Origin of the sequence: Rhodococcus sp. ACS1 (assembly GCF_002300155.1) — a bacterium.
Lineage (GTDB): Bacteria > Actinomycetota > Actinomycetes > Mycobacteriales > Mycobacteriaceae > Rhodococcus_F > Rhodococcus_F koreensis.
In genome coordinates this window covers 398,437-456,107 of the sequence record NZ_NSDZ01000002.1, presented here as the reverse complement: position 1 = coordinate 456,107, position 57,671 = coordinate 398,437, and the positions used below count along the sequence as shown (strand labels likewise).

General features: G+C 69.2%; 46 protein-coding genes (2 of these 46 only partly in view). 21 read left to right on the top strand and 25 right to left on the bottom strand.

Annotated elements, in window-relative coordinates; all coding sequences use genetic code 11:
- Positions 1–538: the start of a CaiB/BaiF CoA-transferase family protein gene (locus CJ179_RS09405; RefSeq protein ID WP_072937340.1), read on the bottom strand. Its footprint begins 560 nt before the window's first position; only the first 538 of its 1,098 coding nucleotides appear in the window; the start codon lies at positions 536–538; the stop codon falls past the left edge of the window.
- Positions 539–683: 145 nt separating this feature from the next.
- Here CJ179_RS09405 and CJ179_RS09400 point away from each other — a divergent pair, with 145 nt between their 5' ends.
- A complete protein-coding gene (locus tag CJ179_RS09400) occupies positions 684–1,061 on the top strand; it encodes a VOC family protein (protein WP_072937339.1) in 378 nt (125 codons plus the stop codon).
- A gap of 6 nt (positions 1,062–1,067) precedes the next feature.
- Here the strand turns inward: CJ179_RS09400 and CJ179_RS09395 are convergent, their stop codons facing one another.
- The 4 genes from CJ179_RS09395 to CJ179_RS09380 all read right to left on the bottom strand — a co-directional run bounded on the left by CJ179_RS09395 (position 1,068) and on the right by CJ179_RS09380 (position 6,526).
- Positions 1,068–1,961 carry an SDR family oxidoreductase gene (locus tag CJ179_RS09395; RefSeq protein ID WP_072937338.1) on the bottom strand — a complete coding sequence of 298 codons (894 nt, stop codon included), beginning with the start codon at positions 1,959–1,961 and terminating at the stop codon, positions 1,068–1,070.
- A gap of 78 nt (positions 1,962–2,039) precedes the next feature.
- On the bottom strand, positions 2,040–3,539 hold the full coding sequence (locus tag CJ179_RS09390; protein WP_241031517.1) for a carboxylesterase/lipase family protein: 1,500 nt from the start codon (positions 3,537–3,539) through the stop codon (positions 2,040–2,042).
- Positions 3,500–5,029, bottom strand: a complete 1,530-nt coding sequence (locus tag CJ179_RS09385) for a carboxylesterase/lipase family protein (RefSeq protein WP_095861258.1) — start codon at positions 5,027–5,029, stop codon at positions 3,500–3,502. Before CJ179_RS09385 ends, CJ179_RS09390 begins: the two co-directional genes overlap by 40 nt.
- A 63-nt stretch (positions 5,030–5,092) precedes the next feature.
- On the bottom strand, positions 5,093–6,526 hold the full coding sequence (locus tag CJ179_RS09380) for an NAD(P)/FAD-dependent oxidoreductase (protein WP_072937335.1): 1,434 nt from the start codon (positions 6,524–6,526) through the stop codon (positions 5,093–5,095).
- Between the two features lie 88 nt (positions 6,527–6,614).
- Here CJ179_RS09380 and CJ179_RS09375 point away from each other — a divergent pair, with 88 nt between their 5' ends.
- On the top strand, positions 6,615–7,367 hold the full coding sequence (locus CJ179_RS09375; RefSeq protein WP_072937334.1) for an SDR family oxidoreductase: 753 nt from the start codon (positions 6,615–6,617) through the stop codon (positions 7,365–7,367).
- 9 nt (positions 7,368–7,376) lie between these two features.
- The gene (locus tag CJ179_RS09370; protein WP_072937333.1) at positions 7,377–8,741 is read left to right on the top strand and encodes an NAD(P)/FAD-dependent oxidoreductase; all 1,365 of its coding nucleotides are present in this window, start codon (positions 7,377–7,379) and stop codon (positions 8,739–8,741) included.
- A gap of 3 nt (positions 8,742–8,744) precedes the next feature.
- Here the strand turns inward: CJ179_RS09370 and CJ179_RS09365 are convergent, their stop codons facing one another.
- Positions 8,745–10,004, bottom strand: coding sequence for a hypothetical protein (locus CJ179_RS09365; protein ID WP_095861257.1), 1,260 nt, complete (start codon positions 10,002–10,004; stop codon positions 8,745–8,747).
- Positions 10,005–10,108: 104 nt separating this feature from the next.
- Here CJ179_RS09365 and CJ179_RS09360 point away from each other — a divergent pair, with 104 nt between their 5' ends.
- Positions 10,109–10,888, top strand: a complete 780-nt coding sequence (locus CJ179_RS09360; RefSeq protein ID WP_072937332.1) for an FAD:protein FMN transferase — start codon at positions 10,109–10,111, stop codon at positions 10,886–10,888.
- A 1-nt stretch (position 10,889) separates the two neighbouring features.
- On the opposite strand, the gene pgi is transcribed toward CJ179_RS09360, so the two are convergent.
- Positions 10,890–12,542 carry a glucose-6-phosphate isomerase gene (gene pgi, locus CJ179_RS09355; protein WP_095861256.1) on the bottom strand — a complete coding sequence of 551 codons (1,653 nt, stop codon included), beginning with the start codon at positions 12,540–12,542 and terminating at the stop codon, positions 10,890–10,892.
- Between the two features lie 69 nt (positions 12,543–12,611).
- Between pgi and CJ179_RS09350 the strand changes: the two genes are divergently transcribed.
- Positions 12,612–14,066 (top strand): NAD-dependent succinate-semialdehyde dehydrogenase, encoded by a 1,455-nt coding sequence (locus CJ179_RS09350; protein ID WP_179377546.1) that lies wholly within the window; start codon positions 12,612–12,614, stop codon positions 14,064–14,066.
- 30 nt (positions 14,067–14,096) lie between these two features.
- On the opposite strand, the gene CJ179_RS09345 is transcribed toward CJ179_RS09350, so the two are convergent.
- Positions 14,097–14,393, bottom strand: coding sequence for a chorismate mutase (locus CJ179_RS09345; protein ID WP_005238528.1), 297 nt, complete (start codon positions 14,391–14,393; stop codon positions 14,097–14,099).
- A 273-nt stretch (positions 14,394–14,666) separates the two neighbouring features.
- On the opposite strand from CJ179_RS09345, the gene pcrA reads away from it, so the two are divergent.
- The gene (pcrA, locus tag CJ179_RS09340; RefSeq protein WP_095861254.1) at positions 14,667–17,150 is read left to right on the top strand and encodes a DNA helicase PcrA; all 2,484 of its coding nucleotides are present in this window, start codon (positions 14,667–14,669) and stop codon (positions 17,148–17,150) included.
- A gap of 75 nt (positions 17,151–17,225) precedes the next feature.
- Here the strand turns inward: pcrA and CJ179_RS09335 are convergent, their stop codons facing one another.
- Positions 17,226–18,287: a M23 family metallopeptidase gene (locus tag CJ179_RS09335; protein ID WP_072937328.1), complete on the bottom strand. Its 1,062-nt coding sequence runs from the start codon at positions 18,285–18,287 to the stop codon at positions 17,226–17,228.
- Positions 18,288–18,518: 231 nt separating this feature from the next.
- Between CJ179_RS09335 and CJ179_RS09330 the strand changes: the two genes are divergently transcribed.
- The 3 genes from CJ179_RS09330 to sucD all read left to right on the top strand — a co-directional run bounded on the left by CJ179_RS09330 (position 18,519) and on the right by sucD (position 22,725).
- Positions 18,519–20,468: a hypothetical protein gene (locus CJ179_RS09330; RefSeq protein ID WP_095861253.1), complete on the top strand. Its 1,950-nt coding sequence runs from the start codon at positions 18,519–18,521 to the stop codon at positions 20,466–20,468.
- Between the two features lie 169 nt (positions 20,469–20,637).
- Positions 20,638–21,807, top strand: coding sequence for an ADP-forming succinate--CoA ligase subunit beta (gene sucC, locus CJ179_RS09325; protein WP_072937326.1), 1,170 nt, complete (start codon positions 20,638–20,640; stop codon positions 21,805–21,807).
- 15 nt (positions 21,808–21,822) lie between these two features.
- On the top strand, positions 21,823–22,725 hold the full coding sequence (sucD, locus tag CJ179_RS09320) for a succinate--CoA ligase subunit alpha (RefSeq protein ID WP_005238543.1): 903 nt from the start codon (positions 21,823–21,825) through the stop codon (positions 22,723–22,725).
- A 60-nt stretch (positions 22,726–22,785) separates the two neighbouring features.
- Here the strand turns inward: sucD and CJ179_RS09315 are convergent, their stop codons facing one another.
- The gene (locus CJ179_RS09315) at positions 22,786–23,412 is read right to left on the bottom strand and encodes a YigZ family protein (RefSeq protein ID WP_072937325.1); all 627 of its coding nucleotides are present in this window, start codon (positions 23,410–23,412) and stop codon (positions 22,786–22,788) included.
- 636 nt (positions 23,413–24,048) lie between these two features.
- On the opposite strand from CJ179_RS09315, the gene CJ179_RS09310 reads away from it, so the two are divergent.
- From CJ179_RS09310 to purH, 5 genes are all read left to right on the top strand, one after another.
- Positions 24,049–25,854 (top strand): zinc ribbon domain-containing protein, encoded by a 1,806-nt coding sequence (locus CJ179_RS09310; RefSeq protein WP_095861252.1) that lies wholly within the window; start codon positions 24,049–24,051, stop codon positions 25,852–25,854.
- A gap of 51 nt (positions 25,855–25,905) precedes the next feature.
- Complete coding sequence (locus tag CJ179_RS09305; protein WP_072937323.1) at positions 25,906–26,967, top strand: DUF5336 domain-containing protein; 1,062 nt, start codon at positions 25,906–25,908, stop codon at positions 26,965–26,967.
- A gap of 111 nt (positions 26,968–27,078) precedes the next feature.
- Entirely contained in the window at positions 27,079–28,617 is a 1,539-nt protein-coding gene (locus CJ179_RS09300; protein ID WP_072937322.1) for a DUF6350 family protein, read from the top strand.
- Positions 28,618–28,672: 55 nt separating this feature from the next.
- Positions 28,673–29,353, top strand: a complete 681-nt coding sequence (gene purN / locus CJ179_RS09295) for a phosphoribosylglycinamide formyltransferase (RefSeq protein WP_083395586.1) — start codon at positions 28,673–28,675, stop codon at positions 29,351–29,353.
- On the top strand, positions 29,346–30,902 hold the full coding sequence (purH, locus tag CJ179_RS09290) for a bifunctional phosphoribosylaminoimidazolecarboxamide formyltransferase/IMP cyclohydrolase (RefSeq protein WP_072937321.1): 1,557 nt from the start codon (positions 29,346–29,348) through the stop codon (positions 30,900–30,902). The genes purN and purH overlap by 8 nt, the downstream gene beginning before the upstream one ends.
- A 55-nt stretch (positions 30,903–30,957) precedes the next feature.
- On the opposite strand, the gene CJ179_RS09285 is transcribed toward purH, so the two are convergent.
- Positions 30,958–31,191: a hypothetical protein gene (locus CJ179_RS09285; protein WP_072937320.1), complete on the bottom strand. Its 234-nt coding sequence runs from the start codon at positions 31,189–31,191 to the stop codon at positions 30,958–30,960.
- A gap of 546 nt (positions 31,192–31,737) precedes the next feature.
- Here CJ179_RS09285 and CJ179_RS09280 point away from each other — a divergent pair.
- Complete coding sequence (locus CJ179_RS09280) at positions 31,738–32,832, top strand: N-acetylmuramoyl-L-alanine amidase (RefSeq protein WP_095861251.1); 1,095 nt, start codon at positions 31,738–31,740, stop codon at positions 32,830–32,832.
- Here the strand turns inward: CJ179_RS09280 and CJ179_RS09275 are convergent, their stop codons facing one another.
- Together CJ179_RS09275 and CJ179_RS09270 are read right to left on the bottom strand one after the other, a co-directional pair.
- Positions 32,833–33,798: a serine aminopeptidase domain-containing protein gene (locus CJ179_RS09275; protein WP_072937318.1), complete on the bottom strand. Its 966-nt coding sequence runs from the start codon at positions 33,796–33,798 to the stop codon at positions 32,833–32,835.
- A gap of 17 nt (positions 33,799–33,815) precedes the next feature.
- On the bottom strand, positions 33,816–34,388 hold the full coding sequence (locus tag CJ179_RS09270) for a DUF4126 domain-containing protein (RefSeq protein WP_072937317.1): 573 nt from the start codon (positions 34,386–34,388) through the stop codon (positions 33,816–33,818).
- Between the two features lie 165 nt (positions 34,389–34,553).
- Between CJ179_RS09270 and CJ179_RS09265 the strand changes: the two genes are divergently transcribed.
- The 3 genes from CJ179_RS09265 (at position 34,554) to CJ179_RS09255 (ending at position 38,297) form a co-directional block, all read left to right on the top strand.
- Complete coding sequence (locus CJ179_RS09265) at positions 34,554–34,865, top strand: hypothetical protein (protein WP_095861250.1); 312 nt, start codon at positions 34,554–34,556, stop codon at positions 34,863–34,865.
- 73 nt (positions 34,866–34,938) lie between these two features.
- Positions 34,939–36,324 carry a sigma 54-interacting transcriptional regulator gene (locus CJ179_RS09260; protein ID WP_015889399.1) on the top strand — a complete coding sequence of 462 codons (1,386 nt, stop codon included), beginning with the start codon at positions 34,939–34,941 and terminating at the stop codon, positions 36,322–36,324.
- A complete protein-coding gene (locus tag CJ179_RS09255; RefSeq protein ID WP_095861249.1) occupies positions 36,324–38,297 on the top strand; it encodes a VWA domain-containing protein in 1,974 nt (657 codons plus the stop codon). The genes CJ179_RS09260 and CJ179_RS09255 overlap by 1 nt, the downstream gene beginning before the upstream one ends.
- A gap of 50 nt (positions 38,298–38,347) precedes the next feature.
- Here CJ179_RS09255 and CJ179_RS09250 read toward each other — a convergent pair whose 3' ends face one another.
- Both CJ179_RS09250 and CJ179_RS09245 read right to left on the bottom strand, forming a co-directional pair.
- Positions 38,348–39,370, bottom strand: a complete 1,023-nt coding sequence (locus CJ179_RS09250; protein WP_072937314.1) for an agmatine/peptidylarginine deiminase — start codon at positions 39,368–39,370, stop codon at positions 38,348–38,350.
- Complete coding sequence (locus tag CJ179_RS09245; protein WP_095861248.1) at positions 39,370–40,350, bottom strand: nitrilase-related carbon-nitrogen hydrolase; 981 nt, start codon at positions 40,348–40,350, stop codon at positions 39,370–39,372. The genes CJ179_RS09250 and CJ179_RS09245 overlap by 1 nt, the downstream gene beginning before the upstream one ends.
- Positions 40,351–40,512: 162 nt before the next feature.
- Here CJ179_RS09245 and CJ179_RS09240 point away from each other — a divergent pair, with 162 nt between their 5' ends.
- Positions 40,513–41,124, top strand: a complete 612-nt coding sequence (locus CJ179_RS09240) for a TetR/AcrR family transcriptional regulator (RefSeq protein WP_072937312.1) — start codon at positions 40,513–40,515, stop codon at positions 41,122–41,124.
- Here the strand turns inward: CJ179_RS09240 and CJ179_RS09235 are convergent.
- The 8 genes from CJ179_RS09235 to CJ179_RS09200 all read right to left on the bottom strand — a co-directional run bounded on the left by CJ179_RS09235 (position 41,084) and on the right by CJ179_RS09200 (position 53,244).
- Entirely contained in the window at positions 41,084–42,664 is a 1,581-nt protein-coding gene (locus CJ179_RS09235; RefSeq protein ID WP_072937311.1) for an APC family permease, read from the bottom strand. The two genes, CJ179_RS09240 and CJ179_RS09235, sit on opposite strands and share 41 nt — an antisense overlap.
- 55 nt (positions 42,665–42,719) lie before the next feature.
- Complete coding sequence (locus CJ179_RS09230; RefSeq protein ID WP_072937310.1) at positions 42,720–43,610, bottom strand: universal stress protein; 891 nt, start codon at positions 43,608–43,610, stop codon at positions 42,720–42,722.
- Between the two features lie 34 nt (positions 43,611–43,644).
- Positions 43,645–45,099 carry an NAD-dependent succinate-semialdehyde dehydrogenase gene (locus tag CJ179_RS09225; RefSeq protein ID WP_095861247.1) on the bottom strand — a complete coding sequence of 485 codons (1,455 nt, stop codon included), beginning with the start codon at positions 45,097–45,099 and terminating at the stop codon, positions 43,645–43,647.
- Positions 45,092–47,050 carry a primary-amine oxidase gene (locus tag CJ179_RS09220; RefSeq protein ID WP_095861246.1) on the bottom strand — a complete coding sequence of 653 codons (1,959 nt, stop codon included), beginning with the start codon at positions 47,048–47,050 and terminating at the stop codon, positions 45,092–45,094. Before CJ179_RS09220 ends, CJ179_RS09225 begins: the two co-directional genes overlap by 8 nt.
- An 81-nt stretch (positions 47,051–47,131) precedes the next feature.
- Positions 47,132–48,472 carry a 4-aminobutyrate--2-oxoglutarate transaminase gene (gene gabT, locus CJ179_RS09215; protein ID WP_095861245.1) on the bottom strand — a complete coding sequence of 447 codons (1,341 nt, stop codon included), beginning with the start codon at positions 48,470–48,472 and terminating at the stop codon, positions 47,132–47,134.
- A 51-nt stretch (positions 48,473–48,523) separates the two neighbouring features.
- Positions 48,524–49,954 carry a gamma-aminobutyraldehyde dehydrogenase gene (locus CJ179_RS09210; RefSeq protein ID WP_095861244.1) on the bottom strand — a complete coding sequence of 477 codons (1,431 nt, stop codon included), beginning with the start codon at positions 49,952–49,954 and terminating at the stop codon, positions 48,524–48,526.
- A 186-nt stretch (positions 49,955–50,140) separates the two neighbouring features.
- Positions 50,141–51,814 carry an amidohydrolase gene (locus CJ179_RS09205; protein ID WP_095861243.1) on the bottom strand — a complete coding sequence of 558 codons (1,674 nt, stop codon included), beginning with the start codon at positions 51,812–51,814 and terminating at the stop codon, positions 50,141–50,143.
- Entirely contained in the window at positions 51,814–53,244 is a 1,431-nt protein-coding gene (locus CJ179_RS09200; protein ID WP_072937305.1) for an APC family permease, read from the bottom strand. Before CJ179_RS09200 ends, CJ179_RS09205 begins: the two co-directional genes overlap by 1 nt.
- A gap of 103 nt (positions 53,245–53,347) precedes the next feature.
- Between CJ179_RS09200 and CJ179_RS09195 the strand changes: the two genes are divergently transcribed.
- Positions 53,348–53,971 carry a TetR/AcrR family transcriptional regulator gene (locus CJ179_RS09195; protein ID WP_174705441.1) on the top strand — a complete coding sequence of 208 codons (624 nt, stop codon included), beginning with the start codon at positions 53,348–53,350 and terminating at the stop codon, positions 53,969–53,971.
- A 9-nt stretch (positions 53,972–53,980) separates the two neighbouring features.
- Here CJ179_RS09195 and CJ179_RS09190 read toward each other — a convergent pair whose 3' ends face one another.
- Together CJ179_RS09190 and CJ179_RS09185 are read right to left on the bottom strand one after the other, a co-directional pair.
- On the bottom strand, positions 53,981–55,627 hold the full coding sequence (locus CJ179_RS09190; RefSeq protein ID WP_095861242.1) for an amidohydrolase: 1,647 nt from the start codon (positions 55,625–55,627) through the stop codon (positions 53,981–53,983).
- 17 nt (positions 55,628–55,644) lie between these two features.
- Positions 55,645–56,883, bottom strand: a complete 1,239-nt coding sequence (locus CJ179_RS09185) for an MFS transporter (protein WP_095861241.1) — start codon at positions 56,881–56,883, stop codon at positions 55,645–55,647.
- Between the two features lie 289 nt (positions 56,884–57,172).
- Between CJ179_RS09185 and CJ179_RS09180 the strand changes: the two genes are divergently transcribed.
- Positions 57,173–57,671, top strand: the beginning of a protein-coding gene (locus CJ179_RS09180) for a PucR family transcriptional regulator (protein WP_095861240.1). It continues 1,028 nt past the right edge of the window; the window shows 499 of its 1,527 coding nt (coding positions 1–499); its start codon is at positions 57,173–57,175; the stop codon falls past the right edge of the window.

The following is a 57,671-nucleotide window of genomic DNA, read 5'->3' as shown; positions in this document are numbered from 1 at the left end:
GCGCCGACAGGATCCCGAAGATCAGGAACATCGAACCGCCGCCGAAGTCGCCGACCATGTTCAGCGGCGGCACCGGACGCTCACCCTTGCGGCCGATGGCGTGCAGGACGCCGGTCAGCGAGATGTAGTTGATGTCGTGGCCCGCGTTGCTGGCGAGTGGGCCCTCCTGGCCCCAGCCGGTCATCCGTCCGTACACGAGTCGCTCGTTGCGCTCCAGGCAGACGTCCGGGCCCAGTCCCATGCGCTCGGTGACCCCGGGCCGGAAGCCTTCGATCACGACGTCGGCGCGCTCGATGAGCCCGAGCACCTTCTCGACCTGCGCGGGGTCCTTCAGGTTGGCCTCGACGACGCGGCGACCGCGCTGGATCTGGTCGTACGGACCGTCCGGCGGGATCACTCCGGGCCGCTGGACGCAGACCACGTCGGCGCCGAGATCGGCCAGGAGGGCGGCGGCGTGCGGGCCCGGTCCGAGGCCTGCGAATTCGACGACGCGAATGCCCGCGAGGGGGCCCTTCTTCTCTGAAACTGGAGCAGACACGCGAGTTCCTCATTCCGGTGCGAGACGACCTGTCGAATCGACGTTAACTTGCGGTCGCCGGGCCGTGTGCCCCGGGTCACGGGATGCCGCCGTGGGTGACCCCGCGCTCTTGCCTGCCCACGGGTGCGCGGGGCACAGTTGATTCATGAGTCTTCAGGGTGAGCTCGTGAGTTTCGTGGCCAGCACCGATCTGGACGTCTCGGAGATGTTCTACGTGGAGACCCTGGGGCTGACGCGCGTCTCACGGGACGAGTTCGCGTTGGCCCTCGACTGCAATGGGGCTCTGCTCCGGGTCACGCTGGTGCAGGCGAAGGCCGACACCGGGTACACGGTGCTGGGGTGGAAGGTCCCCGACCTGAACAAGGTCGTCGAATCACTGCGCAGCAAGGGCATCGATTTCACCGAGTACCCGGGGATGGATCAGGACGAGCACGCGGCGTGGCTCGCACCGGACGGCATCCGTGTCGCGTGGTTCCGGGATCCGCACGGCAATGTGCTGTCGCTCTTCGAGGATCCGAACTGACGAGCGTCAGCCGCGGCCGGCGAGCAGTGCCTCGGTAGCCGCCCACAGCCGCGCGGCGAGTCCGGCGTCCCGTGCGTCCTTGCCGGGCTGAACGACCTTGCAGCCCTTGACGTACTGGCCGGTGAACTTGCCGCTCTCCGTGGCGGTCGCGGTCCACACCGCGGTCTCCGCTGCCTTGGCGACCTCGGCCATGAACGGTGTCAGGAGTGTGCCGACCACCTGGTGGCCGAACGGCAGACCCCGGCCGAGGGCGGTACCGCGGACGAATCCGGGGTCGGCGCAATTGACGACCAGCCTCGCGGGGTCGGACCGGCGCGCCAACTCGCGGGTGAACAGGGTCAGGGCGAGTTTCGAGTTGTTGTACGCGCGCTGGCCGTGGAACGTGTCCTTCGCGCCATCGAGGTCGTCGAAGTCGACGCTGCCGCCGCGATGTCCCGACGAGCTGATGTCGACGATCCGCGACGGACGCCGGAACCCGGCGGCGTCGGCCGTCGACGCCCGCGCCATCGCCGGAGCCAGCGTCGTCGCCAGCACGAACGGCGCGAGGTAGTTCACGGCGAACGTCTCTTCGATGCCGTCGACCGTCAGCCGGCGCTGCCCCACGTCGACGCCCGCGTTGTTCACCAGCACGTCGATCCGCGGGAACCGATGCAGCAGTTCCCCGGACAGCGTGCGGACCCGGCCGAGCGAGGACAGATCGGCCAGCGCCGAGTGCAGTATGTCGCGGTCCGCGCTCTCGGACAGGTCGGCGATCGCCGCGTCGATCCTGTCCTGGTCCCGGCCGACCAGGACGACGGTGGCGCCGCGCTGCGCGAGTTGGCGGCAGGTCTCCAGGCCGAGGCCCGAGGTGGCGCCGGTGACCACCATGGTGCGGCCTGCGAGGTCGTTCGACTCGGTCATTCTCGCCTCCCGAATGCAGGTCTCTACGAGAGTAGGGCAACCGGCAGGGGCGCAACGGGGAACGAGCCGACGGTCCCGCTAGCGCCGGTGCTCGTACCCCAGCCAGGCCCGCCGGCGCTCACCGAGCGGATCGTTCTCCACCCTGCTCGTGTCGTCGATGACGAGCGTCTCCCGGCGCTCCGGCGAGTACCGCGGCCATCCCGGTGCGGGCGTCCCGTGCCGGGCGAAATGCAGCCAGTGCGACTGGACGGTATCGGTGACGGCCCGCAGCCCGCGGCGTCCCCCGAGCGCGGTGAGCAACCGCGCCCACGTCCCGGTCAGCCCGAACACCGCGTACAACTCCGTGGCGTGGGTGGCGCCCAACCCGAGGATGCGGAGCAACCGGGGTGCGAAGTCGTACCGGTAGCTGTAGGTCGGGGCGACGGTCGTGTGGCCCTGCGCGCACAGGACGGACGGTTCCCAGAACGTCACGTCGCCTCCGAGGTCCGCGGCCGCTCGCCGGCCGGGATAGCCGGGGTAGGCGGCGATCGCCCGCTCCTTCACCGCCACGTCGACGTGCGAGAACATCTTGTCGATCCGGGTGGGATCGGTGGGCAGGATGTTCAGGAACCGGGGAAAGACCCTGCCCTCGTGGCGGTTCGTGCCGATGATCAGCGGAACGGGATGCCCGGATCCGGACGCGAAACTGTCGAGCGGATGGGTGGGAAGGAAGAAGCCGTCGACGACGGGCGCGAACGCGCGGGTTCCGGGTTCCTCGTCGGCGCCCCGGTGCGCCAGCGTCGTCCCCGCCGCGACGAAGTCGGCCGGGTCGGCGGTCTCGAGCCACGTCGCGGCCTCGGACAGCGGCACCCCGGCGATCTCGAGGAATTCGCGCGACCACCGCGCCGCCCGGTCGGGGTGGTAGGCGGAGGCCACCGGTGGGCTCTCGGCGATGGCCCGCGCGAAGAGGCCTTTCGCGGCGGGTGTGGTCATCAGGGTGGTGACGGCGTTGGCGCCCGCGGATTCGCCGAAGACGGTGACGTTGTCGGGGTCGCCGCCGAATTCGGCGATGTTGCGCTGGACCCATTCGAGTGCGGCCACCTGGTCGCGGAGGCCGAGGTTGGAGTCGAAAGGTCTTTCGGGGGTGGAGAACTGGGTGAAGTCGAGGTATCCGAGCGATCCGAGGCGGTAGTTGATCGACACGTACACGATGTCGCCGCGGCGGACCAGCGACTGGCCGCCGTAGAGCGACGAGGACGAGGTTCCGCCGGAGTAGGCGCCGCCGTGGATGAACACCATCACCGGGCGCGCCCCGGACGTGCCGGGTGTGGCCAGCACGTTGAGGGTGAGACAGTCCTCGTCGGTCTCGCCGCGCTGCGGTGCGGGGGACCCGAAGTGGAACGCCCGCCGGACCCCCGACCACGGTTCGACCGGGTGCGGGGCCCGCAACCGCAGCGGCCCGACCGGGGGAGCGGCGTAGGGGATACCCCGCCACGCTGCCAGGTCGTCGATCCGGCGCCCTCCGACGGCGCCGGCATCGGTGTGTACTTCCAGAGCGCTCACAGGCCCTGCCCGTGGTAGCCCGAATACCCCTCCCATGCCAGCCTGCGCTCCCGGCGCGGGTCGTCCTGGACGGTGGTGACGGTGTCGAACACGAGTGTTGCCCTCCGGTTGGTGTCGTACTGCGGCCACGACACCAACGGTGTTCCCCGCGAAGCGAAGTGCAGCCAGTGTCGCTGCACATTATCCGTCACGTCCTTCAGGCCACGTCGTCCGCCCGGCAGGGTGAGGCCGCGGCCGATCAGAGTGTCGGCGATGTCGAACACGGCGAACAGCTCGAACCCGTGCGTGGCGTCCAGGCCGAGCCACTTCATCGCACGGGGCGCGAAATCGAAACGGTAGCTGAACGTGGGGGCGTACGCGGAGTGGGCCTCGGCCAGTTCGATCGACGGCCTCCAGAACGTCAGGTCGCCGCCCAGGTCGACGGCGGCGTCCGGCGCCGGGTAGCCCGGATACGCCGCGGTGACGCGCGCCTCGGCGGCGGGATCGGTGAGTGCGAACATCCGCCCGATCCGGTCGGGGTCCGTCGGCAGTGCGTCGAGGAATTTCGGGAACAGGGTGCCCTCGCGGGCATTGGTGCCGATGATCAGCGGAACCCGGTGCGCCGAACCGGCGGCGAACGCGTCGAGCGGCGGCTTCGGCAGGAAGTCGCCGTCGATCACGGGTCCGAACGGGTGCAGTCCCGGCGTCTCCGAGAGCACCTTCGCGCCGAGACGGTTCCCGGCACGGCCCAGCGCGCCGACGGGTGACGAGGCGAGCGCCTCTGCGGCAGTGCCGGGTTCGGCTCCGAGCAGCGTCACGTAGTCGGATGCCCACCGGGCGGCCCGGTCCGCCGTCGCGACGAGTCCGGGCGCGGAACTCTCCGAGATCGCCCGCGCAAAAAGGCCTTTCGCGGCGGGTGTGGTCATCAGGGTGGTGACGGCATTGGCGCCCGCGGATTCGCCGAAGACGGTGACGTTGTCGGGGTCGCCGCCGAATTCGGCGATGTTGCGCTGGACCCATTCGAGTGCGGCCACCTGGTCGCGGAGGCCGAGGTTGGAGTCGAAAGATCTTTCGGGGGTGGAGAACTGGGTGAAGTCGAGGTATCCGAGCGATCCGAGGCGGTAGTTGATCGACACGTACACGATGTCGCCGCGGCGGACCAGCGACTGGCCGCCGTAGAGCGCGGTGGCCGACATGCCCAGCGTGTACGCGCCGCCGTGGATGAACACCATCACCGGGCGCGCCCCGGACGTGCCGGGCGTGGCCAGCACGTTGAGCGTCAGGCAGTTCTCGCTGCTCGGCTGATACTTGCCCGGCCGCAGCGCGGTGAACTCCTTGTGCTGCACGGCGGCGTCGCCGAACTCGGTGGCGTCGAGCTCACCGGACCACGGCGTGACCGGCCGGGGTGCGCGCAACCGCAGCGGACCCACCGGGGGAGCGGCGTAGGGAATTCCGCGCCACGCGACCAGGTCGCCGACGCGCCGGCCACGGACCACCCCTGCGGTCGTCCTCACCAGTGTGTCGGTCGTGAGAGTGTCAGACGCCATGTCGGCGACTATACGGAGACCGCCTGGGGAGACTCTGTCAACGCCCGTGGTGCTCCGTTCGGGTCAGCGCCGAGCCTCCAGCAGCCGCAGCCACACCTCGCTGACGGTCGGGTACGACGGGACCGCGTGCCACAGCGTGTCGAGCGGCACCTTCCCGACCAGTGCGATGGTGGCGGCGTGGACGAGCTCGGCGACGTCGGTGCCCGCGAACGTCGCTCCGACCAGGGTGTCGGTGGCCCGATCGACCACGAGTTTCGCGTGACCGCTGAAATCGTCGCGGGACAGAGACGAGCCGGCGACGGCGATGTCGACCTCCACGGTCTCGACGTCCACGCCGGCGTCGCGTGCCTCCTGCGCGGTAATCCCGACGGCCGAGACCTCCGGATCGGCGAACACCACCTGGGGGATCTGCCCGTGGTCGGCGGTGGCCCGGAATCGGGACCCGTCCAGCGGCCTGCCCTCGGCGCGGGCGGCGATCACGTCTCCGCACACGCGGCCCTGGTACTTGCCCATGTGGGTGAGCAGCGCGCGGCCGTTGGCGTCGCCGACCGCGTACAACCACTCGTCGGCCGTCGTCAGATGGTCGTCGGTGGTGAGGTATCCGCGGGAGTTCAGCAGTCGCGCGTCGAGGCCGAGCGACGACGTTGCCGGTGTGCGCCCGGTCGCGACGACGATCTCGTCGACGACGAGCGGGTCCTGGCCCGCGACATCCAGGGTCACCGGGCCCCCGTGGATGCGGCCGATCCCGGTGTCCCGGGCGTCGGCCCGTTCGACGCCGCGAAGGTCCGCCCCGAACAGGATCCGCGCACCCTTCTTCTCGAGCGTGCGGGCCACCCGCTCACCGGCGAACGGTTCGTTCTTCGGGAGCAGCGCCCGGCCGCGGACCACCATCGTCAGTTCTTCGACACCCAGGTCCAGCAGCCACGTCGCGCTCTCACAGGCCACGACGCCGCCGCCGACCACGGCGACCCGGCGGGGAACCTCCCTCAGGTTGGTGGCGTCCCGCGAGATCCACGGCAACGCCGCCCGCAGGCCGGGGGTGTCCGGGACCGTGGCGGTCGTCCCGGTGGCGACCACGACGGCGTGCCGGGCGCGCAGCTCGCGGGAATCGCCGACCGTCACCGTGCGGTCCCCGGTGATGCGTGCCGATCCCCGGATGACGTCGATCCCTGCCGCGTCGGCCCACATCACCTGCGACGAGTCGTCGTGGTTGTTGGTGAACGAGTCGCGGCGCGCCAGCACGGCGTCCACGTCGAGCGGACCGGCGGACACCCCGGGCATGTTGCGGGCCGCGCCGAGGACCTCACCCGGGCGCAGCAGCGCCTTGCTGGGCATGCAGGCCCAGTAGGAGCATTCCCCGCCGACGAGTTCGTGCTCGATCAGCGCCGCGGTGCGGTCGCTGCCGGCGATGGCGTAACTCGCCGCGTTCTCACCGGCGGGACCGCCGCCGATCACGATGACATCGAACTCTTCCGCGCCGCTACCGGAGTCAGTCATACCTGTAACCGTAAGCCGGTCGGTGCGCGATGTCAGACGTTCCGGCGGGCCTCCCGCGTTGTTACCGTCGAGTAGATACTGTGTCGGGATGACACGGCAGAAGATTCTGATCACGGGGGCGAGCTCCGGGCTCGGCGAGGAGATGGCCCGCCGGTTCGCGGCCCAGGGACGAGACCTCGCGCTGTGCGCACGACGCGTCGAACGACTCGAGGCCGTCCGGGACGAATTGCGGGCATCGCATCCCGGGATCGCCGTCGCCGTCCGCGCACTCGACGTCACCGACCACGACGCCGTGATCCGGGTGTTCGGCGAACTGCGCGACGAACTCGGCGGACTCGACCGCGTCGTCGTCAACGCCGGTCTCGGCAAGGGAGCCAGGATCGGAACGGGCCGGGCCGACGCCAATCTCGCCACCGCCCGCACCAACTTCGTCGGCGCCCTGTCGCAGTGCGAGGCGGCGCTCGGCATCTTCCGCAAGCAGAACTCCGGACATCTGGTGCTCGTGTCCTCGATCAGCGCCGACCGGGGCCTGCCCGGCCCGAAGGCGGCGTACTCGGCGAGCAAGGCGGGGGTCTCGGCACTCGGCGAGGCGCTGACCGCGGAACTGGCGAAGAGCCCGATCGTGGTGACCACCCTGCTCCCCGGATACATCGCCACCGACATGTCGAGCAAGGCCGGCGACAGTTCCGCGCTGACGGCAACCCTCGACGACGGCGTCGACGCGATGGTGTCGGCCATCGAGAAGGAAACGAACCGCGCTGCGCTGCCGGGCATCAAGTGGCGGGGAATCGACGTCGCGTTGCGGTTCCTTCCTCATGCGTGGACATCCCGGTTCGTGTAGGACTGACCTATGACGACCGCCCAGGAATCCTCGTCCCTCGGCTTGCAGCGTTCGCGACCGCGGGTCGTCATCATCGGGGGAGGGTTCGGCGGCATCTACGCGGCCCGCCGGCTGCGCGACGTCGACGTGGACGTCACCCTGCTCGACCGCGGAACCAGCCACGTCTTCCAGCCGCTGCTGTACCAGTGCGCGACGGGCCTGCTGTCCGAGGGGGAGATCAGCAGCCCGCTGCGCCACCTGCTGCGCGGGGTCCGCAACGTGCACGTCGCCCTCGGCGAGGCGCAGGGAATCGACGCGGTCCGCCGGGTCCTGACCGCCAGCCGCTTCGACGGCTCCACGTTCGAACTTCCCTACGACTACCTGATCGTCGCGGCCGGCATGCGCCAGGCGTACCACGGGCACGACGAGTACATCCAGTGGGCGCCGGGGATGAAGACCCTCGACGACGCCCTCGCCATTCGCCGAAAACTGATCTGCGCCTTCGAGATGGCCGAATCGCTGCCCACCGCGGAGGAGCGCAGGCCGTGGCTGACGTTCGCCGTCGCGGGCGGTGGACCCACCGGAGTCGAACTCGCGGGCCAGATCCGGGAACTCGCCGTGCACGCCCTGGCCAACGAATTCCAGTCCATCGACCCCTGCGAGGCCCGGGTGCTGCTGTTCCACGGCGGCGACCGCGTTCTCCCGTCGTTCAACCGCAAACTGTCCGCGGCGGCGCAGCGGACGCTCGACAAGGTCGGCGTCGAAACGCACCTCGGTGTGCACGTCACCGACGTCTGCGAGACCAGCATCGAGACCACGGCCAAGAACGCCGCCCGCACCAAGAAGCGCTACGGAGCCCGCACCGTCCTGTGGACCGCGGGCGTCGAGGCCGTGCCGTTCGCCGCCGCTCTCGCGAATGCGCTCGGCGTGAAGCAGATTCAGGGCGGGCGCATCGCCGTCGAACCCGACCTCACGGTGCCCCGGCATCCGAACGTCTGGGTGATCGGCGACCTGATGTCGCTGAACGACCTCCCCGGGGTGGCCGAGGTGGCGATGCAGGGCGGCAGGCACGTCGGAGGGTGCATCGCCCGCACGATCGAAGGCGGAACACAAGACCGCAAACCCTTCAAATACCGCGACCTCGGCAGCGCCGCCTACATCGCCCGCAGGCATGCACTGCTCCAGGCAGGCCCGATCCGGATGTCCGGGTTCCTGGGCTGGGTGTCCTGGGGTGCCATCCACATCGCGTTCCTCGCCGGGTACCGCAACCGGTTCGGCACCCTGCTCAACTGGGCCGTCACGCTGGCGTCGCGGACGCGACGGGAGCGGGCGATCACGTACGGCGATCCGGAGTCGGCGCGGCAGCCGTACACCGATCTCAGGACCGAGTCGTAGCCTTCACCAGGCCCGCGCGGTGAGTTCGTGCCGAGCCAGGACCTCGCCCGCCCGCTGGCGGAGCGCTGTGCGGTCCGGGCTGTCCAGCGACTCGAGCGCGAGGCTGTAGCTGCCGCCGAAGCGGCTGAGGTAGGCGGACAGCCGGGTGCGGCTGGTCACGACACCCGGATGCACGGCGCGGGTGGCGATGCCGGTGGCCCGGTGGCCGTCGATCGTGGCGAGCGCGTCGGGCAGCGGTCCGATGTTGGAACACAGCACGTCCCGCTCGCCGGGATTGCCGGTCAGGGCGTGCGCCACGCGGTCGGGCACCAGTTGCAGCATCTCCTCCGGGAAACCGGCCGGGCTGGTCATCGCGGGCGCAGCGAACGCGGCGCGGCTCGCCGCACGCACGTCCGCGACGGTGTCCTGCGGGGTCACGTCCACCTCGACCACGGCGACGGAGTTCGCGGTCCCCATCGGGTCGCCCTGGCCGCGCAAATCCATCGGCACACTGATCGTCAGCGGCCGGGTCTCGCCGTCCCGCCGCGCCAACTCGGCCACCACGGTCAGGAACAGGCTGTTCGGGGTGCCGCCCGCCTGCTCCGCGACGGCGTCCCACCGCTCGGCGTCCACGTCCAGCACCGCCCCCACAGGTGAGTGGCAAAGTGTGCCGGGCGACGCTTTGCCACTCACGTGCAGGAAACGGCGCAGTTCCGCGCGACGGGACCCGCTCACCACCAGACCGGCGACTGCGCGGGCCGTCCCCTCGGTCACCCGGCGGGCGAGCCGGGTGGCGTCCCACATGTCCGCGACAGCGCCTCCCGCACCAACCGCGTCCGACGGCGGCGCGCCCTGCAGGGCGCGCGCGATGGCGGCCGCCAGTCCGCGCGCGTCCGCGATCACGTGGGAACACACCAGTGACAGCACCGTTCCCCCGCCGGCCGGTCGCGCGCAGGCCAGCCGCCAGCCGGGACCACGTTCGGGGTCCACCGGCAACGAGGCCTGCTCGTCCGCCCACGCCAACACCGCCCCTGCGTCGATCTCCGCGTATTCGACGGGAAAGGCGTCCGCGCTCGGCTCGAACCGGGGCCGCGCGCCGGGGACCCGCGGGCGCACCACCCGCCTGCCCAGCGGTCCCCGCGCGAGGTCGGCGATCAGGGAATCGAGCGTCGCGGTGTCCACCCGGCCGTCGGTGCGCCACAGTCCCTGCATCACGATCGGCGTTCCCCACCCCCGATGGGTGCGCAGGAACATCTCGTCGACGACGCTCAATCGGGCGCTCACCAGCGAAGTGTACGACCGGTCGCGTCGGTCGCCGGAGGTCGGCCTCTGGACAACCGGCGCATACTGGAAGTGCAGCGCTGTACGGACCGCACACGGAGAACACCATGGTTAGCGTCGAGAAATGGAAGGTGTGGGGTTCCGTCGTGGAGGTCGACGTCACCGAAGGCGCCGCCCTTCCCGAGGCCGCAGCGCTGATCGCGGCCGTCATCGACGAGGCCGAATCGGTCTGCGACATCCACCGCGGCGACGCCGAGATCCACGCCGTCAACCTGTCCCAGGGTGCGCCGGTCAAGGTCAGCAGGCGGATGTCCGCACTGCTGCGTTCGGCGCTGTGGGCTGCCCGGATGACCGACGGGGTGGTGAACCCGCTCGCCACCGAATCCCCCGACGAGGACCTGATCCCCACCGTGCATCCGGAACCCAGTTTCCTCGACGTCCAGATCGACGACGATGTCGTGTTCGCGCCGTGGGGCGCCTCGTTCGACATCACCGACACCGCCAAGGCCGACACGGTGGATCGGGCGGCGGAACTGGTCGCCCGCCAGCTCGAGTGCGGGGCCGCCGTCCGCATCGGCGACGTCATCGCGACGGCCGGGCACTGTCCCGCCGGCGGTTGGCAGATCCCGGTGCCCGGCGACGGCGAGGTCGAACTGGTGAACGGGACGGCGATGGCGACGGCGGTCGCGCCGCCGGTCACCGAACCACCCACCACCACCGAATGGGAGACGGTGACGGTGATCGCCGACGACGCACTCTGGGCGTACGCGGCCAGCGTCGCCGCCCTTGCCCGCGGCATCGGCGCGATCCGGTGGATCGAACAGCATGAGCTGCGTGCCCGGCTGGTGGACCGCTCCGGCCGGGTCTACACCACCGAGAGCTGGTGAATCAGGCCCGTCCGCGCTGACGGCGGTACCAGCGCACCAGGCTGTCCGTCGACGAATCACTTTGCGCGGCCGGTTCTTCCGCGGCGGTGAGCACCGGCTGCAGCTCGACGGCCTGGGTCTTGCCGAGTTCGACACCCCACTGGTCGAACGAGTCGATGCCCCACACGACACCCTCGACGAACACCTGGTGCTCGTACAGGGCGATCAGCTGGCCGATCACTGACGGCGTGAGCTTCGGCGCGAGGATCGTCGTCGACGGCCGGTTGCCCGGCATGACCTTGTGCGGCACCAGATCGTCGGGGGTGCCCTCGGCCGCGATCTCCTCGGCCGTCTTGCCGAACGCCAAGACCTTCGTCTGGGCGAAGAAGTTGCTCATCAGCAGGTCGTGCATGCTGCCGGTGCCGTCCGCGGTCGGCAGGTCGTCGGTAGGCTCGCCGAAACCGATGAAATCGGACGGCACGAGCCGCGTGCCCTGGTGCAGGAGCTGGTAGAAGGCGTGCTGCCCGTTGGTTCCGGGTTCGCCCCAGAAGATCTCACCGGTGGACGCGGGGACGGGGGAGCCGTCGGCGCGCACCGACTTGCCGTTGGATTCCATCGTCAACTGCTGCAGATAGGCCGGGAACCGCACGAGGTCGTTGGAATACGGCAGCACGGCACGGGATTCGGCGCCGAAGAAGTTCGAGTACCAGAGTCCGATCAAACCGAGCAGGACCGGCGCGTTCTCCTCGAGCGGCGCCGTCCGGAAGTGCTCGTCCACGGCGTGGAATCCGGCGAGGAACTCCGCGAAACGTTCCTTGCCGATCGCCGCCATCACCGACAGTCCGATGGCGGAATCGACCGAGTACCGGCCGCCGACCCAATCCCAGAATCCGAACATGTTGTCCGTGTCGATGCCGAACTCCGCCACCCGGTCTGCGTGTGTCGATACGGCGACGAAATGCTTTGCGACCGCTTCGTTTCCGAGGCCCAGGCCACCGAGCAGCCACCGCCGGGCGGCCGTGGCGTTGGTGAGCGTCTCGAGGGTCGAGAACGTCTTGGACGCCACGATGAACAGGGTGGTGGCCGGGTCGAGGCCGTTCAGGCTGCGCACCAGGTCGGCGGGGTCGACGTTGGAGATGAACCGGACACTGATGCCGACGTCGGCGTAGTGCCGCAGCGCGCGGTACACCATCACCGGACCCAGATCCGATCCGCCGATGCCGATGTTGACGACGGTCTTGATTCGCTCGCCCGTCGCGCCGCGCCACTCGCCGGAGCGCACCCGATCGGTGAAATCGCCCATGCGATCGAGGACGTCGTGGACGTCGGCCACGACGTCCTGGCCGTCGACGACGAGTGTGGCGTCGGCGGGCAGCCTCAGCGCGGTGTGGAGGACGGCGCGGTCCTCGGACGTGTTGATGTGCTCGCCCGCGAACATCGCGTCACGGCGGGCCTCCAGGTCGACGCTGCGCGCCAACTCGAGGAGCAACCCGATCGTGTCGCGGTCGATGCGGTGCTTGCTGTAGTCGATGTACAGATCGCCGGCCGAGACGGTGAGTTCCTGACCGCGTGCCGGGTCCTTCTCGAAGAACTCTCGAAGATGGACGGTCTGAATCTGAGCGTGATGATCACGCAATTTCTGCCAGGCAGCGGTTCCGGTGATGTCTGAGCTCACGAGATTTGAGCTTAATGCCCGCGCGTCGAAACTTCCGTGCGAACTTCGGTGCGGCGCATGATGGACGTCATGGATGCTGTCGAACTCATGCGAACCGTTCCCACGACCCTCTTCCTCGGCGGCGAGAAGCGCGACGCCGAGAACGGTGCCACGTTCACCGTTTTCGACCCGGCTACCGGCGACGCCCTCACCGAGGTGGCGGACGCCAGCCCGGGCGACGCGATGAAGGCCCTCGACGCCGCGGTGGCGGTGCAGCGGGAGTGGGCGGCCACCCCGGCACGGCAGCGTGGGGAACTCCTGCGCGCGGTGTTCGAGAAGATCACCGCCCGGGCCGACGACTTCGCGCTGCTGATGACGCTCGAGATGGGCAAGGCGCTGCCGGAGAGCGCGGCCGAGGTCAAGTACGGCGCCGAGTTCTTCCGGTGGTTCAGCGAGGAAGCCGTGCGTATCGCCGGTCGCTACACCCCGGCGCCCGCGGGGAACGGGCGCATTCTGGTGACCAAGCAGCCCGTCGGGCCCTGTCTGGCGATCACGCCGTGGAACTTCCCGCTCGCGATGGGCACCCGCAAGATCGGACCCGCCCTGGCCGCCGGCTGCACGATGATCGTCAAACCCGCCTCCGAGACGCCGCTGACGATGCTGCTGCTCGCCGAGATCATGGCCGACGCGGGGCTGCCGAAGGGCGTGCTGTCCGTGCTGCCGACGTCGAAGTCGGGCGAGGTGACCGGTCCGCTGATCGACGACCCGCGACTGCGGAAGCTCACGTTCACGGGCTCGACCGGGGTCGGACGGATGCTCGTCGAGAAGTCCGCGAAGGGGCTGCTGCGCACCTCGATGGAACTCGGCGGGAACGCGCCCTTCGTGGTCTTCGACGACGCGGACGTCGACAAGGCGGTGGCGGGCGCCCTCCTCGCCAAGATGCGCAACGGCGGCGAGGCCTGCACCGCGGCCAATCGCTTCCACGTCGCGAACAGTGTGCGGGAGGAATTCACCGCGAAACTCGTCGACAAGCTGTCCTCGTACAAGCTCGGCCCCGGCACCGATCCCGACACGACACTCGGCCCGCTGATCAACGCGGACCAGCTCGAGAAGGTCGGGGAACTGGTGCAGGACGCTGTCGGCGCGGGCGCCCGGGTGCGGCTCGGCGGCGTCGCCCCGGAAGGCTCTGGCTACTTCTACCCGGCGACGGTGCTGGACGAGATTCCCGCCCAGGCTCGGATCCTGAAGGAGGAGGTGTTCGGACCGGTGGCCGCGATCGCCGGGTTCGACACCGAGGAGGAGGGGATCGCCGCGGCCAACGACACGGAGTTCGGCCTGGCCGCGTACATCTTCACCCGCGATCTGGATCGTGCGCTCCGGGTGGCCGACGCCATCGAATCGGGCATGGTCGGCGTCAACCGCGGGGTCATCTCGGACACCGCTGCCCCCTTCGGCGGCGTCAAAGCGTCAGGCTTCGGGCGCGAAGGGGGCAGTGAAGGCATCGAAGAGTACCTGGAGACCAAGTACGTGGCACTCGAACCGTGACGACCGCCGTCGGGGGCCGCTTCGGGAAACTCAGTGACCGAGGCGGCCGCGCCCGAGGCGCAGCAGCAGCATGGCAAGCGTGTGGCCTTCCTGGCCCAGCTCGTTGAACCGCTCGAGCACCTTCATCTCACGGCTGTGGACGAGGCGGGGACCGCCGGACGCCATCCGGGTGCGCCCGATGAGCTGCGAGACCTCGGCGCGGCGCTTGATCGCGGCGAGAATCTCGGCGTCGAGCTTGTCGATCTCCTGGCGGAGAACCTCGATCTCGGCCTCGCTGGTGGGAACAGCGGTTTCCTTTGCGGCTGAAGCGACGGTCTGAGTGCTCATTGGTTCGTCTCCCTCTTGTCAGAACTTGGATCGTTGTTGTGGCTCGAGTCGTTACCGATCCAGGCTCATTTGACGAAAAAAGCCCCGGATCCGGTGCGGACCTCGGGGCTCGTGAGCTGTTCAGTTCACGGGCACCGGAGGCCGGTACCCGTAAAAAAATCGCCACAGGGGGCGCGACGGCGGACTGAACATGTGTACCAGTTTGCCATGGCGGCACCGCGCAGGCCAAGCCGCTGTGACGCTGTCGGTACACGCCGGTAAGTTTGATAGTTGATGAACACTATCTCCGGCACCGCTTCTCCCCTGAGCGCCACGTCGACTCCGCACGCCGCGGCACCGGCGCGCGCAGGGTCGGACGCGCTCCTCCAGGGCCTCAACCCACCGCAACGGGAAGCGGTCGTGCACGCCGGTTCTCCGCTGTTGATCGTCGCGGGTGCAGGCTCGGGCAAGACGGCTGTGCTCACCCGCCGCATCGCATATCTGCTGGCCGAGCGTGGCGTGATGCCCGGTCAGATCCTGGCCATCACGTTCACCAACAAGGCCGCCGCGGAGATGCGGGAGCGCGTCGCCCACCTCGTCGGCCCCAGGGCCAACAGCATGTGGGTGTCCACGTTCCACTCCAGCTGCGTGCGGATCCTGCGCGCCCAGGCGGCGCTGCTCCCCGGCCTCAACTCGAACTTCTCCATCTACGACGCGGACGATTCGCGGCGACTGCTGACGATGATCGCCAAGGATCTGAACATCGACACCAAGCGCTATTCGGCGCGGTTGCTCGCCACCCACATCTCGAATCTCAAGAACGAGTTGATCGACCCGGAGCAGGCGAGTGCCGACGCCGACAAGGAGCCTGCGGAACTGCCGCGGCTGATCGCCAAGGTGTACGGGCACTACCAGCAGCGGTTGCGTTCGGCGAACGCGCTGGACTTCGACGACCTGATCGGCGAGACGGTCGCGATGCTGCAGGCGTTCCCCCAGGTGGCCGAGTACTACCGACGACGGTTCCGGCACGTGCTGGTCGACGAGTACCAGGACACGAACCACGCCCAGTACATGCTGGTGCGTGAACTGGTCGGCGGCACCGCGGACGGCGAGGACGCGGACCACCGGGTCACCCCGGCCGAACTGTGTGTGGTGGGCGACGCGGATCAGTCGATCTACGCTTTCCGCGGCGCCACGATCCGCAACATCGAGGAGTTCGAACGCGACTACCCGGACGCCCGCACCATCCTGCTGGAGCAGAACTACCGCTCCACCCAGAACATCCTGTCGGCGGCCAACTCGGTGATCTCGAAGAACACCGGTCGGCGCGAGAAGCGGCTGTGGACCGATTCGGGCGAGGGCGAACTCATCACCGGGTACGTCGCGGACAACGAGCACGACGAGGCGTCGTTCGTGGCGTCCGAGATCGACAAGCTCGTCGATTCGGGCGATGCGAAGTTCGGTGACGTCGCGGTGTTCTACCGCACCAACAACTCGTCCCGCGCCCTCGAAGAGATCTTCATCCGGCTCGGTGTTCCGTACAAGGTCGTCGGCGGGGTGCGGTTCTACGAGCGCAAGGAGGTGCGCGACATCGTCGCGTATCTCCGGGTCCTCGCCAACGAGGACGACACCGTCAGCCTGCGCCGGATCCTCAACACCCCGCGCCGCGGCATCGGTGACCGCGCGGAGGCGTGTGTGGCCGTCCACTCCGAACAGCGGGGCATCAGTTTCGCCGAGGCGCTGCGGGACGGTGGGGAGGGCCGGGTGCGGCTGCTCAACACCCGTTCCCAGAAGGCCATCGCGTCGTTCCTCGAGCTGATGGACGGACTGCGGGTGCTGATGCCACCCGAGACCACGGCCGACGACATCGTCCCCGACCAGCTCGGCGACATCGGCGACGTCGTCGAGGCTGTCCTGGAGCGGACGGGCTACCGCGCCGAACTCGCGGCGAGCAGCGACCCCCAGGACGGGGCGCGCCTCGACAACCTCAACGAACTCGTCAGCGTGGCGCGGGAGTTCAGCTCCGACGCGCGGAACGCCGCCGGACTGGTGGAACCGACGGAGGACGGCGACGTCGACGCCAGGGACGGTGAACCCGACCCGGGTTCCCTCGCCGCCTTCCTCGAACGGGTGTCCCTGGTCGCGGACTCCGATCAGCTGCCCGACAACGACGAGGGCGTCGTCACGCTGATGACTTTGCACACCGCGAAGGGGCTCGAATTCCCCGTCGTCTTCGTCACCGGGTGGGAAGACGGCCAGTTCCCGCACATGCGGGCGCTCGGCGACCCCACGGAACTGTCGGAGGAGCGGCGGCTCGCGTACGTGGGCATCACCCGTGCCCGGCAGCGGCTGTACCTGACGCGTGCCGTCATGCGGTCGGCGTGGGGTCAGCCCATCCAGAACCCGGAGTCACGGTTCCTGCAGGAGATCCCGTCGGATCTCGTGCACTGGCGCCGCGAAGACCCGGGCCCCCGTATGGGTTCCGGTGGTGCGATCGGTGGTGGCCGCGCGCGTGGATCGGGATACGGGCAGGGGTTCGGCGGCGGTTCCGGTTACGGCGGCGGGTCCGCGAGCACCCCCAGCTTCGGCGCCGCACGCTCCCGCAACAACAACCTGGTCCTCGCGGTCGGCGACCGGGTCAGTCACGACAAGTACGGCCTCGGCACGGTCCTCGAGACCAAGGGGGCCGGGCCGACCGCGACGGTCACCATCGATTTCGGCAGCGCGGGCAAGGTGCGGCTGATGCTGATCGGTGGCGTCCCGATGGTCAAGCTGTAGAGCCGACGAAACACGACTGCGGCGCATGCAATGCATGCGCCGCAGTCGTCATGTGTTCGGGTGGTGCGGAGAGGGTCAGTCCATCTCGGGGCCGAGGCTGATGCCGCGGGAGGCCAGCCAGGGCAGGGGATCGATCTTGTTCTCGCCCGCGAGGTGCACCTCGAAGTGCAGGTGCGGGCCGGTGGAGAAGCCACGGTTGCCGACGGTCGCGATCTGGTCGCCCGCCATGACTTTCTGGCCGACGGTGACGGTGGAGGTGTTGATGTGGCCGTACACGGTGATGGTGCCGTCGGCGTGCTTGAGGCGGACCCACATGCCGAACCCGGAAGCCGGACCCGAGTCGATGACCTCGCCGTCGGCGACGGCCACGATGGGGGTGCCGATGGGGGCGGCGATGTCGACGCCCGCGTGCAGGGTGCCCCAGCGGCTTCCGAAGTTGGAGGTGAAGGTTCCCACGGCGGGGAGGACGAACAGGGGGCGTCGGGCAGCGGCTTCGCGGGCGGCGCGCTCTTCGCTGAAACGCTGTCCCTTGGCGAGCAGGTTGCTGAACTGCGACAGGTCGGTCGGGTTCGCGATGTTGAGGACCTGCGGGGCGTTCGAATCGGCGGCGGCGGTGTCGGAGACCGTGGAGTACTGCGCGGCCTGCGGTTCCGCGGTGGTTCCGATGGAGCTCGACTCGTCACTGGCGAGGGCGACCTCGGAGTGATCGGAGGAGCTGGACGATCCGCTGGTGACTGCGGCCTGGCCTGCGGCTACTACGGCGCCTGCTGCGACTGCGAGGACTGCGGCGCGGCCTTTGAGAGCTGAGGGGGGAGTCGGGATGCGGTGGGCTCCGCGGCGGGAGTGGGGGGGTGCGCCCTCGAAGGACTCGGAACCGCTGCGGGGGATGAAGCCGGGGATCTCGGACTCGGTGTCGACGGTCTCGACGCCGTTGCCGGTGTCGACGCTGTCGTAGGTGGAGCGTGTGGACTGCGAATTGCGGAAGAACATGCTGGAAATCTCAGAACTATCGGTCTCGGGATGATGCTCGACCGACTGTGGGGGATACGTGGGCGCGACTTCGTCCTTGTGACCCCGCAACTCGTCATCGTGGTGACTCACAAAACGGCTGGCCGTGAACTGGCTGCGATGGTGCATACGCCCGTCCGTCCTCCTGCTCGTGACCTGCCTGTGACTTAGACCTTGGCGACGGTAACGAAACGGTTGCGATGCGCGCAACCTGTAACGCGGAGGAACGGCTACATGTGACGGGCATCACAAACTGAGCTGGGGAAACGTCGAACCCGCTTTTCGTCTCGGTTCAATCTCGCCCGTGCGCACGCGTGTCACAACCCGGGGGAGGCGGTGGGTAAGCGCTAGCGTCGGCCTGTGGCGTCATCAACTCGATCCCCGGACGGGCGCAGGGCCGAGCCCGAACGCATTCCTTCGTCCGGCGGCACCGGCTTGACCGCCGTCGACGAGCCCGATCCCGTCCGCGCGCGCCGGGGCACCCTGCTCGCGGTCGTGCTGGGCCTCGTCGGAGGACTCGGGGTGGCGTCGGCGCCCGTCCTGCAGGCTGTCCGCACGGTCGACGGGGCGGCAGCGCCGTCCGCGGTCGGCGCTGCCGCGGTGTGGGCCGCCGTCTTCGCCGTCGCGGCACCGGCATTGGCCCTTCCCGCGGTTCTCGCCCGGCGCACCGCGGTGGCGGGGGCATTGCTGGCCGGCGCAGGCGCGGTGTCCGTCGGCGCCGGCGTCCTCGACACACAGCTGTGGTCGGACGCCATCGACGCCAATCGGCTCGAATTGTTCCGGCCCGAGACGGCGGCCGAGCTGGCCGCCGGGTCCGGCGCCTACGCCGCCCTCGCCGGGCACGCGTTGATCGCCTTCGCGGGCCTGCTCGGCATGGTCGCGGTCCACCGGGCTTCGTTGATGGACGGATACGGCGACGCCCGCAGCGCCGAACAGGTCGGGCGGGCGACGGGCGCCCGCATCGGGTTCCTGCCGTCCGCCGTCGCGGTGGCCGCCGCCGTCGTCCTGGTCGGCGCGCTGTTCGCTCCCGCCTTCGTGTCCGAGGATCCCGTCATCCTCGTCCCGACCGTCGTCGAGTCGGACCTCGCCGCGTCCGCGGGCGCCGGGATCCTGGCGGCGGCCGTCCTGATCGTCGTCGCCTCGGCGCTGGCATCGATTTCGCCCCCCGTGGCGTCCGGCGCCCTCGTCGGGGCAGGCCTGGCCGCGCTCGGCGTGGTCGGGACGCGCCTGGTCGCGGGGCTCGCCGCGGGCGAACGGATCCAGCCCGGTCCCGGCGCGGTGTGGGGGACCGTCGGCGCCGGCGTCCTGGTGCTCGTCGGCGCCTGCATCCCGATGGTCGACCGGGCCCGCGACGGCAGGATCCTGAAGACACTGGCCGCCTCGCCGTCCGCGGCGGCGCAGGGCGGCCCGGCGAAGCCGGGGGCGGTCACCCCGTCCGCGAAGGGCGTCGCCAAGGCGGCGCTGCGAGCCGAGGCGGCCGCGGCCCGCGCACGGATCGCGCGATGGCACGTCGCTGCCGGGGCCACCGGAATCATCACAGCCCTGCTGGCCGCCGCCGGGGCGCTGCTCCCCGTCCTCGACATCCCCGGCGACACGGCACGCCCCGACGTCTACGCCACCCGGGTCGTGCTCGTCGCGGCCCTGGTCCTCGTCGTCAGTTGCGTCTGGCTGCTGCTGTCGGAGTTCGCGTCCGCCGTCCGGCCCGCGGTCGGGGTGCTGTGGGTGACGATCCCGTACTCCGTCGCCGCCGTGTCGCAGTCCGTGGTGCTCGCCACCGACGTGCCGGGGATCGGCGCCGGAATCGGTGCCGTGCTGCTGTGGTGTGCGGCCGTCACCGCGGGTGTCACCGGGGTGCTGACGTGGTTCGCGGGCTCGGCGGAACGCGAGGAGATCGACACGTCCGACGAGCCGTCCACCTCGACCCCGGTCCTCGCGGTCGGCGGCCTCGGTGCCGTCGCCGCGTTCGTCGGACTGGGACTGCCGCTCTTCCACGGGACCGACGCACGCGGCGACGAGTACGCGCCCGCGTCGTTCGCGGAGATCCCGTGGAACCTCGACGTGTGGGGACGGGTGCTGCTCGGCGTCGCGGTCGCCCTCGCAGTGATAGTTGCCTCACGTGCCCGGCCCGACAGGGCGGTCGCGTTGTTGCTCGGTTCGGCCGTTGCCGTGGGGGTATACCTCGTGTCGTGGCCGCTGACCGTCGCCCGGGTCACCGACCCCGAAATGGGGGCCGGTGTCGTCCCGGCAACGGTGGGCATAGTGTTGATTGCGGCTGCCGCGGCCCTCACTGCACGCCGCAGAAATCGGTGAGGTCCGCCCCGTTTGCAGCGGTGAGGCCCGCCTCAGTACGTGATATCGCGTGATGTGGACCACATAGCAGACACGCGGGCGCAGACCGGGCCCGGCAACTGGTTAAAGTCCAAAACAGACCCGCTCCTACCCCTCGAGCGGGTGTCAACGCAGACGAGACGGTGAGCAGATGGATCTCTTCGAATACCAGGCGAAGGAACTCTTCGCCAAGCACGAGGTGCCGACTTCGGCTGGGCGTGTTACCGACACGGTGGCCGGCGCACGCGAGATTGCCGAAGAAATCGGCAAGCCCGTGATGGTCAAGGCGCAGGTCAAGGTCGGCGGCCGCGGCAAGGCGGGTGGCGTCAAGTACTCCGCCGACGTCGATGCAGCGCAGGCCAACGCCGAGGCGATCCTGGGCCTCGACATCAAGGGTCATGTCGTCAAGAAGCTGCTGGTCGCAGAGGCGAGTGACATCGCCGAGGAGTACTACATCTCCTTCCTGCTCGACCGCACCAACCGCACCTACCTGGCCATGTGCTCGGTCGAGGGTGGCGTCGAGATCGAGGTCACCGCCGAGGAGAACCCCGACGCACTCGCGAAGATCCCCGTGGACGCCGTCAAGGGCGTCGACCTCGCGTTCGCGCGCAGCATCGCCGAGGCAGGAAAGCTGCCCGCCGAGGTGCTCGACGCAGCGGCCGTGACGATCCAGAAGCTGTGGGAGGTCTTCATCAACGAAGACGCTCTCCTCGTCGAGGTCAACCCGCTCGTCCGCACGCCCGGTGACGAGATCCTCGCTCTCGACGGCAAGGTCACGCTGGACGAGAACGCCGCGTTCCGTCAGCCCGGCCACGAGGCGTTCGAGGACCGGGACGCCACCGACCCGCTCGAGCTCAAGGCCAAGGAAAACGACCTCAACTACGTCAAGCTCGACGGTGAGGTCGGCATCATCGGTAACGGCGCCGGCCTGGTCATGTCGACCCTGGACGTCGTCGCCTACGCAGGTGAGAAGCACGGTGGCGTGAAGCCCGCCAACTTCCTCGACATCGGTGGCGGCGCCTCCGCAGAGGTCATGGCGAACGGCCTGGATGTCATCCTGAACGACGCGCAGGTCAAGAGCGTGTTCGTGAACGTTTTCGGTGGCATCACCGCGTGTGACGCGGTCGCCAACGGCATCGTCGGCGCCCTGAAGACGCTGGGTGACGAGGCCAACAAGCCGCTGGTCGTCCGCCTGGACGGCAACAACGTCGAAGAGGGTCGTCGCATCCTCGCCGAGGCCGCCCACCCGCTGGTCACGGTCGTCGGAACCATGGACGAGGCTGCCGACAAGGCCGCCGAGCTGGCCTTCGCCGCAAAGTAAAGGGACTTAAATCACATGGCTATCTTCCTGACCAAGGACTCCAAGGTCATCGTCCAGGGCATCACCGGCGGCGAGGGCACGAAGCACACCGCGCTGATGCTCAAGGCCGGCACCCAGGTCGTCGGCGGTGTCAACGCCCGCAAGGCCGGCACCACCGTGACCCACGACGGCGGCGTCGAGCTGCCCGTCTTCGGCACCGTCGCCGAGGCCATCGAGAAGACCGGCGCGGACGTCTCCATCGCGTTCGTTCCCCCGGCCTTCGCCAAGGACGCCATCGTCGAGGCCATCGACGCGGAGATCCCGCTGCTCGTGGTCATCACCGAGGGCATCCCCGTGCAGGACTCGGCGTACGCCTGGGCGTACAACGTCTCCAAGGGCAACAAGACCCGCATCATCGGCCCCAACTGCCCCGGCATCATCACCCCCGGCGAGTCGCTGGTCGGCATCACCCCGGCCAACATCGCAGGCACCGGCCCGATCGGCCTCGTGTCCAAGTCGGGCACGCTGACCTACCAGATGATGTTCGAACTGCGTGACTTCGGCTTCTCCACCGCCATCGGCATCGGCGGCGACCCGGTCATCGGCACCACCCACATCGACGCCATCGAGGCGTTCGAGAAGGACCCCGAGACCAAGGTCATCGTGATGATCGGTGAGATCGGTGGCGACGCCGAGGAGCGTGCCGCCGACTACATCAAGGCGAACGTCACCAAGCCGGTCGTCGGCTACGTCGCGGGCTTCACCGCCCCCGAGGGCAAGACCATGGGCCACGCAGGCGCCATCGTCTCCGGTTCCTCGGGCACCGCGCAGGCCAAGAAGGACGCCCTCGAGGCTGCCGGCGTGAAGGTCGGCAAGACGCCGTCCGAGACCGCTGCACTCGCTCGCGAGATCCTGCAGAGCCTGACCGTCCAGGCCTAGGCCCTCCGGGCCCGTGCGCCTTTCTGGTTGCTCCGGCTACCAGAAAGGCGCACGGGTCGTTCAGGCGTCGACCCACATTTCCCCGGCCGGATCGAGTGTCCCCGTCCCCGACGTGACGGCAGCGACCAGATCGGCCAGCTCCGCAGAGTCCCTCGCCGCGAGGGTGAGGACCGCGGACTCCGCGTACGCCGTGTCCACCACGACGACGCCCCGCCCCCGCAACTCCGACTCGACCCGACCCGCCTCGGCGTGACCGACGGCGAGGGTGTGCAGGTGGCGACGTTCCCTCCGCACGAGCGGTGCGGCATCGACCGCGGCGGCCACCGCGCCAGAGTAGGCGCGCACCAGTCCGCCCGCCCCCAGTTTGATTCCACCGAAGTACCGGGTCACGACCACCGCGACGTCGACGAGGTCGCGGGCCTTGAGCACCTGCAGCATCGGAATGCCCGCGGTGCCACCGGGTTCGCCGTCGTCGTTCGCGCGCTCGACCCGGTCGCTGGGCCCGTTGCCGACGATGAACGCCGAACAGTGATGTCGCGCATCGGGATACGCGCTGCGACGATCCTGGACGAAAGCCTGCGCCGCCTCGGCGTCCTCGACGCGCCGCAGGGCCGCGATGAAGCGTGAATGCTTCACCTCCGTCTCGAGAGTGAGATCGGCGGCGCGGAGAGCGAGGGTGTACGGCACCGGACCATTGTCTCCTGCGCTGCTGTCGGCCCCGCACACGCGACCGACGGATATATCGTAGCTATCAGTTGTTGCCGCTATATCTGATACAGTCCAGCAGTTTATGACACTGTCTTTCACCGCGAATTGGTGAAGCTGCGGAAATTTGTGGATGGTCGGCCGTCGGGGTGCGCAAGGGCGCCCGGCGCACACGGTCTCATTACGTGTGGCACTGATGTCTGTCCGGGATAGCGGGGCGTCGAGGATTCGGATCGGCGTCTGCGGACCTGCCTCAAGGCGATTTGTGGTCGTTCACGGCGGCGCAGATGGTGTGGCGAGATCGATTGGCTCGGTTTGCCGCTGGCGCGGACTCGGCCGTACGTGTCGGAGGCCGGCGTTACAGTCAAGGCCCCGCGAGAGATGGGGTGAACAACGCTGGTGGAGGGGGTTGATGGATGACGTCAGGGCGTTGCCGACACCGTTGTCCGGCCGGTTCACTGCGCTGCGGGTGACACAGAATCGCCACCGGCTCCGGGGCGATCGCGCCGCACGGCGAGGAAAGGTGTTATCGATGAGCTTTCCAGGTGATGGCGGCGCGTTCCGGAACCCGGACGATCCGTGGTCCGTTCGGCTGCGTTTCGTTCCTGGCGGGCTGGCGTGATCGGGCCGGGAACGACTGCGCCGCGGCAGTTCACGTTCACCACGCGCGCCTACATGGCGGTCGATGACGCGACCGGTGAGCCGATCGGTCTCGACGACGTGAACACCCGAGCGAGGTGGTTGCTCGACCTGGTCACGGCGGCCGGCGCCGAGTTGATGTCGCGGCTGTGGCAGCCGGTCACGTTCGACGTCCTCGCCGCCGGCCGTGACCGGCAGGATCGCAGGCTGCCCGTGCAGGGTCATGTCGCCGCGGCCCGCCTCGGCTGGAATCCGCACTACCGGGACGGGGTCTACGTGCCCTCACGGGTGAGCAGGGTGGTGACCGCGCAGGTGATGGCGACCCTGCGGACCCTCGCCTACCGGGACACCGCGATCACGGCACTGTCTGAGCGGTTCGACCCGGCCACCGGCCGGATAGCCCCACCCTCCGCCGTCGCGGACTGGGTGCCGTTGGGTTTCGCCCGGGGCGTGCGGCGCCAGCTCGTCGCACGCTCTCGCCGCATCGACGGGGCGCCGTCGGCGCGGTTGCGGATCACCGACGTCCAGGGGCCACCGCAGACGAGCGCGATGGCCCGGTTGTCTGCTGCGGATCGGCAGCTCGCGCAGCTTGCTGTCACCGGTGACGAGCTGGTGTTGACGGTGAAGCTGCCGACTTGCCCGGCCCCGGCGGGGCGGGCGCAGTGGCGCAGTGTTCGGGTGACCGCCACCATCCCCGGGCACCTGAACGGCCGGGCGGTCACCGGCTGGCATCTACCGACCCTGGCCCTCGACCGGAAAGGTTTGTTGTGGCGGTGCGCCGCGACCGAACTCGTCCCCGCCTGTGACCTGGGATCGGCCACCGTCGCGGTCGGGGTGGATTGGTCTCCGTCCACGCTGGGTGCCGCCGCGATCGCCACGCAGACCCCGGACGGTGTGGTTTCGGACTACCGGGGCTTCACCTACGATGACCGCGGCCTCGGGACGAAACTGGCGCGCCTGCAGGCGGAGGGTCAGTTGCTGCAACGCAAGTCGGCCCGGTTGACGCGGCTGGCCGCCACCGCCCCTTCCGAGGTCCGTGTCCGGTTGGAGGAGAAGATCGCCGTCCTCAACGAGCATCGGACTGCGGTGGGCGTCAAACGGGGCAAGATCAACCGGGAGCTGGGATTCCACTTCGCCCGCCAGGTCACCGACTACGCCGAGGCAGCGGGCGCGGAGATGATCGCGGTCGAGGACCTGACCACCCTCGAGCCCCGCGGGCACGGCCGGGTCAACAACAACCGGGCCGCGCAGTCGGCCCGCCGTAAAGCGACCGCCGCCCTCGCCCACACCGCCGCCGGTGTCGGCATCGCGGTGGTCACGGTGCCTGCCCGCGGATCCTCGGCACAGTGTCCGGGGTGCGACGAACCACTCGCCCGCCCCGGCGGCTACCACGACGCGTGGTGCCCGGGCTGCTGGGTCGGCGGCAACCGCGACCAGATTGCCGGGGTGAACCTGGCCAAACGCGCGCTGCTCGGTAAAAACAAGGTGACCCGGCGGCGGGGGCAGATGCCCGCGATCCGGGTCGCCGAGCACGCGCCGGTCCGCAGGTCCCGGGACAAGACCAGTCCGACACCGCGTCGGCCGCGGCATCGCCGGGTCCGCCACAGCCTGCCCACCGCAACACCGCGGATGGGGGTGACTCCGAAACAGCATGTTCCTGCACCACAAGCGTCGGTGTGGGACACGGTCAAACCCGCACCACCGCACGGTGATGCGGGTAGCCGTGACACACGTACTTCTCACCTAACAGCCACACTAGTGGCAGATAGTATGAGATCTACGTAGACGCTAGCGTCGGAAGAGCGCACGCAGACCACTTGTCGACTAGGAGAAGTCATGACGTTCACGCCCGGCGGGCCGAATTACGGTCCGCCCGCGCAACCGACTGCAGGGGGAGAATCGAAAGGCCTGGGCTTCTTCCTCCTGATCGGTGTCGCCGTTCTCGGTGTCCTCAACCTACTGCTCGGGTTCGCCCCGTACGCCACCTTGGCGCGAGAGTCCGTGAACTCGTTCGAAGCGAACACGGACGGACTCGGACTGCTGTTCCTCGGTGGTCTGCTCGCGGCGGCGTCCCTCCTCCCGAAGCAGTCCTATGCGGGTGCGGCCGCGGCGGCGTCCGTCGCGGGCTGGGTCGTTGCGTTGTTCGTCTTCCTGAACGTCGACGCGGATTCCGGTTGGGGCGCAATCCTCATCCTCGTTCTCGGATTCATCCAGTCGGCCGTGGCCGTGGCAGCCGTGCTGTTCGACATCGGCGTCCTGAAGCAGCCGGCGCCCAAGCCGGCCGCAGCCGCGGGCTTCGGTCAGCCCGGCCAGACCCCGCAGGGGTACGGCCAGGGCGCCCCGCAGGGGTACGGGCAGGGCCCGCAGCAGTCGTACGGACAGCAGCCGCAGGGCTACGGCCAGAGCGCGCCGCAGGGCTACGGACAGCAGAGCCAGTCGCAGCCCGGCTACGGGCAGCAGAGCCAGCAGGGTTACGGCCAGCAGGGTTACGGCCAGCAGGGCCAGCCCTCGCAGAGCCAGCCCGGATACACCCAGGGCTACGGACAGCCGCAGCAGCCGGGCTACGGCGCGGGCGCGGGATCCGCGTCGTACGACGCCCCGACCACCGCCTACCAGCAGCCGCAGTACCAGGGGTACTCGCAGCCGTCGACGCCGTCGCAGCCCACTGGAACGCCCAGCTCGCAGTACCCGGCCGGGACCAGTTACGGTTCGGCGCAGCACGCGGCGCCGGCGTACGGGTCGCAGGCCGAGTCCTCGCCCGTGGAGCGCACTCTCGAGTACGGCGAGCAGCCGTCCACCGAGGCGAAGCCGGCCGAGTCGGCCGAGAAGCCTGAATCGGAGGGGTACAGCGCGCCCACCCAGGCGTTCGACACGCGCGCCGACAGGGACGACAAGTAGCGGTCCATCCAGCAGGTGGCCTCTGACCGAACCTGGTCGGAGGCCACTTCTGTGCGGCGCGCCTGACCGCTGTCGCTGCGTCGGAGTGCCACTCTCGAGGGGATGAGTTCTTTGGTTGATCGTGCGCAGCGTGTCGCACAGGGTGCACGACGGCGAGCCGTCCGCGACGACGAGAGGCGAGCCGTCCGCGATGATGCGCGGCGCGCCCCGCGACAGCGTCCCGTGCCCGACGCGGACGAGATGCGGGCGCTGCTGTCGGTCGCGTTCCGGCCCGCGGGGGTCACGGTCGTCCTGCTGTCCGCACTCATCGTCGTCACGCTGGTGGCGGCGAACAGTGACCTCACGGGAACGTTCGGTGCGATCGCGGCGTCGTGGCTGGCGATTCACCAGGTGCCGTTGACGATCGACGGCACCTCGCTCGGCGTCCTCCCGCTGATCCCGACGGCGGGGATGATGTGGGCGGTCGCCCGCGGGTGCGCGGCGGTGGTGCATCCGGCGTCCTCGCGGCGGCACGCCCTGCAGGTGATCGGCGCCGCGGTGGCCGGACCGCTGGCCGTGACAGCCATCGCCCTCGCGGTCATCGCGGACGCGTCGGCGGTCATCCCGTTGTCCTCCCCGAACGCGCTCGCCGCGTTCGGGTGGGTGCTGTTGGTGCATGTGCTCGCGGCGGGGATCGGCGTGACGGTCGCGATGTGGCCGACGCTCGGTGCGGAGGTTCCGTCGTGGGTCCGGGACGCGGTGCGCCCGGGGCTGCGCGCGATGACGGCGATCGTCGGTGCCGGCGCGGTGCTGGTCACGATCTCGCTGCTGATGGAGTGGTCCACGGTCGGGTCGCTGCTCGAACGCGGGGACGGTGTCGTCGGAACGCTCGGACTGACGATCCTGTCCGTGCTGTACCTGCCGAACGTGGTGGTGGGTGCCGCGGCCGCCGTCATGGGCGGGACCGCGCAGATCGGGGACGTCTCGGTCAGCGTGTTCGGCAACGTCGGTGGTTCGCTGCCACCGTTGCCGCTGCTCGGCGCGGTTCCCGACGGGGTGTCCGGTGGCGCGTGGCCGGCGTTGCTGGTGATTCCGCTGCTGATTGGTGTGATGCTCGGACGCGACTGCGGACGTCGCGTCGCCGGGCAGGAGGCACTGCTCACCGTGCTGACCTCCGCCGCGGGTGTCGGTGTGGTGACGGCCGTGCTCGGACTCGTGTCCGGCGGACGGCTCGGCGCCTTCGGAACCGTCGAGCTGAACTGGTGGGCGTTCGGGCTGCTCACGTTCGCGTGGCTCGGACTTGCGGGCGCGGTGACGGCGGTGGTCGTCGCCTGGCATCGGAGCCGGGGCGCCGACGACGAGGCCGACACGGAGGACGAGGAACCGCACCTTCCCGGCGCGGAGGAGGTTCCGGCGATAGCCGCCCCGATCACCGAGGAGCGGGAGGTCCCGGCAGCCGCGCCCGGCCGGGTGATCGAGGCCGAACTCGTCGAAGACGCCGAAGCGCCCGCGGCTCCCGTCGCGCCGCAGGACACCGACGCCGAGGCCGAGGTCGTGGTGGACGCCGAGGTCGAGGAAGACGCGGCGACGGCGGCACCCGAGGGGCCGGTAAAGGCGGGTGAGGCCCCGGAAGCCGACCTGCCCCGAGGGCCCGCAACCCCCAGCGACTAGGCTCTTGTTCGGTCGACGATGCGACCGCCCCCTTTCGATTCACCCGGCCTTTCGATTGTTCAGGAGTAGAGCGCTGACTTCCTCGCGTGACCACCTGGGGCCCACGACCACTTCGCCGGTCGCGTCCGCGCCGGCGCGGATCGTCGTACTCGCCTCCGGTGCGGGAACCCTCCTGAGATCGTTGATCGACGCGACCCACACCGACGGGTATCCCGCCGAGATCGTCGCCGTCGGCGTCGACCGCGACTGCGACGCCATCCGGCACGCCGAGTCCGCGGGCATCACCCACTTCCGGGTCGGGCTCCGCGACCACGCGGACCGGTCCGCCTGGGATGTCGCGCTGACCGAGGCCGTCGCGTCGCACCAGCCGTCGCTCGTGGTGTCGGCGGGATTCATGAAGATCCTCGGCCCCGCCTTCCTGGACCGCTTCGGCGGTCGCATCATCAACACGCATCCCGCGTTGCTGCCCGCGTTCCCCGGCGCGCATGCGGTCCCGGATGCGCTGGCCTACGGCGTCAAGGTGTCGGGATCGACGGTCCACCTCGTGGACGCGGGGGTCGACACCGGCCCGATCCTGGCGCAGGAGCCCGTGCCGGTGCTCGACGGCGACGACGAGTCGACCCTGCACGAGCGCATCAAGACTGTGGAGCGACGGTTGTTGGCGGACGTCATCGCCGCTGTCGCCACCCGTGGAGTTGTTTCCGATGGACGAAAGGCCGTGATCCCCAGTGAGTGAACGCAAGGCAGTACGCCGAGCGCTCGTCAGCGTCTACGACAAGACCGGTCTGGTCGAACTGGCTACGGGCCTGCACAAGGCAGGTGTCGAGCTGGTGTCGACAGGGTCGACCGCAGCGAAGATCGCCGACGCCGGCATCCCGGTCACCCCCGTGGAGGCGCTGACGGGCTTCCCCGAGTGCCTCGAGGGCCGGGTCAAGACCCTGCACCCGCGGGTGCACGCCGGCGTCCTCGCGGACACCCGGAAGCCCGAGCACCTCGCGCAGCTCGAGGAGCTCGGCATCGAGGCGTTCCAGCTGGTGGTCGTGAACCTGTACCCGTTCACCCAGACCGTCGCCTCGGGTGCGACCCCCGACGAATGCGTCGAGCAGATCGACATCGGCGGCCCGTCCATGGTGCGCGCCGCCGCGAAGAACCACCCGTCGGTGGCCGTCGTGGTGGATCCGGCCCGCTACGACGACGTGCTCACCGCGATCGCCGACGGCGGTTTCACGCTGCCCGAGCGCACCGCCCTCGCCGCGCAGGCGTTCCAGCACACCGCGTCGTACGACGTCGCGGTCGCGAGCTGGATGACGTCCACGCTGGTGGACAGCGGTGACTCGCAGTTCCCCGAGTGGGCAGGCGCCACCTGGGACCGCTCGGCCGTCCTGCGGTACGGCGAGAACCCGCACCAGGCCGCGGCCCTCTACGTGAACTCCGCCGCCCCGGCCGGTCTGGCCCAGGCCGAGCAGCTGCACGGCAAGGAAATGTCGTACAACAACTACACCGACGGCGACGCGGCGTGGCGTGCGGCATTCGACTTCAGTGAGCCGGCCGTCGCGATCATCAAGCACGCGAACCCGTGTGGCATCGCGGTCGGAGCCGACATCGCCGAGGCGCACCGCAAGGCACACGCCTGCGACCCGGTCAGCGCATACGGCGGGGTCATCGCCGCGAACCGCGAGATCACCGTCGAGATGGCCGAGCAGGTCGCCGACATCTTCACCGAGGTGATCATCGCCCCGTCCTACGCGGATGGCGCGCTCGGCGTGCTGCAGCGCAAGAAGAACGTCCGCGTCCTTCTCGCGAAGGCGCCCACCGCGACGGGAATCGAATTGCGTCCCGTGTCCGGTGGGGCACTCCTCCAGGAGCGCGACGTGCTCGACGCCGAAGGCGACGACCCCGCCAACTGGACCCTGGCCGTCGGCGACGCCGCCGACAAGCAGACCTTGAAGGACCTCGAATTCGCGTGGCGCGCGTGCCGTTCGGTGAAGTCCAACGCCATCCTGCTCGCCTCCGACGGTGCGTCGGTCGGCGTCGGCATGGGCCAGGTCAACCGCGTCGACTCCGCGCACCTCGCGGTGCAGCGGGCCGGTGACCGGGTGGTCGGGTCGGTGGGCGCGTCGGACGCGTTCTTCCCGTTCCCCGACGGACTGCAGGTCCTCGCGAACGCTGGCGTCAAGGCAGTCGTGCAGCCGGGTGGTTCCGTCCGCGACAACGAGGTGATCGATGCGGCCAAGGAAGCCGGTATCACCATGTACCTGACGGGTGCGCGGCACTTCGCGCACTAGCGTTCGGCACCTCTCGAACGGGTTTCGGCATCGCGCCGGGGCCCGTTCTGCGTTGTCAGGCGGCTGCGGCCCCGTGCGCGCGGCCGGTGCCCTCGAGTTCACGCGGCGAACCGGTGATGACCACGCGGGCGGCACCGCGACTGCGGACCTCGCTGATCAATTCGCCCAGTCCGGCCTCGTGGGCGGCGTCGCAGTGCGACAGGTCGAGGGTGACGGCGTAACCGGTGAGGTCGTCCGGCAGGTCCAGATACGGGGGAGAGGTGGACAGTTGGTTGATGCGAAGTTTCATGTGGTGCTCCTGAAAGTGAAAGGTAAAAGAAAAGGCACCCGAGGGGTTTGCCCTGGGTGCCCGAGAATGACTTGGTTGAGTCTCAACATTCTCGGGGTGCGCCGAACTTGGTGATGTGCTTGTCGGCGGAGCATCGACGCCATGCGGGTACGGACGCGAAGAGCGCGTGAAGCTGCATCATGGCCGTACCTTTCTGCGTGTCGTTGCTGGTTGGTAGATGACCGTACAGCACCGGTTGAGGGTTTGCACTTCCATTATCCGGCCACCGCGCAGGAATGCGCGGTTGAGCAGCCACTCTTGGCCCAGAGTTGCCGTCCTGTTCACATCCGCTCATCGATTCGCCGGATGCGCGGGCAATTGCGTGGGAATTCGGCGAATCGGTGCGCGTCCGTCGAATCCCACCACTTTGGTTACAGGTTGCTTTCGATCCGGACTCGAGCAGCACGAGCGCGCGGTGCAGCTGATTCACTCGGGGCTGATGTGACTCGAGTGGCACCTGTGGAAGGAGAGTGGCGCCCGGACTGCGACGGTGCGCCCATCCCCGTTATGAACCGTTTTGCAATCAAGGCCGGCCTTGGCGCCTGCGTCCTGGGTGCGTCCGTGCTCATCCCTGCTCAGGTGTCGGCGGAACCCGCTGCGACGGCGACCGGCACCGAACTGTCCGGGATGACGGTGTTCCTCGACCCCGGACATCAGGGTTCCAGCGAGGGCCACGACCTCGCGCAGCAGGTGAACGACGGCCGGGGCAACACCAAGGACTGCCAGACGAGCGGCATGACGTCGCTGGGCGGGGTGCCCGAGCACACCATCAACTGGAACGTCACCCAGCTGGTGAAGAGCAGCCTCGAGAGCCTCGGCGCGAAGGTCGTCCTGAGTCGTCAGGACGACACCGGCTGGGGCGGGTGCATCGACGAAAGGGCCCGTGCGGCAAGCGAATCGAACGCCGATTTGGCTGTGAGCATTCACGCGGACTCCACGGCGCAGGGTGAGGACGCGGGCAAGCACGGGTTCCACATGATCATCCCGTCGCTGCCCATCCCCGACGAGAAGGCGGACGCCGCGCAGTCCGGTGGCGGGCTCAAGGCGTCGAAGATGATGCGCGACGCCTACAAGTCCGACGGCTTCGTTCCCGCCAACTACGCCGGCGTGAACGACGGCCTCCAAACCCGCGCCGATGTGGCGGGTCCTGCACTGACCCAGGTTCCGCTGGTGTTCGTCGAGATGGGCAACGGTTCGAACAAGGAGGACTCCGCGCAGCTGGAGAGCTCCGACGGCCAGTTGAAGCACGCCATCACCATCACGACGGGCATCGTCACCTACCTGCTGACGGGGTCGGAGGCCGCGCCTGCGCAGGAGCTGGCGGCCGCTCCGGCCGCGACGACGGCACCGAATGCGAGCGAGGACAGCGCGTCGTCGACCACCACCACGACCCCGAAGGCGACCACACCCAAGGCGGCACCGAAGTCGACGGCGCCGGACTCGGCGCAGCTGTCCGAGCTGATGGAGATGCTCGCGCCGCTGCTCGAGGTTCAGGGGCTGGACGGGCTGCAGGACCTCGTCAACGACAAGAACCTCGGGCTCGTGTCCGATCTGGCGAGCACGTTGCTGGCCGTGATCACCGGGGCCGGTGGGGGCAACTGATCACAGTGACGCGATCCACCTGCCGAACGGTTCGGTGAACTCCGCCGAGTAGGGCAGCGGTTCCACGTAATCCGGTCCGGTGGACGGACGGTCGCCGACGTCCTTGAGGACGTGATTGGCGTTCGTCATCCGCACCGGCGTCAGCGCGGTGTGCGCGAGGGCGTCGTTCAGGCCGTCGACGTCCGCGAGTTGCACCTGGATGTCCTTGGCGGAGCAGCTCGTGAGAACCGGGAAACCGGCGGGCAGCCTGCCGGCCAGCGCGCGGGGGTCGAGGGCGTCCTCCTCCGCGAGGGCCTTGGCGTTGGCGTGCACCAGCCCGGCGTTCTGCAGGGGTTCCGGAAGGTCGTCGGGGATCGTGCCCGATGTGCGGAGCGATTCGACGGTGTCCGCGAGCGCGAGCCGCAGTTCGTCGGCCAGCTCCACCGGCAGCTGTCCGGCGCCGACGACGGCGTCGAGCTGTCCGTGGATCTGCGTGGTGAGCAGGTCGAGGAGCCGGACGCTGAGCGGTTCGAGCAGTCCGACGGCGCGTACCCGCGACTCGCTTTCCGCAGTGGCGAGCGCGAGGGCGACGAGACCGCCGTCGCTGTGTCCGATGACGATCAGCTGCGACGGGTCGACCCCGGGTTGGGCGGCCAGGAAGTCGAGGCCCGCCGACGCGGCGTCGACGAAGGTGGTGAAGCCGAGACCGCCGACCTCTTCCACCTCGTAGGGGCCGAGGGCGGTTTCGCCGCTGCCGATCTTGTCGTAGCGCAGGCTCGCGAAGCCGTGCTGTTCGAGCACGTCGGCGAGGTGGCGGAGGGTTCCGATGTCACCGGGGAGCAGGGCGCTGTCGCCGTTGCGGTCGGTCGGGCCGCTGCCGGCGAGCAGCAGTGCGGCGGGCGCCGACCCGTTCGCGTCGACGGACGTGCGGAGGCTGCCGTAGTAGGTGACGGCACCGCTGGCGAAGGTGATCTCGGTGTCAGGCATGGGGACTGTCTACCAGTTCACGTCGCGCGCAGTCGCCGCACCCGTTGCGCTCCCCGCCACGCGAACCACAGCAGGAACGCGAGCAGCGGGATGACGAGAAGCGGAAGCAGCAGGGCGATCAGCGACGTGCCGAACGAGACCACGTCCTCGATCACCGACACCACCGGATTGGCCAATCCGCCGGTGGAGGCCGTGCTCACCGCGCGGGTGCCGGTCTGCGCGGTGCTGAACGCCAGAGCGGTGGGTGCGCCGATGACGATCCCGGCGATCGCGGCCGTCGACGGGTCCACGTCGGCGAAGGCCGCCCAGGTCGCGACGACCCCGGCAAGGGGACCGGTGACGTTGCCGATCACCGACAGCGCGTTGTCGACGAACGGGATGAGATCGGCGGTCAGTTCCACGACCGTCGCGATCGACAGCGCCACCAGCGCCCCGGTGGAACCGAGCCACCGCATCGACTCGTTCAGGGTCACCCCGAGCACCTCGACGTGCACTGCGGCGCTGAGCATCAGCAACGGCAGGAACGTGCGCAGTCCCGACGCGGCGGCGAGGCCGAGGCCGAGCAGTCCGGGCAGAACCCAGGTCTCCATGCACGGCAGTGTAGGGGCCCGGTGACGACTGCAGGAGGGCATCGCGGCCGAGATCTCAGAGAAGCATCACAGAACTCACACATTCGGCGATTAGCGTCTGCATCACCAGTTGTTCCAATGGATTACGTCCGAGAACAGCTCCCGACTCCAGGAAGGTGCCGCATCATGAACGTCGTACAGTTGACCACCGGTGATTTCGTCGCCGCCATGTTCTCCCTCGACTTCGTCGACGGCGGGTTCCGCCGGGAGGCCGTCGAGCGGATTCACCGGGGCGCGATCGACGAGTGGGTGTCTGCGCTGACCGGGTCGGGTCTGTTCTCCAACCGTGCGGTCGCGAACGTGGTCCGGGCGTGGCGATCCGATCCGCACATCCTGCTGGACTCGCTTCTGACGGAGGCCGATCCGGTGACGGCCGAGCACTACCGCGCCGCCTGGGGCAAGTTGGACGCCGCGTCCTCGTACACGGTTGCCGCGTAGGCGCGCAGTGCTCAGGAGGGCCGCCGCGCATTAACCGCGTGCCGATTCGCCCGAACCCTCGTAGCGTGGAGTGGTGACGTCATCGGAACACAGACCTTCCACCGTCGGCGAGCTCCGCGAGTCGGGCCACGTTCAACGCACCGTCAAGGAAGAGATCCGCGAGAATCTGCTCGCGGCCCTACGCGACGGTCGTGATCCGTGGCCCGGCATCGTCGGTTTCGAGGAGACGGTGGAACCGCAACTCGAACGGGCACTCATCGCAGGTCACGACGTGGTGTTGCTCGGCGAACGAGGTCAGGGCAAGACCCGCCTCCTCCGCACCCTCAACCTGCTCCTCGACGAATGGACCCCGGTGATCGCCGGTTCCGAACTCGGGGAGCATCCCTATGAGCCCATCACTCCGGCGTCGATCCGCAGGGCGCAGGAACTGGGCGACAGCCTCCCCGTCGCGTGGCGCCACCGCAGTGAGCGGTACTCGGAGAAGCTCGCGACGCCCGACACGTCGGTGGCGGACCTCGTCGGGGACGTGGATCCGGTGAAGGTCGCGGAAGGCCGGAGTCTCGGGGACCCGGAAACCATTCACTTCGGGCTCGTTCCCCGCGCGCACCGGGGCATCGTCGCCATCAACGAACTGCCCGACCTCGCCGAACGCATCCAGGTGTCGCTACTCAACGTCATGGAGGAACGCGACATCCAGGTCCGCGGGTACACCCTCCGGCTCCCGCTGGACGTCCTGATGGTGGCCAGCGCGAACCCGGAGGACTACACGAACCGCGGTCGCATCATCACCCCGCTGAAAGACCGGTTCGGCGCCGAGATCCGGACGCACTACCCGACCCGGCTCGACGACGAGGTCGCGGTCATCCTCCAGGAAGCGCATCTCACCGCCGAGGTGCCCGAGTACCTCCTCGAGATCCTGGCCCGGTTCACCCGCCTGCTCCGCGAGTCGACGTCGGTCGATCAGCGGTCGGGTGTGTCCGCCCGGTTCGCGGTGGCGGGCGCCGAAACCGTCAGCGCAGCTGCGGTGCATCGCGGCGCCGTGCTCGGTGAGGCCGACCCGGTCGCGCGGCCCGTCGACCTCGAGACCGTCGTCGACGTCCTGCGGGGCAAGGTGGAATTCGAATCCGGTGAGGAGGGGCGCGAGATCGAGGTCCTGGAGCACCTGCTCCGGCGGGCGACGGCCGACACGGTCCGCACCCGGCTCGGCGGCATCGACCTGGCGGAACTCGTGGACGCGGTCGAACAGGGCGACCCGGTGGTGACCGGTGAGCGGATCACGGCGAAGGCACTGCTGAACGAGCTGCCCGAGCTGGAGGTCCTCGACGTGCTCGCCGAGCGTCTGGGCGCGGAGTCGGACGGGGAGCGGGCCGCGGCGGCCGAGTTCGCCCTCGAAGGGCTGTACCTGGCCCGGCGGATCTCCAAGAACCCGGACATCAACGGGCAGACGGTGTATTCGTAATGTCCCGCAAGGCGGAACGCGGGCCGCACAATGCGCGGTACGGGCCGTACGAGGGCGGTGATCCGCTGGCGGCGCCGGTGGACCTGCGCGAGGCGCTCGCCGCGATCGGCGACGACGTGTTCGCGGGCAGTTCGCCGCGGCAGGCGCTGCGCGAGATGCTGCGCCGCGGCAACCGCGACATGCGCGGGCTGGACGAGCTTGCGGCCGAGGCCAATCGGCGCCGCCGCGAGCTGCTGAAGCGGAACAACCTGAACGGCACCCTCGAAGAGGTCCGGGAACTCCTCGACCGCGCGGTACTCGAGGAACGCAAGACGCTGGCCCGCGCGCTCGACGACGACGCCCGCTTCTCCGAGATGCGCCTCGAGGAACTGTCGCCGTCCACCGCGCAGGCCGTGCAGGAACTCGCCGACTACGACTGGCGCAGTTCGGAAGCCCGTGCCGACTACGAGAAGATCCGCGACCTGCTGGGCCGCGAGGTGCTGGACCAGCGGTTCGCCGGGATGAAGCAGGCGCTCGAGGGTGCCACGGAGGAAGATCGCGAACGCATCCGGGAGATGCTCGCCGATCTCAACGACCTGCTCGACAAGCATTCCCGCGGTGAGGACACCCAGGAGCAGTTCGACGAGTTCATGGACAAACACGGGGAGTATTTCCCCGAGAACCCGCGCAACGTCGAGGAACTGCTCGACTCGCTGGCGCAGCGGGCGGCGGCGGCGCAGCGGCTGCGGAACTCGCTGTCGCAGGAGCAGCGCGACGAACTCGACGCGCTGGCGCAGCAGGCGTTCGGTGATCCGTCGCTGATCGGACAGCTGGACCGCCTCGACCAGCACCTGCAGGCTGCGCGTCCCGGCGAGGACTGGCAGGGCGCGCAGCGGTTTCGCGGGGACGACGGCATGGGCCTGGGCGAGGGCACCGGCGCGTTGCAGGACATCGCGGAACTCGAGTCGCTCGCGGAGCAACTGTCGCAGCAGTACGCGGGCGCACAACTCGACGACATCGACGCGGAGGCCCTGGCCCGGCAACTGGGCGACGAGGCGGCGGCGGATGCGCAGACCCTCGCCGAACTGGAGAAGGCGCTGCGGGACCAGGGTTTCTTCGACCGCGGGGCGGACGGTCAATGGCGGCTGTCGCCGAAGGCGATGCGCCAACTCGGTCAGACGGCCCTGCGGGATGTCGCGCAGCAACTGTCTTCGCGTGGCGGGCAACGGGAGACGCGGCGCGCCGGGGCGATGGGGGAGCCGACGGGGGCGTCCCGCGAGTGGGCGTTCGGCGACACCGAGCCGTGGGACGTCACGCGCACCATCACCAACGCGGTGCTGCGGGCGGCGTCCGATCCGGTCGAACGCGGTCGTGTTCCGGTCCGGCTGTCCGTCGCGGACGTGGAGGTGATGGAGACCGAGCAGCGGTCGCAGGCGGCGGTCGCGTTGCTGGTCGACACGTCGTTCTCGATGGTGATGGAGGGGCGGTGGGTGCCGATGAAACGCACCGCACTTGCGCTGAACCACCTGGTGAGCACCCGGTTCCGCAGCGACGAACTGCAGCTCATCTCGTTCGGCAGGCACGCGCAGGTGCTGACGCCGTCGGAGCTGGCAGGCCTGGACGGCGCCTGGGACCAGGGCACCAACCTGCACCACGCGCTGCTGCTGGCCGCCCGGCATCTGCGCAGGCACCCCAACGCGCAGCCGGTGGTCCTGATCGTCACCGACGGTGAGCCGACCGCGCACCTCGAGCCGGACGGCTTCGCGTATTTCGACTACCCGCCGAGCGCCCGGACCCTTGGTCTGACGGTCCGGGAACTCGACACCCTCGCCCGGCTCGGCGCCCACGTCACGTTCTTCCGGCTCGGTGAGGATCCCGGTCTCGCGCGGGTGGTGGACCGGATGGCGGAACGGGTCGGCGGACGCGTCGTGGCGCCCGGTCTGGACGGTCTCGGTGCCGCCGTCGTCAGCGACTACATGCGTCGCAGGCGCTGACCCGTGAGTACTTGTCAACCGCCGGCGGTTGACAAGTACTCACGGGTGCGTCAGCGCACGGCGGGCTGGTGCTGGGTGATGCAGTGGATGCCGCCGCCGCGCGCGAAGAGCGGGCGGGCGTCGACGGAGACGACCGTGCGTCCCGGGTAGGCGGCCGACAGGATCGCGACCGCTTCCTCGTCCGCGGGATCGTCGAAGCTGCACGCGATGACGCCGCCGTTGACGACGAAATGGTTGATGTAGCTGTAGTCGACGAAGCCCTCCTCGTCGCGCAGGACCTGCGGCGCGGGGACGGTGATGATCTCCCACGACTCGCCGCGGGCGTCCGTGGTCTGCTTCAGCGCGTCGATGACGGCCTTGCTGACCTCGAAGTCGGGGTGCTCGGGGTTGCGCTGATCGTGCACGAGGACGACGCCGGGCGACGGGATGGCGGCGACGATGTCGACGTGCCCGCGGGTGCCGTAGGTGTCGGAGTCGCGGGTCAGGCCGCGCGGCAGCCAGATCACCTTGGTGGCACCGATCGTGCGGGCGAGTTCCGCCTCGATGTCGGCCTTCGACAGGTCCGGGTTGCGGCCGGGGTCGAGTTGCACGGTCTCGGTGACCAGCACGGTGCCGAGGCCGTCGACCTGGATGCCGCCGCCCTCGTTGACGATCGGCGAGTCGACGAGTTCGGCACCGGACCGCTCGACCACCAGGGCGCCGATCTTCGAGTCCTTGTCCCACTGGGCCCAGTCCTGGCCGCCCCAGCCGTTGAAGATCCAGTCGACGCCGCCGAGGCGTCCGTCCTCGGACAGCACGAACGTGGGTCCGATGTCGCGCATCCAGGCGTCGTTCAGCGGCGCCGGGGCGATGTCGATGTCGGCGGACAGGTACTTCTTAGCCGCCGGCACCTCACCAGGGTCGACGACGACGGTGACCGGTTCGAACCGGGCGACGGCGTGTGCCACCTCGGCCCACGTGGTGCGCGCCTCGTGCTGCTCCTCCGGAGTGTCGCCCAGGGAGTAGCCCGCACTGGGGTAGGCCATCCAGGTGCGTTCGTGCAGTTCGCCTTCCGCGGGCATGCGCCAGGTCATCACGCCCTCCCGAACGGGGAGGCGTGATCGACGGGCTCGGTGAGGGCGCCGTACGTGTCGGGGCGACGGGTGGCCAGGAACGGGAACAGGGCCAGCCAGTCCTCGCGCTGCTGGAGGTCGAGGTCGGCGACCAGCACCGCGGATTCGTCGCGCGGTGCCTGAGCGAGGATGCGGCCGTAGGGGTCGGAGATGAACGACGAGCCGTAGAACGTGATGAGGCCTTCGCCGCCGTGGCGGTTGGGCACCACCATGAACGTGCCGTTCGCGATGCCGTTGCCGACGATCACCTGCTGCCACAGCGGCTGGGTGTCGAACTGCGGGTGGTCGGGTTCCGAGCCGATCGCGGTGGGGTACACCAGGATTTCGGCGCCGCCGAGCGAGTAGGCGCGGGCGACCTCGGGGAACCATTCGTCCCAGCAGGTGGGGAGTCCGAGCTTGACGCCGCCCAGTGCCTCGGCGGTGTGGACGGGGTACGGGTTGTCGGCGGGGCCGCCGCGGAAGTAGGTGTCCTCGTAGTAGCCGGCGGTGACGGGAATGTGCAGCTTGCGGGTGTGCGCGAGCAGTTCCCCGGACGGGGCGACGAGGATGGCGGTGTTGAAACCGAGTCCGTCCTCGTACTGCACGCCGTTCTCGGAGTCGTTCCGCTCGTACAGGGACGCGTGGACGAGGACGCCGTGTTCGGCGGCGGCCTTGGCGGCGAACGTGAACGTCGGCCCCGTGAGGAGGTCCTCGGCCTGGCGGCCGGGGTTGTCACCGCCTTCGACGAAGGCGGGGTACCGGCTCAGCGTGAGTTCGGGGAGGAACACCACGCGCGCCCCGAGCTTGGCTGCCGCGGCGATGCCCTCGTCGAGTTCGGCCCGCAGATCCTGCTCGTTCTCGTGCCAGCGGTGCTGGACGAGTCCGACGCGGAGCGGGGTGCGTCCGGTCTCGCGCGTCCTCGACAGGGACTCGGGAGGGGTGAGGGCGGTGATCGTCAACATTGTGATTCCTCGGATGTTCGGTTCGGCGAGCGCCTAAAACGAATTGGATTCGTTAAGTATGGTGGGTAAATGCTCGGCGATCAAGGGGCGGGGAGACACGATTTCGATTCCTTCGGTATCCACCCTGGTCGCCGGTGACACACACCGACCAGGAGGGCACCCATGCCACGGCCATCACAGCGACTGCTGTCGCCGGAGATCATCACCGAAGCTGCCATGCGCATGGTGGACCTCACGGGTGATTTCACGATGCCGGGTCTCGCCGAACGGCTGAAGGTGCGGCCCTCCTCGCTGTACAACCACGTGTCCGGGAGGGCGGAGATCATCGAACTGATGCGTGCCCGCATGATGGCGGGCATCGTGGTGGCGGACCCCGACGGCAAGTGGAGCGAGACGGTGGCCGGCCTGGCGCGAGAATATCGGCGCAACTACGCCGAGCATCCTCGGCTGATTCCTCTGTTCACCGCGCACACAGTGCAGTCCGGTGTGGCTTTCGCTCTGTACAACGCGCTGGCGCAGGCATTCTCGGACGGCGGCTTCACGCCCGAGGAGATTCTGCACGCCATCACGACGGTCGACAGTTTCGTGCTGGGGTCGGCGCTGGACCTCGCCGCACCCGAAGTGGTCTGGGCGACCGCGCCGGAGGCGAACGAGTCCATGCGAGCCGCCCTGGCCACGTCCGGGCCGAACCCCGGACGGGCGGATGCAGCATTCGAGTTCGGGCTGCGGACGCTTATCGCTGGCTTGGTGGCGCAGGCTCCGATCGAGCCGTGAGATCGCCCTCGTCGCGCAGAGCGGACGTCTCGCGGTTGAGGGTCTCGCCGCGGAAGAAGGCGGGACTGCGGAACCGCATGACCACCATGAGGATCGCCCCGAGCAGCAGGATCCCGAAGCCGAGGAAGAAGACCAGGCCGATGCCGCCGATCGACGCGCCACTCGCGTTGTCCGGGTCCATGCTCTCCTCGATCGAGATCACGAACACCGCGAGCAGCATGAGGCCGCCGAGGAGCGGGAACGCGAACCGGAAGACGATGTTGCGGAAACTCGTGAACAGGCTGTCCCGGAAGTACCAGACACACGCGAACGCCGTGATGCCGTAGTACCAGCAGATCATGATGCCCAGTGCGGCGATGGTGTCGAGCAGCGTGCGTTCGGACAGGAACGTCACCACCGTGTAGAACACCGCGGTGATGACGCCGGCGACGACCGTGGCGTACGACGGGACCAGGAACCGGGGGGACACGTCGGCGAGTTTCTTCGGGAAAGCGCCGTACGCGCCCATCGCGAGCATGGTGCGGGCCGCGGGCAGGAACGTGGTCTGCAGGCTCGCGACCGAGGAGACGAACACGGCGAGGAACAGCAACATGCCGCCCCAGTTCCCGAGAACCGGATCGGCGAGGGCGCCGAAGACGTTCTCGGAGTTGTCCGGGTTGCCCAGGCCGAGGCCGTCTTCGCCGACGCCGGCGTACATCATCGCCGCGACCGACACGAGCAGGTACGTCAGCAGAATCGTGATCACGCACAGCAGTCCGGCGCGACCGGGGGTCTTCTTCGGGTTCTTCGACTCCTCGCCCAGCGTCAGGCACGTGTCCCAGCCCCAGAACGCGAAGATCGAACCCGTCAGGCCGATCACGAACGCGCCGACGGCCAGTCCCGTGAACGGGTTGAACCAGCTCAGGTCGAACGACAGCCCGGCGGGGGCGTCCCCGTTACCGACGTGGACCAGTGCCACCACCGCGAACGCGATGAGCAGGACCATCTGGAAGCCGACCAGCGCGAACTGCAGCTTCTCGCTGGTGGTGATGCCGCGACTGGCGATCCACGTGGCGAGTGCGATGAAGAGCAGGGTGGTGCCCACATTCACGAACTTGTTGCCGGGCAGGTCCGCGATGCTCGGTGCGTCGAACAGTTTCGCGATGAACAGATAGAAGAACTGGACCGCGATCGCCGCGAGGTTCGAGAGCACGATGATCGTGGCGATCACCATGCCCCAGCCGCACATCCAGCCGACGTACGGACCGAACGCCTTCGTCGACCACGTGAACGACGCACCGCAGTCGGGTGATTCGGAGTTGAGCTCACGGTAGGCGTACGCCGTGAGGAACATGGGAATGAAGCCGGCGATGAAGATGGCGGGCATCTTCAGCCCGACCGCCGCGACGATCAGTCCGATGCTGGCCGTCAGCGTGTAACCCGGTGCCACGGAGGAGATCCCGAGGACCGCCCCTGCAAAGGTCCCGACCGCACCGGTGGCCAGCCCTTTGGTGCTCACGGCAACGCCGGCCGACGCCGGTGCGCCTTCGCTGTTCGTCATGTCTGAACCTCCGGTCGGGTGCGATCGTGGATCCGGGGCGGGTGTCGCGGACGGTTTACTCACTGTTGGGGAACTCCTGCTTGGGGACGACGACCATGGGCACCGGCAGGACGCGGAGCATCTTGGCCGCGGTGGATCCCAGGAACAGTCGACGAGGTTGGGCGAGGCGGCTGGAGCCGACCATGACGAGGTCGCCGTCCTGCCAGTCGAGTTTGCGGACCGCCGATTCCACGGAGGATCCGTCGGCGATCATCACGGAGACGGGGAAGTCTTCGGGTAGTGCGGACTTCGCCTCGTCCAGGGTGGACTGTGCATGGGCGACCGCGCGCTCGCGGACGCTCTCGGAGGTGTCCCGATGATCGCGAAGGTGGTGGTGCGGGTCCAGTTCGACGAGGGACACCAGACGCAGCGGGGTCTCCATCCGCTTGCTGGTCCGCACGGCGGTTCGCAGCAGCACGTCCGCACCGACGCGCGTCCCGAGTGCGCACGTGACCTCTCGGATCTTCTTCGCGGAGGAATGCCGATGGCCGCGGGGCGCGAGGCAGAGCGGCACGTGCGCGGAGTGCAGCAATTCCGTCGACACGGAACCGACCGAGTGCCTGCCGAGCAGGCCGTCACCCGCGGCGCCGACGACGATCGCGTGCGCGTCGAGGCGGGTGACCTCGTCGAGGATGCCCTGTGCGAACGATTCGTGGAAGCTCAGGTGGACGTCCACGTCGATGTCGCTCGGCACCGACGACTTCGCCTCGTTCAGCCAGCGCTGTGCGCGGGAGGCGAGGATGTCGTCGAAGCCGGTCTCTGCCGGAACTCTCGCCGGGACCGTGCGGTCCGGCGGGAGAACCATGCAGATGTCGAGCTGTGCGCCGAGACTTCGGGCGAGCTGCGCCCCGAGGGCCAGACCGTCCTCCCCGCTGGGAGTGGCGAGATATCCAACGACCAATCGCATGGTGACGGTTCCGATCTGTCTCGGGGCGGGTGGGTTACGCGAAGCCGACGTACTTGGTCTCGAGGTACTCCTCGATGCCTTCGGTGCCGCCTTCGCTGCCGAGTCCGGACTGCTTGACTCCGCCGAACGGCGCGGCGACGTCGGAGATCACTCCGCGGTTGACGCCGACCATGCCGCTCTCGAGCTTGTCGGCGACGCGGAACGCGCGGTCGACGTTCTGCGTGTAGATGTATGCGGCGAGACCGTATTCGGTGTCGTTGGCGGCGGCGACGCCCTCGGCCTCGGTGTCGAATCCGGTGATCGCGGCGACGGGTCCGAAGATCTCCTCGCGGACGATGCGCGCGTTCGCGGGTACCTCGTCGAGGACGGTGGGCTGGAAGAAGTAGCCGGGACCGGCGACGGACTTGCCGCCGGTGCGGACCCGGGCGCCCGCGGCGACGGCGTCGTCGACGAGGGACGCCACGTTGCGGCGCTGCTTCTCGTTGACGAGGGGGCCGACGTTGGTGCCGTCCTCGCTGCCCGGTCCGACGGTGAGCGCGGCGATCCGGTCGGTGAGCTTGGTGGTGAATTCCTCGCGCACCGAGTTCGCGACGATCAGGCGGTTGGCGGCGGTGCACGCCTCGCCGCCGTTGCGCATCTTCGCGGCCATCGCGCCCTCGACCGCGGCGTCGATGTCGGCGTCGTCGAACACCACGAACGGCGCGTTGCCGCCGAGTTCCATCGACGTGCGCAGAACCTGCTGGGCGGACTGCTCGATGAGGATCTTGCCGACGCGGGTGGATCCGGTGAACGTCACCTTCCGCAGCCGCGGGTCGGCGAGCAGCGGTTCGGTGACGGCGGCGGCGTTCGACGCGGGCAGCACCGACAGCACACCGGCCGGCAGGCCTGCCTCGGCGAAGATCTCGGCGAGCAGCAGCATGGTGAGCGGGGTGTCCTCGGCGGGCTTGACGATGATCGTGCAGCCTGCGGCGAGCGCGGGGCCGATCTTGCGGGTGCCCATCGCGAGCGGGAAGTTCCACGGCGTGACGGCCAGGGTGGGTCCGACGGGCACCTTGGTGACCATGATCCGTCCGCTGCCCGACGGCGACGTGGTGTAGCGGCCCTGGATGCGGACGGCTTCCTCACTGAACCAGCGCAGGAACTCGGCGCCGTAGTTCACCTCGCCGCGGCTCTCCGGCAGGGCCTTGCCCATCTCCATCGTCATGAGCAGCGCGAGGTCGTCGGTGCGCTCGATGACCTTCTCCCACGCCGACCGCAGGATGATCGACCGCTGCCGGGGTGCGGTGGCCGCCCATTCCTCCTGGACCGCCGCGGCGGAGTCCAGTGCGCGCATCGCGTCCTTGCCACCCGCATCCGCGACGTCGGCGATGAGGGTTCCCGTTGCCGGGTCGTACACCGGGAAGGTGCCGCCGTCGATCGGGTCGGTCTGGGCGCCGTCGATCCACAGACCGGTGGGCAGGGTGGCGCGGAGCCGTTCGAAATCAGTCATCGGAGTCCTCGTGGTGGGGATGGTGGTGATCGCACGCCTCCGGGGTGGGGGCGACGTCGAGGGCGGGGTTGCGGTCGAAGAATCCGGCCGGCTTCAGCCAGAAGGACACGGTGTCCGCAGGCATGATCGGCCAGTCCTCCGGCCGCGGAATGTGGTGGATCCCGAACGTGTACCAGAGCACCACGTCGGTGTTCTCGATCGGGCGGTCGGCCGCGGTCCAGGCGGGAAGTCCGTGATCGACCTTGCTCTGGTTCACGAATTCGCCGGCGGGCCAGCGTTCGTCGGGGGAGTTGGGCGTCACCCAGACGGTGTGGCCGATCGCGCCGGTGCGCTGGAAGATCGGTGACGCCGGGTCGAACATCGACGGGATCGCGCCGCCGGGAACGAGTTTGTAGGCGGGGGCGGTGCCGAGTCCGGTGGTCGTGTTGTCGTTGACGACTTTCCACGCGCGCTGGCTCTGCCAGTCGAAGTCCTGCCTGCCCTCGTGTTCGGTGCGCAGCGGGGTGTTCTTCTGGCGTAGCGCGAGCCCGAGGGGATTGTCCGGGCCCATCGGCACGATCTCGGTCTCGGTCGCGTACACCGTGTTCTCGGTGCCGTCGATGTCGAGATCGAGCCGCGCGACCAGGAAGTGCTGGTGGAACGGCGCGTACGTGCGGGTGTCGACCAGGGTGCCGCTCGGGTGCTCACCGCCTTCGGGGAAGTGGCTGACCACCATGATCCCGGTGGCACGGACCTCGCACTCGATGTTGCCGTCCTGGTAGAACCGCCAGTAGACGAGGTATTCGTAATTCGCGACCGTCACGTGCGTCGACACCGTCAGCCGCCGCATGCGGCGCACCTCGGAGCCGTCGTGGTCGACGTGCTTCCAGAGGACGGCGTTGTCCTCCTCGTGGATACAGATCGCGTTCTCGATCGTGAACGGCACACCGTGGCTGTCGTGGAGGACGGCGTCGAGGTACCGGATCTCGCCGAGGCAGTCGCAGCCCAGGGTGAGTGAGGTGGTCATGAACCCGATGCCCCACTCGCCGATGTCGAAGGCGGTGCGGCGGTAGTGATCGGTGCTGGTGTCGCGGTACGGCACCGCCATCTCCGCGAACGACATCCGGTTCGCGATCGAACGCACCCGGCCGTTGTCGTTGTAGGTCACCGCGTGCAGGGTCATGCCCTCGCGGTAGTTGAACCCCACCCGCAGCGACCAGTTCTGCCATTCGAGTTTGTTGCCCTCGAGTGTGAACGACGGTCCCTCCGGCTGGACGATGTCCAACGGCTTCAACGGCGGGCGCGTGCTCGCGTTCCGGATCCGTTCCGGAATGTGCCGGGGCACGTACTCGCCCATGACCTCGGGGCGTTCGACGCTGAACGTGTCCTCGATCTCGAGCAGTTCCATCTTGTTGACGTCGATCACACAGTGGAAACCGTTGACCGGCCCCGCATACGGGTTGGTGCCCTCGGACGCCCGCACCCAGGTGTCCGACCAGCCGAGCCGGCGGCCCTTGTACTTCTCCGGGGTCACCACGTCGCCGTACGTCCACACGTCCATGAACACCAGGCTCATGTCCGTGACCCCGCGCTTCGCGAGCGCCGCGATCACGTCGGGGTGCCCGCGGAGGAAGGCGTCCGCCTCTTCCCATTCGTCGACCGTGAAATTCGCCTGGACGTCCGGGATGTGCTGCCAGGAGACCACGTTGTCTCCGGTCAGCGAGACGAGCGCCTTGTAGGTGTCTCCGCTGCCGCGGTCGAAGCACACGACGATCGCCCGGCGGTCCGGGACGGTGCCCGACGCGTCGAACGCCGACACCGCCGCCTTGTCCGGCTCGGCGAGTTCGATCGACGCGAACCGCCAGCCGTCCCCGACCCCGTGTTCCCGGGCGAGGACGGCCGCGGCCTTCGCGAATTCGTCCGCCCCCAACGGGTCCAGAGGATGGAACGTGCCGGTGGTCGTCCGGGTCATGATGTCTCCTCTGGTCGATGGGTGGGCGGTTCGTGCTCGTGCGCCTTTTCGGTCGTGGTGGCTACCGAAAAGGCGCACGGGTCAGACGAGCGAGCGCACGATCTGCTCGATCACGGTCAGGGCGTCGTCGAGCAGGTCGTCGCCGATCACCAGCGGCGGAAGCAGCCGGATGACGTTTCCGTACGTACCGCATGTCAGCAGAATGACACCTTGTTCGAGCGCACGGGCGGCAATCGCCTTCGTCAGTTCCGCATCCGGCTCGGTCGTGCCGGGCTTGACGAACTCCATCGCGAGCATCGCGCCGCGTCCACGCACCTCACCGATGACCCCGACGTCGGCGGCGAGGGCCTGCAGCCGCGGCAGGGCCAGGTCGCCGATGTGCTGTGCGCGAGCGGGCAGGTCGAACTTCCGCATGCTGTCGATCGCGGCGAGCGCGGCGGCACACGCGACGGGGTTGCCGCCGTACGTGCCACCCAGTCCGCCGGGGTGCACCTTGTCGAGGAGTTCGGCGCGGCCCGTGATCGCGGACAGCGGCATGCCGCCGGCCATGCCCTTGGCCATCGTGATGATGTCCGGGACGATCTCCTCGTGCTCGCACGCGAACCAGGCGCCGGTGCGGGAGAATCCGGTCTGTACCTCGTCGGCGATGAACACGACGCCGTTGGCGCGGGCCCAGTTCACCAGGGTGGGGAGGAATCCCTCGGCGGGAACGATGAATCCGCCCTCGCCCTGGATCGGCTCGATGATGATCGCCGCGAGCGAATCGGCGCCGATCTGCTTCTCCATCTGGCTGATGGCGCGCTGAGCGGCCTGCTCGCCGGTCAGTCCGTCCTGGTCCCGGTACGGGTAGGACATCGGGAGCCGGTACACCTCGGGCGCGAACGGGCCGAAGTGGGCCTTGTAGGGCATCGACTTGGCGGTGAGGGCCATCGTCAGGTTCGTGCGACCGTGGTAGGCGTGGTCGAATGCGACGACGGCGTCGCGGCCGGTGGCGAGGCGGGCAACCTTGATGGCGTTCTCCACCGCCTCGGCGCCCGAGTTGAACAGGACGGTGCGCTTCTCGTGGTCGCCGGGGGTGAGGTCGGCGAGTTCCTCCGCCACGCGGACGTAGCCCTCGTACGGGGTGACCATGAAACAGGTGTGGGTGAAGTGCCCGACCTGCTCGCGGACCGCCTCGGCGACGGCCGGATCGGACGCGCCCACGCTGGTGACGGCGATGCCCGAGCCGAGGTCGATCAGCGAGTTGCCGTCGACGTCGACGACCACACCACCGTCGGCATCCGCCGCGTACACGGGGACGCTGGAGCCGACGCCCGCGGCCACGGTGGCGCGGCGACGTGCGGTGAGGGCCGCCGACTTCGGGCCGGGGAGCTCGGTGACCAGGGCGCGCTTCTGCGGCAGCCGGTACTGGATGTCGTTCATGATGGTGCAGTCCTCAGGGTCGTGACGTGGATGGGATGGGTGGGAGCGACGTCAGTCGTTGGAACTCATGACGTGCTTGATGCGGGTGTAGTCCTCGACGCCGTAGCCGGAGAGGTCCTTGCCGTATCCGGAGTACTTGAAGCCGCCGTGCGGCATCTCGGCGACCAGCGGGATGTGGCAGTTGATCCAGACGGCACCGAAATCGAGTGCGGCCGAGAGCCGTTGCGTGACGCCGTGGTCGTTGGTCCACACGCTCGACGCCAGGCCGTACCGGACGTCGTTGGCGAGGGTGACGGCCTCCTTCTCGTCGGAGAAGCTCTGCACGGTGAGGATGGGACCGAACGTCTCCTCCTGCACGATGTCGTCGCGCTGGTCGACGCCGGTGATCACGGTGGGTTCGAAGAAGAATCCCTGCTCTCCCGAACGCTTTCCGCCGGTGACGATCTTGGCGGAGGTGGGGAGCGCGGCGATCTTGGAACTGACCGCGTCGAAGTGGTTGACGTTGTTGAGCGGGCCGTAGAACGTGTCCGGGTCGTCCGGCAGGCCGGGCTTGAGGGTCTCGGCCTTGCGGACGAGGGCGTCGACGAGCTGGTCGTGGATGGACTCGTGGACGAGGACGCGGGTGGCGGCGGTGCAGTCCTGGCCGCCGTTGAAGAAGGCGGCCTCGGCGATGCCGCTCGCGGTCTTCTCGATGTCGACGTCGCCGAAGACGATCGCGGGGGCCTTGCCGCCGAGCTCGAGGTGGGCGCGCTTGAGCTGGCGTGCGGCGGAGACGGCGACGGCGATGCCCGCCCGCACGGATCCGGTGATCGACACCAGACCGAGGGCCGGGTTCTCCACGAGGGTGGCGCCGGTCTCGCCGTTGCCGAGGACGACGTTGAAGACGCCGTCCGGCAGGATCCCCTTGGTCAGCCGGGCCAGGACGAGCGTGCTGTTCGGGGTGGTGTCGCTCGGCTTGAGCACGATCGTGTTGCCCGCCGCGAGCGCGGGACCGATCTTCCACAGGGCCATCATGAACGGGTAGTTCCACGGGGTGACCTGACCGACCACGCCGATCGGCTCGCGGCGCACGTAGGAGGTGAAGCCGTCCATGTACTCGCCGGCGGCCTTGCCTTCGAGCATGCGGGCGGCGCCCGCGAAGAAGCGGAGCTGGTCGGCGCCCACCTTGATCTCTTCGTCGGCGATGACCTGCTTCGGCTGCCCGGTGTTGCGGCACTCGGCCTCGACGAGTTCGTCGCTGTGCGCCTCGATCGCGTCGGCGAGCTTCAGCAACGCGGCCTGCCGCACGCTCGGAGTGGTCTTGCCCCACGAGACGAACGCCTGCTCGGCGGCCTCGACGGCCGCGTCGACGTCGGCCTTGGTGGAGACGGGCGCCCGCCCGACGACGCTCTCGTCTACAGGGTTGATCAAGTCCAGCGTTTCCGTCGCGGATGAGGCGACGAACTCACCGTTGATGTAGTTCTCGAGTACGTCGATCGACATCGGTACCGGTTCCTCTCGTGGGGTCGAAACTCGTGGTCCGCGGCGGGCCGTCGGTGGAACGGTCCGACCGGGGCCCGGAGTTGCAGAACATCTGAAAACAAGTGTGCGCTGTCTCACAAGCCAGAGGCAGCTGACAAAATGGTGAAAGACGCGCCCCCCGCCGCGCCGAGTTGTCCAATCCGGACGTCATCCGTGCGAGCAGGTGTGCCCGGCCGCGCCGGAACCGGCGAACGGCACGTCCGCGGGGACGCTCGCGACGGTGGCGTCGTGCACGACCTCGCCGCCGACCAGAGTGAGATCGGCCCGCTGGTCCAGCAGTTCTCCGGGTTCGAGCGCGTACAGGTCCGCCGACCAGACGACCAGGTCGGCGTGGGCACCGGGACGGATCACGCCGAGGTCGTCCTCGGCGTGCCAGGCCCACGCGCCGCCGCGGGTGTACGCCCGCAACGCCGAATCCAGGTCCATCCGTTCACGCGGGGTCCAGTCGGCGCGGCCGTCCAGACCCGAGCGGGTGAGGGCGGAGTACAGGCCGACGAGCGGATCCATCTCCCCGACCTGCCAGTCGCTGGAGAACGCCAGCACCGCGCCGGACTCGGCGAGCGAACGGAACCGCCACGCCCGGTCCCACCGGTCCTCGCCGACGTTCTCCATCCACGTCCCCGCGACGAGGTCGGGCGAGCAGTGCCGCGGCTGCATCGCCGCGACGACGCCGAGTTCCCGGAACCGGGGAAGGTCCTCGGGATGCAGGCACTCGACGTGGACGATGCCGTGCCGCCGGTCGGTGGTGCGGTTCACGCGGGCGGCGTGCTCGATGGAGTCGAGCGCGAGGCGGATGCCCCAGTCGCCGGTCGCGTGCGTGTGCGTCTGGAAGCCGAGGCGGTCGAGTTCGGTGAGCATCGCGGTGAACTCCTGCGGTGGCAGGCTCGGCGCGCCGCGGTGTCCCGGCCGGTTCGCGTAGTCGGCGAGCATGGCGGCGGTGTGCGGCTCGATCACGTCGTCGGCGTACAACTTCACCGGCCCGAGCCGCAGCATGTCGTCGACCGGCGCGCCGTCGACGGCCTCCCGCAGGTCCCGGCGGAACGCGGCGTCGGCGCCGACCGGGTGGAACAGGGCGGTGATCACCCGCGAGTGCATCCGCCCCTCGGCGCGCGCCCGGTACATCAGGTCGAGTTCGGCCAGCGGGACCTGCGGTTCGACGACGGTGGTGATGCCGCTCGCGGTCGCCATCTCCAGGCTGGACGTGATGCGCCGGTACCGGCGGTCGGGGGAGTACATCGGGATGTCGCGCTGCAGCCCGGCCAGACCGGCCCGCGTCATCGCGCTGGTGTAGAAGTCCGTGACCCAGCCGGTGGGTGCGCCGTGGCCGTCGAATTCCGGCCGTCCCCAGGGGATCTGCGTGCCGCGGTCGATCCCGAGCTTCCGCAGCGCGGCCTCGTTCAGCCACACCGAGTGCTGGTCGTAGGTGGTGATGAAGACCGGGCGGTCGGTGAGGCCGCGGAGGTCGCCGGCGTTCGGCCTGCGCCCGGTCACCACGGAGTAGACGGCGTTCTCGGCGCAGATCCAGTCGAGGTCGGGGCGAGCGGCCGCGTGCGCGCCGATCCGCCGCCGGACCTCCGTGAGGTCGTGTGCGCCTTCGAGACTCACCGCGTCGGGGTCGAATCCGAGGAGCAGATGGTTGTGGCTGTCGATGATGCCGGGGGTGACCAGCCGGCCGCGCAGGTCGATGGTCCGCCGGGCAGGCGGGGCGTCCTCGGTGGTCCCGACGTATCGGATCCGGCCGTCCGCGATGCCGACGGCCTCGGCCCGGCCGGGAGCGTCGAACGTGCGGACGACGCCGTTGTTCAGCAGCAGGTCGAGCATCAGCAGGTCTCCTCGGGGGCGGCGTCGAGCAGCAGCAGGTGGGTGTTCTTGCGCGGTCGCAGGTACAGGGCGAAGTAGACGAAGCCGGCGGCGACGAGCCCGAGGGAGATGCCGAGGCTGAGCCACTGCTCCGGGTCGAGCAGGGTGACGACGAAGACGAGACCGAGTGCGGCGATGCAGATTCCCGGGGCCAGCGGCCACAACGGCATCCGGTAGCCGGGTCGGGCGGTCCCGCCGCGGCGGTGGTTGATCGCGGCCAGCGCGATGAACAGGTAGGTGAACGTCAGGGTCGACCCGGTGGCGGTGAGCAGGACGTCCAGCGGGACGAAGCACGCGGCGAATGCGATGGCGCCCATCACGACGGTGGCGAGGACGGGGACGCGGCCCTTGGTGCTGACGGCCTGCAGCGGCGCCGCGACGGTCCCGGGGAGGGCGCGATCGCGAGCGGCGGCGTAGAGGAGCCTGCCGGCCTGCAGCGTGATCGCGATGATCGCGTTGATCACGGCGAGGGCGATCGAGAGCATGACCACCATGGCGACGGCGTGACCGGCGCGTTCGGTGAGGAAGGCCTCGACGGGGAGGCTGGAACCGAAGAGTTCGGTCTGCGAGCGGGCGCCGACCATGATGGCGATCAGCGGGACGAGTTCGGTGGCGACGGTGATGACGGCGCTCCAGATCACGGCCTTCGCGATCGAGCGGGCGGCATTCTTGGTCTCCTCGGCGAAGTACACGGCGCCGCCGTACCCGTTGTACGCGAAGATGCCCTGGGTGACGGCCAGCATCAGTCCGGAGATCGCCAGCGGTGCGAGCTGGCCGGTGGCCGGGTCGAGGACCTCCGGGCTGAGCAGGCTCGACAGCGGCCGTTCCATGTGGACGAAACCCAGGACGGTGAGCAGGACCAGCGCCGCCATCTCGACACCCAGGAAGACCCCGGTGAGCCACGCGTTCGTCCGGATGTCGAAACACGCGGTCACGGTGGTGATCACGACCACGACCAGGGCGGTCTGCTGCGGCGACAGTCCGTGGATCGCGACGCCCAGATAGTCGGCGACGCCGAGGGCGAAGACCGCGATGATCAGCGGCAGGGAGATGAGGCTGATGAAGAACGTGGCGACGCCGAAGGCCGGTCCGAGTGCCCGCGACACCAGCGAATAGTCGCCGCCTGCGACGGGATACGCGGAGGCGAGTTCGGCGTAGCAGAAGGCGATGAGGATGCTGACGACGCCGGCGATGAGGAACGCCCAGAAGACGCCGGTGCCGAACAGGGCGAGGGCCGAGCCGCCGAGGATGAAGACGCTCGACGCCGGTGAGATCGACGACAGGGTGATCAGGATGTTCCCGCCGACGCCGATGCTCCGCGAGAGCGAGGCCTCGTAGGCGCCCGCGGCGGCGGGGGGAGTGGCGGTGGGCGGCCGGGCGGTCTGGTCCATGAGCTGTCCGTTCGGGGAGGGTGAGGGGGTCGAATAGTTTTTTGACACATCCGTCAAACAACTGGGCCGAGTGTCACAGATCACGTCGGCTACTGTCAACGGCATGGCGCGACCGAACACTCAGAAGCAGCGGCGTTCCGAACTCATCGAGGCCACGCTGCAGGCCGGATCCGTGCACGGACTGCGGTCCCTGTCCCTGACCGACGTGGCGAAGCGGGCGGGCCTGACGCGCGGTGCGCTGCTCTACTATTTCGACGACCTGGATGCGCTTCTCGTCGAGGCGCACCGGGCGGGCACCGAACGCTACTGCGATCAGCGCGACGAGGCGGTGGCCGCCCAGGCGTCGTACGCCGCCAAGCTGAGGACGGCCGTCGACGCGGGGCTGCCGAGCGGGCCCGACGACACCCTGATGCGGCTGCTCTACGAATTCGACTTCATGTCGGGCACTTCGGCGCTGCACGACGAACTGGTCCGGAAGATGTATCTGCGGCAACTCGCGACGTACCGCGCGATCCTCGGCGACGGGCACGCGTCGGGGGAGTTCGCCGTGCGCGGCGACATCGACCAGGCGGCAATGAATCTGGTGGCCCTCGAAGACGCGTACGGTCTGCACATCGTCGGCGGAAACAGTCTCATCACCGTCGATGCCGCGCGCACGGCGATGCTGGGGTTCTGTGAGCAGATCGGCTGCGGCGTCACGGAAGACGCCGCAGCCGAACGGGACTGAGCGGGTCGGCTACCTCGGGTGGCTGCCTGCCACCTCCGCCTCGTGGCGCACCGAGCCGGCCACCACGGTGAGCTGCACCCGCGCGGTGAGGAGGGAATCGGCGCCGGCGGTGAACGGATCCCCGTCGAGGACCACGAAGTCGGCGGCCTTGCCCGCGACGAGTTGACCGGTGAGGTCGTCCCAGCGGCACGAGTAGGCGGCGTCGCGGGTGGCGTGCGCGAGCGCGTCCGCCATCGGCAGTGCGTACTCGGGCAGGTTGGGCGCGAGCGCCGGATCGATCGCGGACTTGCGCGTCGTCGCGATGTACATGTTGGGCAGCGGGGGATGCGGTGCGGTGGGGGCGTCGGAGCCCAGCGCGAGGACAGCGCCCGCCGCCGTCATCTCGGGCCACGGGAACGCCCGCTCGACCCGATGGTCGCCCAGCATCGACCGCCAGTTCTCCTGGATCGCCGGGTCGGCGTGCACCGGCTGCATCGAGGCGACGACGCCGAGCCGGGCGAGCCGCTGCACGTTGTCCTCCGTGATCGTCTCCAGGTGCTCCATCCGGTGCCGTCGCGGGCGAATTCCGTTGGTGGCGACGGCGTGTTCGAGCGCGTCGAGCGCGATCTCCGACGCCTCGTCACCGATGGCGTGCATCGCCACCTGGAGTCCGGCGGCGTCGGCCGCAGCGACGACCGGTGCCAGCGCGGCGAGGTCCCAGATCGGTTCGGCGTTCGTGCCGTCCGAGTACGGCTCTGTCATGGCGGCGGTGCAGCTGTCGATGACACCGTCGATGATGACCTTGATCCCGGCCATCCGCAGCCAGGGGCCCTGCAGGCGCTGCTGGTACTCCGCCGCCTCGTGCACCTGGCGGACGTTGTCCTCTTCCGAATCGGTTCGTTCGATCAGCCAGTGCCCGGCCACCCGCAGCGGCAGCGTGCCGCCGCCTGCGGCCAGTGCGCGTTCGAGCGCGGCGACCTCGTCCGCGCCGAGCGCCATGTCGACCGCGCCGGTGACGCCGTCGGCGAGATACTGCTCGAAGGCGGCCGCGAGCGCGGTGTCCCGTTCGTCGTTGCTGATCACCTTCGCGAGGGCGGGCCACACGATCTGGGTCACCGCCGTCTCGAACAGCATGCCGGTGGCCTCGCCGGTGACGGGATCGCGCTCGATCCGGCCGCCGATCGGGTCCGGGGTGTCCGCGTCGATGCCGAGTTCGCGCAGCGCGGCGGTGTTCACCCACGCCGAGTGCACGTCGTTGGAATCGAGGTAGACGGGTCGGTCGGCTTCGGCGGCGTCGATCATCTGACGCGTCGGCGGGTGCCCGTCGAGTGCGGAGAACAGCCAGCTGCGGCCGAGGAGCCGGGGTGCGTCCGGGTTCTCGGCGGCGAACCGGCGGATGCGGTCCTGGATGTCGGTCAGGTCGGCGGCGCTCTGCAGGTCCACCTTCTGCAGGGCCTGTCCCATCATCAGCAGGTGGGTGTGGGCGTCGATGAAGCCGGGCAGGACGAATGCCCCGCCGAGGTCGACGACGCGGGCGTCGCCGGACAGCGTGTCGGCGGTCGCGGTGTCGCCGACGTACGTGAGGCGGTCGCCCCGGACGATCATCGACTCGGCCCAGGCCGGTTCGGCGGCGGTGAAGATCCGGCCGCCGCGGTAGTGGGTCGTGTCCGTGTTCATGATGTTCTCTCTTTCCGTCAGACGACGACCGAGGTGGTGTACCGGGCAGCGGGATCCTGTCCGGGTAACGCGGAGGCCTGCTCGGTGCGCGTCGACAGGCGGGCGATCCAGACGATCGGCACGAGCAGGGCGAGGCTGATGCCCGCCAGGACGAAGCCGAACGCGACGTACCCGACGGCGCCGGTCACGAGCGTGCCGAAGAGCGGGGCGAACGCCGACCCCACCAGATATGTGCCCAGGAGCGGGGCGGACCAGCGGCCGGACGAGTCCAGCGCGGCGGCGATGGCCACCACGTAGATGAAGGCCGCGGCGTACACCGTGTTCCAGGCGATGATAAGCACCAGATACGTCGTCGAATCGGTGGCCAGGCACGAGCCCAGTTTCAGGGCGGCGCCGAGTCCGAGGAGGACGGCGGTGGGGACGGTGCGGCCGAGGCGCGAACCGAGCGCGGTGAGGACGAGGGCGGCGGCGATGCCGCCCGCGGTGGACAGGCTGAGCGCCAGACCCATCTGCTGTTCGGTCAGGGAGGCGTGTTCGGCGCCCATGATGCCGGACACCGCCCACAGCGAGTCCTCGCCGATCGCCCAGATCGCGAAGAGCACGAGGAGGGAGAAGCCGGCGACGGCCAGCTTCTTCTCGGTGACGCCCTCGGGCAACGGGGTTCGGGTGTGCGCCGCGCTCGGCTCGCCCTCGTCGACGGCGGGGGCGGACGGCAGCCAGGCGATCGTGAACACCGTCGCCAGCGCCAGCACCGCGACGATCCCGAACGCATTGGTCATGTGCAGGCCGAGGATCGGGATGAGCGCGAGAACCCCGGTGACCGCGGTGCGGTTGACGAGACCGTTGATCCCGGACACCCGGTTCGGATTGTTCAGCGCGGCCAGGGCGGCCCCGCCGACCGCGACCGCGCCGCCGGCGCCGATCCCGCCGACGATGATGGCGGCGCACGCGATGGGCGCGGAGTGGACGAGGGCGGCGACGCCGAAACCGGTGGCCATCACGACGAGGCTGACGCGGCCGAGCAGGTGGCGTGAGCGGCCGGCCGCCCATCGGGTGGTCGCGAGGCAGACGAGCGCGGTGGCCAGCAGTGAACCGGTGAGGACGGCGCCGGCGACGGTCTGGGTGACGCCGAGGTCGTCGACCATCGCGATGATCATGAGCGGGATGAGATTGGCCGTGATGTAGCCGACGACGAAGACGCTGAAGGTGGCGATACCGCGGCCGAGGGTCAGGGGGACGCGGACGGCGGCGGTCACGTGGGATTCCTGGGGTGGGTCAACGACAACTCCGGGTCTCGGGTGGCGGCCCGCGTGAGACGTGGGTCACTTAGCGAATGGGATTCGTTAAGTATGCGGAGGGTGCGTCCCGCGCGCAAGGGGGCAAACGAACTTGATTCGTTAATGTTGCGTTTCGGCGTTGTTCGAGGTCGGCGTCTGACACAATGGAGTAGTCGTCCGTGCTCAGCTGGCCAACTTGTCCAGCGCTATCCCCATTCCGACCGGTCAGGGTGACACGGACCCGACCGCACACTGCGCAGGAGCCGACATGACCGTTCCCGTTCGCTGGATGTTGTCCCAGCCGGACCTGGCTCTCGAACTGAAGGGTGGCGCCGCCGGTCTCGGCAACGAGATCACGTTCGCCCACGCCACCGAATTGCAGGACCCCGTCCGCTGGCTCTCCGGCGGCGAATTGCTCCTCACCACCGGTATCCGGCTTCCGCTGACGGCCGCCGACCGGGCGCGGTACCTGCGCGGACTCGGCGAGGCCGGCGTGGCGGCGGTCGGGTTCGGCACCGGACTCTCCCATCCCGAGGTGCCCGAGGACCTGGTGGTCGTCGCCGACGAGATCGGACTGCCGCTGCTCAAGATACCGCTGCCCACGCCGTTCGCGGCGGTGGTCAAGAGGGTCATGAACCGTCTGGCAGAGCAGGAGTACGAGGCGGTGCTGCGCGCGTCCCGGGCGCAACCGCGGATGACCCGCGCCGTCATCCAGGGCGGCACCGGCGCCACCGTCCGCGAACTCGCCGTCGCCACGTCGTCCACCG

Coding starts and splice junctions, on each gene's coding strand:
- CJ179_RS09235 (WP_072937311.1), bottom strand. CDS start 42,664: ATGACGAACAGCGAAGGCGCACCGGCGTCGGCCGGCGTTGCCGTGAGC.
- CJ179_RS09345 (WP_005238528.1), bottom strand. CDS start 14,393: ATGAGCACTCAGACCGTCGCTTCAGCCGCAAAGGAAACCGCTGTTCCC.
- CJ179_RS09195 (WP_174705441.1), top strand. CDS start 53,348: ATGGCGCGACCGAACACTCAGAAGCAGCGGCGTTCCGAACTCATCGAG.
- CJ179_RS09190 (WP_095861242.1), bottom strand. CDS start 55,627: ATGAACACGGACACGACCCACTACCGCGGCGGCCGGATCTTCACCGCC.
- CJ179_RS09280 (WP_095861251.1), top strand. CDS start 31,738: ATGAACCGTTTTGCAATCAAGGCCGGCCTTGGCGCCTGCGTCCTGGGT.
- CJ179_RS09225 (WP_095861247.1), bottom strand. CDS start 45,099: ATGACTGATTTCGAACGGCTCCGCGCCACCCTGCCCACCGGTCTGTGG.
- CJ179_RS09395 (WP_072937338.1), bottom strand. CDS start 1,961: ATGACCGAGTCGAACGACCTCGCAGGCCGCACCATGGTGGTCACCGGC.
- CJ179_RS09250 (WP_072937314.1), bottom strand. CDS start 39,370: ATGACCTGGCGCATGCCCGCGGAAGGCGAACTGCACGAACGCACCTGG.
- CJ179_RS09205 (WP_095861243.1), bottom strand. CDS start 51,814: ATGCTCGACCTGCTGCTGAACAACGGCGTCGTCCGCACGTTCGACGCT.
- CJ179_RS09270 (WP_072937317.1), bottom strand. CDS start 34,388: ATGGAGACCTGGGTTCTGCCCGGACTGCTCGGCCTCGGCCTCGCCGCC.
- CJ179_RS09305 (WP_072937323.1), top strand. CDS start 25,906: ATGACGTTCACGCCCGGCGGGCCGAATTACGGTCCGCCCGCGCAACCG.
- CJ179_RS09380 (WP_072937335.1), bottom strand. CDS start 6,526: ATGACTGACTCCGGTAGCGGCGCGGAAGAGTTCGATGTCATCGTGATC.
- CJ179_RS09360 (WP_072937332.1), top strand. CDS start 10,109: ATGGTTAGCGTCGAGAAATGGAAGGTGTGGGGTTCCGTCGTGGAGGTC.
- CJ179_RS09375 (WP_072937334.1), top strand. CDS start 6,615: ATGACACGGCAGAAGATTCTGATCACGGGGGCGAGCTCCGGGCTCGGC.
- CJ179_RS09265 (WP_095861250.1), top strand. CDS start 34,554: ATGAACGTCGTACAGTTGACCACCGGTGATTTCGTCGCCGCCATGTTC.
- CJ179_RS09220 (WP_095861246.1), bottom strand. CDS start 47,050: ATGACCCGGACGACCACCGGCACGTTCCATCCTCTGGACCCGTTGGGG.
- CJ179_RS09370 (WP_072937333.1), top strand. CDS start 7,377: ATGACGACCGCCCAGGAATCCTCGTCCCTCGGCTTGCAGCGTTCGCGA.
- CJ179_RS09255 (WP_095861249.1), top strand. CDS start 36,324: ATGTCCCGCAAGGCGGAACGCGGGCCGCACAATGCGCGGTACGGGCCG.
- CJ179_RS09240 (WP_072937312.1), top strand. CDS start 40,513: ATGCCACGGCCATCACAGCGACTGCTGTCGCCGGAGATCATCACCGAA.
- CJ179_RS09400 (WP_072937339.1), top strand. CDS start 684: ATGAGTCTTCAGGGTGAGCTCGTGAGTTTCGTGGCCAGCACCGATCTG.
- CJ179_RS09275 (WP_072937318.1), bottom strand. CDS start 33,798: ATGCCTGACACCGAGATCACCTTCGCCAGCGGTGCCGTCACCTACTAC.
- CJ179_RS09385 (WP_095861258.1), bottom strand. CDS start 5,029: ATGGCGTCTGACACTCTCACGACCGACACACTGGTGAGGACGACCGCA.
- gabT (WP_095861245.1), bottom strand. CDS start 48,472: ATGAACGACATCCAGTACCGGCTGCCGCAGAAGCGCGCCCTGGTCACC.
- CJ179_RS09230 (WP_072937310.1), bottom strand. CDS start 43,610: ATGCGATTGGTCGTTGGATATCTCGCCACTCCCAGCGGGGAGGACGGT.
- CJ179_RS09335 (WP_072937328.1), bottom strand. CDS start 18,287: ATGCACCATCGCAGCCAGTTCACGGCCAGCCGTTTTGTGAGTCACCAC.
- sucC (WP_072937326.1), top strand. CDS start 20,638: ATGGATCTCTTCGAATACCAGGCGAAGGAACTCTTCGCCAAGCACGAG.
- CJ179_RS09285 (WP_072937320.1), bottom strand. CDS start 31,191: ATGAAACTTCGCATCAACCAACTGTCCACCTCTCCCCCGTATCTGGAC.
- CJ179_RS09350 (WP_179377546.1), top strand. CDS start 12,612: ATGGATGCTGTCGAACTCATGCGAACCGTTCCCACGACCCTCTTCCTC.
- pcrA (WP_095861254.1), top strand. CDS start 14,667: ATGAACACTATCTCCGGCACCGCTTCTCCCCTGAGCGCCACGTCGACT.
- sucD (WP_005238543.1), top strand. CDS start 21,823: ATGGCTATCTTCCTGACCAAGGACTCCAAGGTCATCGTCCAGGGCATC.
- CJ179_RS09245 (WP_095861248.1), bottom strand. CDS start 40,350: ATGTTGACGATCACCGCCCTCACCCCTCCCGAGTCCCTGTCGAGGACG.
- CJ179_RS09390 (WP_241031517.1), bottom strand. CDS start 3,539: ATGGGAGGGGTATTCGGGCTACCACGGGCAGGGCCTGTGAGCGCTCTG.
- CJ179_RS09210 (WP_095861244.1), bottom strand. CDS start 49,954: ATGTCGATCGACGTACTCGAGAACTACATCAACGGTGAGTTCGTCGCC.
- CJ179_RS09200 (WP_072937305.1), bottom strand. CDS start 53,244: ATGGACCAGACCGCCCGGCCGCCCACCGCCACTCCCCCCGCCGCCGCG.